General features: G+C 65.0%; 56 protein-coding genes and 1 pseudogene (2 of these 57 running past the window's edge). 29 read left to right on the forward strand and 28 right to left on the reverse strand.

What is annotated here, in order from left to right:
- Positions 1-359: pseudogene (locus tag DI605_RS07105) on the reverse strand (IS3 family transposase); it reaches 782 nt to the left of the window's first position.
- A gap of 274 nt (positions 360-633) precedes the next feature.
- Between DI605_RS07105 and DI605_RS07110 the strand changes: the two are divergent.
- On the forward strand, positions 634-1,872 hold the full coding sequence (locus tag DI605_RS07110; RefSeq protein ID WP_293971153.1) for an FkbM family methyltransferase: 1,239 nt from the start codon (positions 634-636) through the stop codon (positions 1,870-1,872).
- A gap of 295 nt (positions 1,873-2,167) precedes the next feature.
- Here the strand turns inward: DI605_RS07110 and DI605_RS07115 are convergent, their stop codons facing one another.
- From DI605_RS07115 to DI605_RS07135, 5 genes are all read right to left on the reverse strand, one after another.
- Positions 2,168-2,587 carry a hypothetical protein gene (locus tag DI605_RS07115; RefSeq protein ID WP_293971156.1) on the reverse strand — a complete coding sequence of 140 codons (420 nt, stop codon included), beginning with the start codon at positions 2,585-2,587 and terminating at the stop codon, positions 2,168-2,170.
- Complete coding sequence (locus DI605_RS07120) at positions 2,584-3,126, reverse strand: glycosyltransferase family 9 protein (RefSeq protein ID WP_293971159.1); 543 nt, start codon at positions 3,124-3,126, stop codon at positions 2,584-2,586. Before DI605_RS07120 ends, DI605_RS07115 begins: the two co-directional genes overlap by 4 nt.
- Entirely contained in the window at positions 3,123-4,667 is a 1,545-nt protein-coding gene (locus DI605_RS07125) for a hypothetical protein (protein ID WP_293971162.1), read from the reverse strand. The genes DI605_RS07120 and DI605_RS07125 overlap by 4 nt, the downstream gene beginning before the upstream one ends.
- 46 nt (positions 4,668-4,713) lie before the next feature.
- The gene (locus tag DI605_RS07130) at positions 4,714-5,835 is read right to left on the reverse strand and encodes a polysaccharide biosynthesis/export family protein (protein ID WP_293971165.1); all 1,122 of its coding nucleotides are present in this window, start codon (positions 5,833-5,835) and stop codon (positions 4,714-4,716) included.
- Between the two features lie 149 nt (positions 5,836-5,984).
- The gene (locus DI605_RS07135; RefSeq protein WP_293971168.1) at positions 5,985-6,647 is read right to left on the reverse strand and encodes an ABC transporter ATP-binding protein; all 663 of its coding nucleotides are present in this window, start codon (positions 6,645-6,647) and stop codon (positions 5,985-5,987) included.
- Positions 6,648-7,040: 393 nt separating this feature from the next.
- Between DI605_RS07135 and DI605_RS07140 the strand changes: the two genes are divergently transcribed.
- Entirely contained in the window at positions 7,041-7,886 is an 846-nt protein-coding gene (locus DI605_RS07140) for a glycosyltransferase family 1 protein (protein WP_293971171.1), read from the forward strand.
- Positions 7,887-7,924: 38 nt separating this feature from the next.
- Positions 7,925-9,193, forward strand: a complete 1,269-nt coding sequence (locus DI605_RS07145; protein ID WP_293971174.1) for a glycosyltransferase family 1 protein — start codon at positions 7,925-7,927, stop codon at positions 9,191-9,193.
- A gap of 9 nt (positions 9,194-9,202) precedes the next feature.
- Here the strand turns inward: DI605_RS07145 and DI605_RS07150 are convergent, their stop codons facing one another.
- Positions 9,203-10,423 carry a hypothetical protein gene (locus tag DI605_RS07150; protein WP_293971177.1) on the reverse strand — a complete coding sequence of 407 codons (1,221 nt, stop codon included), beginning with the start codon at positions 10,421-10,423 and terminating at the stop codon, positions 9,203-9,205.
- A 170-nt stretch (positions 10,424-10,593) separates the two neighbouring features.
- Here DI605_RS07150 and DI605_RS07155 point away from each other — a divergent pair, with 170 nt between their 5' ends.
- Genes DI605_RS07155 through DI605_RS07165 form a run of 3 tightly spaced genes read left to right on the forward strand, consistent with a single transcriptional unit; the run spans position 10,594 to position 13,550 of the window.
- Positions 10,594-11,808, forward strand: coding sequence for an FkbM family methyltransferase (locus tag DI605_RS07155; protein WP_293971180.1), 1,215 nt, complete (start codon positions 10,594-10,596; stop codon positions 11,806-11,808).
- Between the two features lie 60 nt (positions 11,809-11,868).
- The gene (locus DI605_RS07160) at positions 11,869-12,747 is read left to right on the forward strand and encodes a class I SAM-dependent methyltransferase (RefSeq protein ID WP_293971183.1); all 879 of its coding nucleotides are present in this window, start codon (positions 11,869-11,871) and stop codon (positions 12,745-12,747) included.
- 29 nt (positions 12,748-12,776) lie between these two features.
- On the forward strand, positions 12,777-13,550 hold the full coding sequence (locus DI605_RS07165; protein ID WP_293971186.1) for a DUF1698 domain-containing protein: 774 nt from the start codon (positions 12,777-12,779) through the stop codon (positions 13,548-13,550).
- A gap of 483 nt (positions 13,551-14,033) precedes the next feature.
- On the opposite strand, the gene kdsA is transcribed toward DI605_RS07165, so the two are convergent.
- From kdsA to DI605_RS07185, 4 genes are read right to left on the reverse strand one after another with little or no spacing between them, the layout of a single operon-like run.
- Positions 14,034-14,864, reverse strand: a complete 831-nt coding sequence (gene kdsA / locus DI605_RS07170) for a 3-deoxy-8-phosphooctulonate synthase (protein WP_293971413.1) — start codon at positions 14,862-14,864, stop codon at positions 14,034-14,036.
- Between the two features lie 5 nt (positions 14,865-14,869).
- Positions 14,870-15,745, reverse strand: a complete 876-nt coding sequence (locus DI605_RS07175; protein ID WP_293971189.1) for an FkbM family methyltransferase — start codon at positions 15,743-15,745, stop codon at positions 14,870-14,872.
- Between the two features lies 1 nt (position 15,746).
- On the reverse strand, positions 15,747-16,547 hold the full coding sequence (locus tag DI605_RS07180) for a 3-deoxy-manno-octulosonate cytidylyltransferase (protein WP_293971192.1): 801 nt from the start codon (positions 16,545-16,547) through the stop codon (positions 15,747-15,749).
- Positions 16,544-17,545, reverse strand: a complete 1,002-nt coding sequence (locus tag DI605_RS07185; RefSeq protein WP_293971195.1) for a KpsF/GutQ family sugar-phosphate isomerase — start codon at positions 17,543-17,545, stop codon at positions 16,544-16,546. Before DI605_RS07185 ends, DI605_RS07180 begins: the two co-directional genes overlap by 4 nt.
- Positions 17,546-17,629: 84 nt before the next feature.
- On the opposite strand from DI605_RS07185, the gene DI605_RS07190 reads away from it, so the two are divergent.
- The 3 genes from DI605_RS07190 (at position 17,630) to DI605_RS07200 (ending at position 19,843) form a co-directional block, all read left to right on the forward strand.
- Positions 17,630-18,163 (forward strand): HAD family hydrolase, encoded by a 534-nt coding sequence (locus tag DI605_RS07190; RefSeq protein ID WP_293971417.1) that lies wholly within the window; start codon positions 17,630-17,632, stop codon positions 18,161-18,163.
- An 82-nt stretch (positions 18,164-18,245) separates the two neighbouring features.
- Positions 18,246-19,094 (forward strand): metallophosphoesterase, encoded by an 849-nt coding sequence (locus DI605_RS07195; protein WP_293971197.1) that lies wholly within the window; start codon positions 18,246-18,248, stop codon positions 19,092-19,094.
- Positions 19,091-19,843, forward strand: coding sequence for an NUDIX domain-containing protein (locus DI605_RS07200; protein WP_293971200.1), 753 nt, complete (start codon positions 19,091-19,093; stop codon positions 19,841-19,843). The genes DI605_RS07195 and DI605_RS07200 overlap by 4 nt, the downstream gene beginning before the upstream one ends.
- A 3-nt stretch (positions 19,844-19,846) precedes the next feature.
- Here the strand turns inward: DI605_RS07200 and DI605_RS07205 are convergent, their stop codons facing one another.
- The 6 genes from DI605_RS07205 to DI605_RS07230 form a co-directional block, all read right to left on the reverse strand.
- Entirely contained in the window at positions 19,847-21,361 is a 1,515-nt protein-coding gene (locus DI605_RS07205; protein ID WP_293971203.1) for an LTA synthase family protein, read from the reverse strand.
- An 8-nt stretch (positions 21,362-21,369) separates the two neighbouring features.
- Positions 21,370-22,149 (reverse strand): SDR family oxidoreductase, encoded by a 780-nt coding sequence (locus DI605_RS07210; protein WP_293971206.1) that lies wholly within the window; start codon positions 22,147-22,149, stop codon positions 21,370-21,372.
- Positions 22,146-23,450 (reverse strand): capsular biosynthesis protein, encoded by a 1,305-nt coding sequence (locus tag DI605_RS07215; protein ID WP_293971209.1) that lies wholly within the window; start codon positions 23,448-23,450, stop codon positions 22,146-22,148. Before DI605_RS07215 ends, DI605_RS07210 begins: the two co-directional genes overlap by 4 nt.
- 162 nt (positions 23,451-23,612) lie before the next feature.
- Positions 23,613-24,470: a class I mannose-6-phosphate isomerase gene (locus DI605_RS07220; protein WP_293971212.1), complete on the reverse strand. Its 858-nt coding sequence runs from the start codon at positions 24,468-24,470 to the stop codon at positions 23,613-23,615.
- A gap of 164 nt (positions 24,471-24,634) precedes the next feature.
- A complete protein-coding gene (locus DI605_RS07225; protein ID WP_293971215.1) occupies positions 24,635-25,183 on the reverse strand; it encodes a hypothetical protein in 549 nt (182 codons plus the stop codon).
- Between the two features lie 239 nt (positions 25,184-25,422).
- Positions 25,423-25,668 carry a hypothetical protein gene (locus tag DI605_RS07230; protein ID WP_293971218.1) on the reverse strand — a complete coding sequence of 82 codons (246 nt, stop codon included), beginning with the start codon at positions 25,666-25,668 and terminating at the stop codon, positions 25,423-25,425.
- Between the two features lie 148 nt (positions 25,669-25,816).
- On the opposite strand from DI605_RS07230, the gene DI605_RS07235 reads away from it, so the two are divergent.
- Positions 25,817-27,292, forward strand: coding sequence for a peptidase S10 (locus tag DI605_RS07235; protein ID WP_293971221.1), 1,476 nt, complete (start codon positions 25,817-25,819; stop codon positions 27,290-27,292).
- A 33-nt stretch (positions 27,293-27,325) separates the two neighbouring features.
- Here the strand turns inward: DI605_RS07235 and DI605_RS07240 are convergent, their stop codons facing one another.
- Both DI605_RS07240 and DI605_RS07245 read right to left on the reverse strand, forming a co-directional pair.
- Positions 27,326-27,733, reverse strand: a complete 408-nt coding sequence (locus tag DI605_RS07240; RefSeq protein WP_293971224.1) for a GFA family protein — start codon at positions 27,731-27,733, stop codon at positions 27,326-27,328.
- Positions 27,734-27,791: 58 nt separating this feature from the next.
- Positions 27,792-28,214 (reverse strand): hypothetical protein, encoded by a 423-nt coding sequence (locus tag DI605_RS07245; RefSeq protein ID WP_293971227.1) that lies wholly within the window; start codon positions 28,212-28,214, stop codon positions 27,792-27,794.
- Between the two features lie 203 nt (positions 28,215-28,417).
- Between DI605_RS07245 and DI605_RS07250 the strand changes: the two genes are divergently transcribed.
- Together DI605_RS07250 and DI605_RS07255 are read left to right on the forward strand one after the other, a co-directional pair.
- Positions 28,418-29,476 (forward strand): Ppx/GppA phosphatase family protein, encoded by a 1,059-nt coding sequence (locus DI605_RS07250; RefSeq protein ID WP_293971230.1) that lies wholly within the window; start codon positions 28,418-28,420, stop codon positions 29,474-29,476.
- Complete coding sequence (locus DI605_RS07255; RefSeq protein ID WP_293971233.1) at positions 29,473-30,159, forward strand: RlmE family RNA methyltransferase; 687 nt, start codon at positions 29,473-29,475, stop codon at positions 30,157-30,159. Before DI605_RS07250 ends, DI605_RS07255 begins: the two co-directional genes overlap by 4 nt.
- Positions 30,160-30,189: 30 nt before the next feature.
- Here DI605_RS07255 and DI605_RS07260 read toward each other — a convergent pair whose 3' ends face one another.
- The gene (locus DI605_RS07260; RefSeq protein WP_293971236.1) at positions 30,190-31,341 is read right to left on the reverse strand and encodes an aspartyl protease family protein; all 1,152 of its coding nucleotides are present in this window, start codon (positions 31,339-31,341) and stop codon (positions 30,190-30,192) included.
- 125 nt (positions 31,342-31,466) lie between these two features.
- Here DI605_RS07260 and rimO point away from each other — a divergent pair, with 125 nt between their 5' ends.
- Together rimO and DI605_RS07270 are read left to right on the forward strand one after the other, a co-directional pair.
- Positions 31,467-32,819 (forward strand): 30S ribosomal protein S12 methylthiotransferase RimO, encoded by a 1,353-nt coding sequence (gene rimO, locus DI605_RS07265; protein ID WP_293971239.1) that lies wholly within the window; start codon positions 31,467-31,469, stop codon positions 32,817-32,819.
- Positions 32,820-33,046: 227 nt separating this feature from the next.
- Positions 33,047-33,619 carry a PEPxxWA-CTERM sorting domain-containing protein gene (locus DI605_RS07270; RefSeq protein WP_293971242.1) on the forward strand — a complete coding sequence of 191 codons (573 nt, stop codon included), beginning with the start codon at positions 33,047-33,049 and terminating at the stop codon, positions 33,617-33,619.
- Between the two features lie 192 nt (positions 33,620-33,811).
- Here DI605_RS07270 and rplI read toward each other — a convergent pair whose 3' ends face one another.
- The 3 genes from rplI to rpsF are packed head-to-tail and all read right to left on the reverse strand — an operon-like array spanning position 33,812 to position 35,074.
- On the reverse strand, positions 33,812-34,408 hold the full coding sequence (gene rplI, locus DI605_RS07275) for a 50S ribosomal protein L9 (RefSeq protein WP_293971245.1): 597 nt from the start codon (positions 34,406-34,408) through the stop codon (positions 33,812-33,814).
- 12 nt (positions 34,409-34,420) lie between these two features.
- Positions 34,421-34,645, reverse strand: coding sequence for a 30S ribosomal protein S18 (gene rpsR / locus DI605_RS07280; RefSeq protein ID WP_171742934.1), 225 nt, complete (start codon positions 34,643-34,645; stop codon positions 34,421-34,423).
- A gap of 15 nt (positions 34,646-34,660) precedes the next feature.
- On the reverse strand, positions 34,661-35,074 hold the full coding sequence (rpsF, locus tag DI605_RS07285) for a 30S ribosomal protein S6 (protein ID WP_293971249.1): 414 nt from the start codon (positions 35,072-35,074) through the stop codon (positions 34,661-34,663).
- 273 nt (positions 35,075-35,347) lie between these two features.
- Here rpsF and DI605_RS07290 point away from each other — a divergent pair, with 273 nt between their 5' ends.
- The 3 genes from DI605_RS07290 to fabG all read left to right on the forward strand — a co-directional run bounded on the left by DI605_RS07290 (position 35,348) and on the right by fabG (position 37,950).
- Positions 35,348-36,181, forward strand: a complete 834-nt coding sequence (locus DI605_RS07290; RefSeq protein ID WP_293971252.1) for an outer membrane beta-barrel protein — start codon at positions 35,348-35,350, stop codon at positions 36,179-36,181.
- Positions 36,182-36,259: 78 nt separating this feature from the next.
- Positions 36,260-37,195: an ACP S-malonyltransferase gene (gene fabD / locus DI605_RS07295; RefSeq protein ID WP_293971255.1), complete on the forward strand. Its 936-nt coding sequence runs from the start codon at positions 36,260-36,262 to the stop codon at positions 37,193-37,195.
- Positions 37,196-37,209: 14 nt separating this feature from the next.
- A complete protein-coding gene (gene fabG, locus DI605_RS07300) occupies positions 37,210-37,950 on the forward strand; it encodes a 3-oxoacyl-[acyl-carrier-protein] reductase (RefSeq protein ID WP_293971258.1) in 741 nt (246 codons plus the stop codon).
- 126 nt (positions 37,951-38,076) lie between these two features.
- Here the strand turns inward: fabG and DI605_RS07305 are convergent, their stop codons facing one another.
- On the reverse strand, positions 38,077-38,802 hold the full coding sequence (locus tag DI605_RS07305) for a methyltransferase domain-containing protein (protein ID WP_293971286.1): 726 nt from the start codon (positions 38,800-38,802) through the stop codon (positions 38,077-38,079).
- Between the two features lie 369 nt (positions 38,803-39,171).
- Here DI605_RS07305 and DI605_RS07310 point away from each other — a divergent pair, with 369 nt between their 5' ends.
- The 4 genes from DI605_RS07310 (at position 39,172) to DI605_RS07325 (ending at position 43,567) form a co-directional block, all read left to right on the forward strand.
- Complete coding sequence (locus tag DI605_RS07310; protein WP_171742928.1) at positions 39,172-39,408, forward strand: acyl carrier protein; 237 nt, start codon at positions 39,172-39,174, stop codon at positions 39,406-39,408.
- Positions 39,409-39,644: 236 nt separating this feature from the next.
- The gene (gene fabF / locus DI605_RS07315; protein ID WP_293971292.1) at positions 39,645-40,904 is read left to right on the forward strand and encodes a beta-ketoacyl-ACP synthase II; all 1,260 of its coding nucleotides are present in this window, start codon (positions 39,645-39,647) and stop codon (positions 40,902-40,904) included.
- A gap of 16 nt (positions 40,905-40,920) precedes the next feature.
- Positions 40,921-41,919, forward strand: a complete 999-nt coding sequence (gene mltG, locus DI605_RS07320; RefSeq protein WP_293971295.1) for an endolytic transglycosylase MltG — start codon at positions 40,921-40,923, stop codon at positions 41,917-41,919.
- A gap of 103 nt (positions 41,920-42,022) precedes the next feature.
- A complete protein-coding gene (locus tag DI605_RS07325; protein ID WP_293971298.1) occupies positions 42,023-43,567 on the forward strand; it encodes a hypothetical protein in 1,545 nt (514 codons plus the stop codon).
- 108 nt (positions 43,568-43,675) lie between these two features.
- Here DI605_RS07325 and DI605_RS07330 read toward each other — a convergent pair whose 3' ends face one another.
- From DI605_RS07330 to DI605_RS07340, 3 genes are all read right to left on the reverse strand, one after another.
- Positions 43,676-44,992: a cystathionine gamma-synthase family protein gene (locus DI605_RS07330; RefSeq protein ID WP_293971300.1), complete on the reverse strand. Its 1,317-nt coding sequence runs from the start codon at positions 44,990-44,992 to the stop codon at positions 43,676-43,678.
- Positions 44,993-45,132: 140 nt separating this feature from the next.
- Positions 45,133-45,429: a DUF3297 family protein gene (locus DI605_RS07335; RefSeq protein WP_293971302.1), complete on the reverse strand. Its 297-nt coding sequence runs from the start codon at positions 45,427-45,429 to the stop codon at positions 45,133-45,135.
- 203 nt (positions 45,430-45,632) lie between these two features.
- On the reverse strand, positions 45,633-46,955 hold the full coding sequence (locus tag DI605_RS07340) for a dihydroorotase (protein WP_293971305.1): 1,323 nt from the start codon (positions 46,953-46,955) through the stop codon (positions 45,633-45,635).
- 126 nt (positions 46,956-47,081) lie between these two features.
- Here DI605_RS07340 and DI605_RS07345 point away from each other — a divergent pair, with 126 nt between their 5' ends.
- From DI605_RS07345 to DI605_RS07355, 3 genes are all read left to right on the forward strand, one after another.
- Positions 47,082-47,822 (forward strand): folate-binding protein, encoded by a 741-nt coding sequence (locus DI605_RS07345; RefSeq protein WP_293971307.1) that lies wholly within the window; start codon positions 47,082-47,084, stop codon positions 47,820-47,822.
- Positions 47,823-47,941: 119 nt separating this feature from the next.
- Positions 47,942-48,673, forward strand: coding sequence for a PEPxxWA-CTERM sorting domain-containing protein (locus DI605_RS07350; RefSeq protein ID WP_293971310.1), 732 nt, complete (start codon positions 47,942-47,944; stop codon positions 48,671-48,673).
- Positions 48,674-48,830: 157 nt separating this feature from the next.
- Positions 48,831-49,601, forward strand: a complete 771-nt coding sequence (locus DI605_RS07355; protein WP_293971313.1) for a PEPxxWA-CTERM sorting domain-containing protein — start codon at positions 48,831-48,833, stop codon at positions 49,599-49,601.
- Positions 49,602-49,949: 348 nt separating this feature from the next.
- Here DI605_RS07355 and acnA read toward each other — a convergent pair whose 3' ends face one another.
- On the reverse strand, positions 49,950-52,628 hold the full coding sequence (acnA, locus tag DI605_RS07360) for an aconitate hydratase AcnA (protein ID WP_293971316.1): 2,679 nt from the start codon (positions 52,626-52,628) through the stop codon (positions 49,950-49,952).
- 344 nt (positions 52,629-52,972) lie between these two features.
- Here acnA and DI605_RS07365 point away from each other — a divergent pair, with 344 nt between their 5' ends.
- The 5 genes from DI605_RS07365 to DI605_RS07385 all read left to right on the forward strand — a co-directional run.
- Positions 52,973-53,458, forward strand: coding sequence for a MarR family transcriptional regulator (locus DI605_RS07365; protein ID WP_293971319.1), 486 nt, complete (start codon positions 52,973-52,975; stop codon positions 53,456-53,458).
- 92 nt (positions 53,459-53,550) lie between these two features.
- Positions 53,551-54,090 (forward strand): peroxiredoxin, encoded by a 540-nt coding sequence (locus DI605_RS07370; RefSeq protein WP_293971321.1) that lies wholly within the window; start codon positions 53,551-53,553, stop codon positions 54,088-54,090.
- Positions 54,074-54,529 (forward strand): cupin domain-containing protein, encoded by a 456-nt coding sequence (locus tag DI605_RS07375; RefSeq protein ID WP_293971420.1) that lies wholly within the window; start codon positions 54,074-54,076, stop codon positions 54,527-54,529. Before DI605_RS07370 ends, DI605_RS07375 begins: the two co-directional genes overlap by 17 nt.
- Positions 54,530-54,560: 31 nt before the next feature.
- The gene (locus tag DI605_RS07380; RefSeq protein ID WP_293971324.1) at positions 54,561-55,967 is read left to right on the forward strand and encodes a M17 family metallopeptidase; all 1,407 of its coding nucleotides are present in this window, start codon (positions 54,561-54,563) and stop codon (positions 55,965-55,967) included.
- Between the two features lie 125 nt (positions 55,968-56,092).
- On the forward strand, positions 56,093-56,211 hold the 5' portion of the coding sequence (locus DI605_RS07385) for a MarR family winged helix-turn-helix transcriptional regulator (RefSeq protein ID WP_293971423.1). Its footprint extends 214 nt past the window's final position; the window shows 119 of its 333 coding nt (coding positions 1-119); its start codon is at positions 56,093-56,095; the stop codon falls past the right edge of the window.

A 56,211-nucleotide genomic window follows, 5' to 3' on the forward strand; every position in this document is an offset into this window, starting at 1 on the left:
AGGCATAATAGCCGCTGGGCTGGATGCGCAGGCACCGGCACATCGAGCGAACCCCAACTGGTCACGATGCTCGGCAACAAACGCGTATCTCACTTTGCATCCCTGGCGAAATACGCGGTGGCTTTTTTTAGGATGTCGCGCTCCTCGGTCACCCGGGCCAGCTCGCGCTTCAACTGGCGGATCTCGGCATCCTTGCCGGCATCGCCGGACACTTGCCTGCCCAGTTGTCGCTTCCACGCATACAGCGAGTGCGGGCTGACCCCGAGCCGCTGCGAAACCTCCGCTACCGGATAACCGCGTTCGGTGATTTGGGCCACCGCATCTCGCTTGAACTCATCGCTGAAATTGGGTTTCCCCATCATCGCCTCCTGTCCTCAAAATTAGGATCGAAGGCGTCCAGAAATCTTGGGGCTACTCAGACCATCAAACCGTGGGATCAAACAGCTACCTTCCTCGGCGCCATCCATCTCGCCGCCGCCATCATGCGGCCCCCGCCGAGACAGCCTGTGTTCTGCCGACATCCAGCGTCTTGCGAAATGCGGCAAGGTGTCGCTAAGCGCAGCTATGCCGTCCTCTCTGTCTCGTCGGGTTGGAAGCCTCCTTGGCCGCCGCCCTTCTCCAACCGCGCGCGCATTGGAAGCGCTGAGCATACGTCTTGCCGAGATGGACAGGACGCTGCGGCGCATCCAGCGCGACGTCGAGCAGGTGAAGCTCTTCTCGAGTACGACGCTGGGTAACGATCGAGCAATCGCACTGCTCGCAACCGGCGAACGCATTCTCCTCGATCCGCGCGACCGCGGCTGTGGACTGAACCTGCTGAGCCAGGGGCGGTATGAGGAGACCGAGATCAACGTATTACGACGCTTCGCACGCCCGGGGACGGTGTTTCTCGATATCGGTGCGAACTACGGCTACTATACGGTTTGCGCAGCGCCTTATCTGCGCCCGGGCGGCCGCGCGATCGCGTTCGAGCCTAACCCTCATATTCACTCTCTGCTTGCCGAGACACTCTACACGAACAATCTGGGCGACGTCGCAGAGGCGCGTTGCCTCGGGGTGTACGATCGGAACGACACTCTGCGCTTCGAGATCGACGAGACGGGTCCCGGCGGTGCGCATATCCTGTCGTCCGATCAGGTCGGCGCAGCGCACACAAACGTCATCGAGGTGCCTGTCGTCCGGCTCGACGATCACTTGCCGGCCGATCTGATCGTCAATCTCGTCAAGATCGATGTCGAGGGGCGGGAAGAACAGGTGCTTCGCGGTATGTGCGGCACGATCGCGCGATCACCGGACATCGTGATTATCATGGAGATCTATCGCGGTTTTTTCCGGAACGACGAAGCCTTCACCGGTTTCCTCCGATTCGTGGAGGAAGATCTCGGCCTCACGATCAGCCTGATAGATCCAGCGGCACGCCTGATGCCGGCATCGCGACAGTTGCTCGCTTCAGGCATGAGGAATGTTGTGCTGTCCAAAGGCGCGCCGCCGCGCCTGCCGGCGCTCACAATTTTGCCCGCCGCCCTCGATGCGGGACGCGATAGCGTGCGCGGTGATGAGCAAATTCACTGGCGACAGGAATCGGGTGCGTCGCGTGCAACTACGCCGATTGCAAATGGCCCCTACGTTTTCTTGCCGGCAGGCACGTATCACCTCGTGATCGAGGGGCTGTTTTCGGGACGGTTCACCTGCCAGCTCTTAGAGAATGTAGGCGATCTTATTTGGCAGGCGCGGTTCGATGGTGGCACGCGGCACAGTTTCCGGCTGTTTTTACCTTTCGACATGCCGCGCTTCGAGATTGCCTTCTGGCCGGCTGACACCGAGCAGGCAGAGTTCAGCCTTATCTCGGTCACGCTCTGGAACGAGGAATAAGATGGGACCGACCTCATCCAATCGGGTCGGCATCGCCTCCTTGCTCTTCCACCACGTCGTCATGCGCCTGCTTGGCAGTGGCGAGCAGGAAGGTAACGATCGCTAGCGCGCCGATTACGATCGGCGCCGACGACGCCGAGATTTTCGGTGCCCATTGTGAAGCACATGGCTATCGAAACGGCCCGACTATCGTTTTCGATCCGCTCGGGCGTCGTTTGTGTCGCCGCGCTAGCTTCGAACACCCGACAGTGCGACAAAAAGCCGCTTTCGTAGAGCGCAGGCTACAAACCCCAGATCACGCCACCGCCGTGGGAGGAAGCGGACCAGCAGACGGGCTGGCATCCACCGAAGGCTCGCCCCGCACCAGACTCTGTGAGAACAGAACGTCCAGGCTTTTGCGTAGACTGTCCGTTTCCCAGTCGACCGACTTGGCCAACGCGACGAGCTTGCGCCGTTGTACCTCCCCGCGCTTCTCGCTCTCCTCCACCTTGCGGTCAAGCGCCACGATTCGACGGGCGAGCGCGCCGAATTTTTCGAGTTCTCCATCAAGGCGTTGCCCGAGTCCGCGCACCTCACCTGCCAGCCTTTCGGCCGCACTCCGCCCCTCCTCAAGAGTTGCGACCCGTTCGCGCAAAATCGCAACCTCCCCGACGAGATCTGTCACGATCCGCTCCAGGCGCGCACGATCGGCAGCACTCCCGAACAGGATACTCATCCCGCTTTTCCTTTCCTGGCGCCAGCATGATTTCCACAATCAAGCGCAGCGATAACGGCGTCGGCCACGTTGGTAGCATTGATATCGCGCAAGCAGGCCTTGTCGTAGGGGCAAATCATGCGATGATCGAGGTGGCAGGGTGAACAACCGATCGCACGCGAGATCAAGGTGACATTCGCTCCAGTCGGCCGCCATTCGAGCCGCTGATGCGATCCACCGAACACGCAAACCGTCGGCACGCCCATCGATGCCGACAGATGAGCGATACCGGAATTGTTGCCAACCACGCAGCCGGCGCGCCCGATCTCGCGCACCACCTCATCCCACGCCAGCCGCCCACATTCATTCACGACCCGCTCCGGATCGGCATAGCGGACGATGTCGCGCGCGCGGATCGCTTGGCTGGGCGTACCGATCACGCGGATCCTGCCTCCCCCCATCCAGCGGTCACTCAACTCGCCGATCAATTCCGCAAACCTCTCTGCCGGCCAGTCACGTATGTCGCTGTTAGAAAACGGCGAGATGACAATGTCGCTCATCTTCCCTGCGAAACCTGAACGAGCGACCCCGCCTCACTGGTCCGCATAACGACGAGCTCGATCAGGAGACGCAAATATTCGGATTGATGGAGAACTCCGCTAGCGCCCTGCTTCACCAGCCGCCCACCGTAAAAGCGGAAATCGGGCACAGGCTCCTGATCGACTGCCTGGAAGCGAAACTCGAAACGGGCCGGCTTGGTGACCTCAAAACTCAGCCTGATGTCGCTCGGCTCGGACAATATCCCGTAAGCCACTCGCTCGGCCTCCAGCGCGATATCGTAGCCAAGCAACCCGGGCTTGGCATGTTCGACTTCCAGGAACGGCTCGAACATGTACCGCCCGGGCTCGAGGTGGCGATAGGGTCCCCAGATAATTGCACCCCGTTCCGGCCGGACGAGCTGCCCGTCACAGGAAACCTGATAGTGTGTGCGGTAGCAATAGCCCTGCACGTTAAAGTGATGGAGCGGGATCCGATCCTCCCACGCCGCCTCGACATGATGGCGCGTGACGTCAACCGGCAGGAAGATGTCGAGGAACGGGAATTCGCCCTTGGTGCCCATACCTGCGCGGAGGGTCGCGCGAACGTCACGCAGGAAGAAGCGGGTATCCGGATCGGTGCGCAGATCGATGGCCAGGTCATAATTGTCCGAGATCAGCGCATCGAAAAGCGCCTTTTTGCCCGGAACGTCCACGGCCTCCTCGCTGGAATTGCGAGGATAGGCCGCAAAGGGAACAATCCTGTCGAACAGCCCGCGAGAGTGAGCGATGGATTCGTTCCAGGGTCCGACCACGAGCGTGATTTCGGAGGCGGGAAAGGCCGCCCGCAATCGATCGAGCGCGGGCAACCCCATCACGAAGTCACCGAGATGGTCGAGCTTTAACACCAGAATGCGGTGATGCGGCCGACCACGCGCCATCTCGACACGCGTGCGCGGCGGCTCGAAGGCATAAGAGGGCCTAGAAGCTTCCGGCTCGTCGCGATCCTCGAGTTGCCAATCGGGGGGCGCGATCCGCTCGATTACAGCAGCGACATCGTAAAAGCCCGTCGGCACATGGTCGCGCTCAAGCGAGTAATCATAGTCGCTGTCGATGTCGCCGATCCAGCGGAGTCGGTAGCTGTTGGGTGGTAGCGCCTCTTCGATTTCCGTAGCTAGCGACGAGGGCGTGTACAGCCGCCGCTGCTCCGGCCGCCAGCGCGACGGCAGCATCGATTGCCGTTCGAAAAGGAAGGCATGCGGCACGGTGATAACGAGATAGCCACCTATTGGCACGGATGCGAACCAATCTTGGATCGCGGCTCGATAGTCGGCAATGTCCTGAAGCCGATACCCGGCAAAGACGACACGCCCGGTCGAGGAGGCGAGAAAGTCGGATGGATCGCTCGTCTTTTTTTCGCTCGCGGCCGGCACGACGTCCGCCCCCTCGAGAAAACGAGCCAGAGGCGTCGCCAGATAATCGGTGTAAGTGATAGACGGCAGCGATGCCGACGAGGGTAAAATCTTCGCGCGAGCCATCCTGCCTTCATCCTGCGCCGCCGACACCGCCGCCCGCTCTATGGCGAACAGTCGCGCGGTTGTTGCGGTCTTATCAATTATTTCGGGTTAGAACGCGAGCCGTCACGAACGGCGAGAAAAGCTGATTGATGATGTTGACAAGCTTCGCCGGCCTGTTGGCGGCAGCGTTAGCGATGTAGATCACATCCTTGTCGCGGACCGCAAAACGCTGCGACAGAAAATAGCTTGCGGGCTCCATCATGTTCAGGCGGTAGATCACAGGCAATTCGCTACCATCTCCAGCGGAGCGCGGATCATAGCGAAACAAAAACACTGCCGACGGATCCGCCTGTGCATCCTGCGGGCCACCAGCGCGCGCCACCGCTTCGGCCAGTGAGACGTCACCCGTTTCGAACGGCACCTGAGCGACCTTGCTCGTCGCGCCGAGGATGATGAAGCTGCGTGGTCGCTTTATAAGTTCAACCCGGTCGCCAGGCATTAACACCAGATCATCCGGCGCGCCGGCGCGAATCCGCCCGAGCCGTTCTTCCAGCGTTTGGTTGCCCCGATTGAAGCGGACGATCGTGTCCTCAGCCGAATAGGCGGCGCCTCCGCTCAGCGCGACCGCGTCCAGTAGCCGCTCGCGCTGAAGGCTCAGGTCGAACCGGCCGGGTTTGCGCACATCGCCGCCCACGAACACGGTGTTGCTCAGGTTGAGCCGAACGGCCACGAGCGCCTGCGGACTCTGCGACTTGCCGCGTAGGCCTTGGACAACCATATCCTGTATTTCAGCTGTCGTGCGGCCGGCCACGTGCAACTTGCCGATATAAGGAAGCGTGATGTCCCCGCCGCGATCGACAACGATCGCCGGGAAAGCCTCACCGCGAGCCGAGGGATCATAGGCCTGGCCGAGGTCGCGCCCCCCTCCGGTGCCGAAGAGGGTCACGCCCACTTCGTATATGTTGATCGAGATGACGTCGCCTAGCCCGACAACATCGTTCCGCCCTTCGCGCGCAAGGCTCGCAAGCGTCGGCTGCGCCTCGTCAGCAAGCTTCGCGCGCGCCTCAATCTCACCGGCGACCGAGCGGGTAATGTCAACGATCCGGAAGGAAATCGGGCTATTACGCGCGGCGCCGTGTTCGATCTCGCGCGCCGTGGGGCCACTTGCCGGCAGCGTTGCGCATCCGCTCAACAAGGCTGCCAATGTCACCATCATGCATGAACGAAGCGCAAGCGGAACGCGAAGTGCCAAGACCTTAGAACCTTCTAGAAGACGGGCGGATCGCCGTTCGTTGTATGCGGCAGGCTACCGGACGCAGTGTCTAGGCGTGGCGAGTAACCGAATCAATCGCTCGCGGGGAGCGTTCAGCGCAAGCGGCGCTGGAGCCGCGTGTGCACCTCGCTTGCCTCGTCCACGGTATCGAAAAAGACGACCGATCCACCGTAGACGACCGCGCCACGAGTGCAATATTGCTTGAGAGTGCCCGGATCATGCGAGATCATGACTAGTGAGGCATGATCGCGGCGGTGAAGCAGCGCTTCCTCTGAGCGCGCACGGAAGCGCTCGTCACCAGCGCCCGTAACCTCGTCGACCAGATAGCATTCGAAATCAATCGCTAGCGAGATACCGAAAGCGAGCCTAGCCCCCATGCCGGCCGAATAGGTCTGTACGGGCTGATAGAGGTAAGGGCCGAGCTGGGCGAAATCCTCGACGTAGGCGAGCAGTTCATCCTCGGGCTGGTTATAGATGCGCGCGATGAAGCGGGCATTGTCCGCACCCGACAGGCTCGACTGGAAGCAGCTGCCAAGACCAATGGGCCAGGACGTACTCATCTCACGAATGATCTTGCCGCTCGTCGGCTGCTCGACACCGCCCAGCAGCCGCATGAGCGTGGATTTGCCGGCCCCGTTTGCACCGCAAATGCCGATGCTTTCACCTTTACGGATCGTAAAGTTTAGGTTGTTGTAGACCCGCTTCTCAAACTTGCGGATATGATAGGTCTTGGAAACGTTTTCGAACCGGATCATGCCCGCCTTACCTCGACACAGGACCGCCGCTCACGCGGCGCACTTGGCAACCTCCCTTAAGCGTTGATGCTCCGTCCGCAAAACGTTCCCTTGGCGCTCGACGGTCGGATGCTGGTCCATGGGGGAACCGGCGTAGCTTCCTATGCACGGGCGCTGGCATATGCGCAGCGCAGCCTCTCCGCCTGCGCGCTCACCCTTCACGATGCGTCGTCCGACGGTGGCGGCTCAGGCGGGAGATGGGGTCGACGACTCCGGGCTCTATGGCCAGGCGAAGTCCGGATCCGACGAGAGGAAGATGCGTTCCGCGCACCCGACTTGTTTCGGCTGGCGCAGGTCTATTTCGATGTCCACCGACGCCTACTACCTGTGCGTCCCCCGATCTGGGGGGGGATCATGCACTGGACCTATCCAGTACCGCTTAGGATTCTCGGCTGGCGAAATGTCTATACCATCCATGATGCGATCCCGCTTACCGCACCGAATCTGACGTCGATCGATGGCCGCCGACACACGCGGTTGCTCCGGCAAATTGCGGAGACGGCGGATATGCTGGTGACGGTTTCGGACGCTGCTGCGCACGACATCACGGCCGCCCTTGGAATTGCACCGGGACGCATTGTGAATTGCTCGCTGGCGATCAATCTAGCTGGCGCTCCAGGTTTACCGCCGGCCGGTCTTCCGATCGGGCGCTATCTGCTCGCGATCGGTACGGTCGAGCCACGCAAGAATATCATCCGACTCATGGAGGCGCACCGACGAAGCGGCTCAAAATTGCCGCTGGTTATTGCGGGTCCCACCGGACCGGGCGCCGAGGCGACCGCGATCGAGCGCGAGATCGCGTCAGCGGAGCAGGTCATCCGCCTATCTTATGTGGCAGCATCTGACATGCCAAGGCTGATCGCGAACGCGCGCGCTCTGGTCATGCCATCGCTTGCGGAAGGCTTCGGCCTGCCCGTTGCCGAAGCGATGAGTCTGGGCACGCCCGTCATCACCTCGAACCGTGGTGCCCTTGCGGAAACCGCCGGAGGCGCAGCGCTCCTCATCTCTCCCGAAGACGTCCCGGCGATCGCTGCCGCGATTCAGCGGGTGAGCGAAAGCGACACGGAGCATGCGCGACTCGCCCAAGCAGGCCGCGACAATGCCCGACGCTTCACGATGGCACCCTTTGTGGAGCGGCTCGGCACGCTCTACCAATCGCTGTTGCCACCGCACGTCGCCTTGGATACCCGCCCGGAATGAACAGGATCCGGATCGGCATAGACGGCTATAATCTGGCGTTGCCGAACGGCACGGGTGTCGCGACCTATGGCCATACGCTCGCCTCGGTCTTGCTTGAACGCGGTCATGGCGTGGAAGGCGTGTTCGGAATCGATCCTGGGCAGGATCCGGCAGTGCGCGACGTGCTCTTCTTCGAGACGCTGGGTCGCCCCGCGCCGGAGCGCACACCTGAGCAACGCCGCCGAGAAAAACGAAGGCTGCGCCGGACCGCACTCCTCCCTTTTCTCAGGACGAGGGCTATAGATATCCCGTTGACGGGACGCATCGTTCAGGAGCAGCTCGCCGAGCGAATTCCCGCTTTTACACGCATTGTCAGCAAGGCACGGCTGTTCGATCTCGCGCACCGGCATTTCGCTTATTACGGACGTATGCTGCCCTTAGAAATGGCGGATCCGCCCTCGATCATGCACTGGACCTATCCGGTGCCGATCCGCTTGGCCGGCGCGCGCAATCTTTACACGCTGCATGATCTGGTTCCACTCCAGCTTCCTTATACGACGCTGGACAGCAAACGCGGCTATCGCCGGCTCATCGCAACGATCTCCGCAGGCGCCGACCACCTCTGTACCGTATCCGAGGCGAGCAAGGCGGCTATTATCGCGGAGTTCGGGATCGATCCGGGGCGGATTACGAACACATGGCAATCGGCGACCGTCCCACCCGACTTTCTGGCCCGCGATGTTGCCCAAGACGCCGCGATCATCCGCAACACCTTCGGCCTAACGTTTCGCAGCTATTTCCTGTTCTTCGGCGCCATTGAGCCCAAGAAGAATGTGGGCCGGCTCCTCGAAGCCTATCTGTCACTCGAGACCGAGACGCCGCTCGTCGTCGTCGGCGGCCGCGGTTGGCAGAATGAGGACGAGTTCGCCCTGCTCCAGCATGCGCCAAAAGGCCCCAAAGGCAGCGAGAGGGTAATCAGGCTGGAGCACCTTTCCCGCCCCCTCCTGCTGCGCCTGATCCGGTCAGCGCGCGCGGCACTGTTCCCCTCGCTCAGCGAAGGCTTCGGTCTTCCGATCCTCGAGGCCATGCAGTTTGGCACACCGGTGCTCACCTCGGCGATCAGCGCCATGCCCGAAGTCGCCGGCGACGCCGCGATCCTGATCGATCCCTATGACACAGCGGATATCGCCCGCGGCCTCGCGGCGCTTGACGACGATGCCCAACTGCGCGCGCGGTTGAGCGCGCTCGGCCCGAAGCGCTCGGCCTTCTTTTCGAAGGACCTCTATGCCGATCGCGTGGAGGCGATGTACGCTGGGCTGCTAAAATAGCGGGCCCGCTCAGTCACGGAGTGGCGCTTTGCGGCAGATGATGCCGCACGCGGAGATACCCCTGTGATCGATAAGCAGCCCCGTCGGATCGATCCGGAACTCCGCTAAATCGTGGCCGCGCGAGATCAGCAGTAGAATAATACGCTCGACATCCTGGCGCGCGAAACCTCGCCCGCTGCCCATCACTGCAGGATCATAATCGACGACGTGCACAGCGACCCCGCCTGGCCTGAGGCAGGCAATGGCCGCTTCGATGAAGCGCGCATGCTCAAGCAACGTCATATCTTCGTCGGCCGTCCAACGGGTCCAGATGAAGTCGTAGTTGACGAGGTCCGGCGCAAGCGGCGCAAGCGAAGCGGTCCGGACGGTAACGCCTTGCCCCAGTTCGGGATCAACATGGGGCAGGTTGTCTGCCGCAGCGATATCGCCACTGCCGGGTGGTACGACGAGATCAATCTCCAGCCCCCTCCCGGCAAGCCCGGCAATCACCGAGTGATCGAGGGCGCCCATGCCGGCGCCGCGTGCGCCGGGCTCCATCATCCCGTAGGTGCGGAGCGCTTCGAGTACATAGATCGCTCGCCAGCGACCGAGATCGTCCGATCCCGCCAAGGCGCCGGACTTAATCCAGCGAGCCACAGTATCACTCTTGAGCTGCCGCGCAGTCGCGAGTTGCGTCACTGGGGCAGTCAGGGTTGGCGTGCCGAGCGATACGAGATGCGGCACCGGGACAGCTTCCGACCCGAAGGCGGTATTACGCGCCTCGGCCGCGGCATCTCGCCGCGCATTAGGATCCGCCGGTCGATCCAAAATTACCCGGAGCGAGTGGGCTGTCGCGTCCGTATCACCAATAATGCCTCCGTAGAGCGCGTAAGTGACCCCGTGAAACGCCTCGAAGCGTATCTCGTAATGGCCGCCACCCGACACGAGCCGGTTGAGCGCAACACGCTCAGCTGTCGCCAGGCGCGCATGCGGGCTGTCTGCGGACAACATGTGGACACGCAGGTTCAACGTCCCTTGCGTTGCGGCCAACCCTTCGAAATGGACGGAGAAATGGGCAACACCCTCTGCCGCTTCGACATAAGCGGTATGGAAGGCGTAATCGCCATCGGGGCCGCGCGCATTCCCACCGAGACCGTCGATCTTGCTCGCCATGTCGGGCACGTACACAAACGGATCCAACACAAGGTCGGCGGGGGGCACCTGCGTCTCCGCGACGTCCATCTCGTTCAACGGCCCTTATTCACACGTTATGACGCGGGGAGAGGGCAGAATTTCCATCCTCATGGCGCGCGCATCGGCATTTAAGGCCGGCTGTCCCAGTAGGCAATGTGCTAGCGCGATTGCTTGACCGGCGGCATCGCTTATGTTTTTGGGCATTCGCCCTTTTAGCGGGACGATGAATGCTGAATTTGAAGTTGGGTTCTGCGGAAAAGTCGGTCGACGGTAGGGCGTGCATCCTGACGAGAAAGGGCGAAAGCGGTCACGCCCTTTACGGACCCTATCAGCAGCTCGTGCCCGGACACTACATCGCCGGCTTTTCGATCGAGGCGGGCGAGCCGCTCCGTTTCTGGAGAGACGCCGTATTGGCGGTGATCGATGTGTCTGCCGACTCAGGAAAAAAGCTGCTGGCGCGCGTCGAGGTGCGAAGCTCGGACGTGCGCGCCGGGCCGCGCTCGTTCGCGGTGCCATTCACTGTGGAAAAATCGTGCCGCGCCGAATATCGCGTCTGGGTCAACGGCAAGGCATCGCTGCGGATCACGGACAATTTACCGGCGGTACCGCTGACGGATGCGGACGCACTCGATACTCGCGCGATCGATCTTCAGTTTCCGGTTGAGGCGGGGCGTGCCGTTCCTTTTTTCGTCGAACATGAGGATGCGCTGCGGAGCCTTTTCGACAGGGGGGTAATCGTCCGCATCGTAGACAATGCCGTGCAACTCGTCGTGAACGGCATTACGCTCCACGCTCGCTCGGTCGATGACATACGGTTCGTCGGAGAAATGTTTTTCGAGAATGCCTATAATTTCCGACTTGCCCGACCAGTAGTAGTATTCGACGTCGGGATGAACCTGGGCTTGGCCTCACTTCACTTTGCGAGTAAACCGTTCGTCGCTGCGGTCCATAGCTTCGAACCCTTTCCTGAAACGTTTGATCGCGCCCTAGCCAATATCGCGCTCAACCCCGATCTGGCCAACAAGATAAAACCGGTGCTCGCCGGTCTTTCCGACTATGACTATAAGGGCGCGATCGTTGTTGATGATCGTGGCGATTCCGGCGCGATGACCACCCTCGGCGTCACGCAGGGGGTAGAAATCGATGTGGCGCTGCGCGACGCTGGCCCGAGCCTCGCCCCCTTGATTGAAGAGGCCCTTGCTCAGGATCTCGAGGTCATCTTGAAGGTCGATTGCGAGGGTTCCGAATTTGCGGTGTTCGCCTCGCTAGAACGGAACGGTCTTCTCGGCAAAATCCGCGCCTTTCTGGTAGAATGGCATACCATGCTCGATGATAAAGATCAGGAGACGCTCATTGCACCTCTCGAAGCGGCCGGTTACCTAATTATCGACCGGTCGCCACCTGTCGGAAACGGGTTTTTCTACGCAGTCCGCATCGAGTAGGCTACATAATAGGCCGGACTGCGAAGCGCGATATAGTGGCGCACAGATTTTCCCTTCATTATGGCCACCGGTGTGGACGGGGCCATTGATTTTGCGTGGCCGATTTCGTTGAAGTCACGCCAACGCCCGCTCCAAAGTTTTTCGCACGCCTTTCGTCGCCGGCTGCCTTCCCGGCATAACTTTGATGCAAGCGCTGGAATCCGACCACCGGGTGGCGTGTGCAGCTATTCCACATCCAAAGATTTTGGAGAGATCGAGGCTTTGACGTCGAACGGCGGGGCGGCTAGCCCTCGCCCGGAGGAGAAAGTGGGCGTGGCGGATATAATCAGGCTTGGCGCCCATGAGGTACCACTTGACTGGCCGGTCAAAGGAGAGACCCGAGCGACCTTCCGTCGCCGCTTCGAGACCGGCTTCTATCAACGCTACCTTTCGGGCAGCGTCATTCTCGATATCGGATACAAAGGCTACGAGGCCGATCCGGTACCTCTCTTTCCGCACGCAACAGGATATGATGAGGGATCTCCCGGTTATGACGGCCTGCACTTGCCGGTCGCCTCGGATACGGCGGACGGGGTATTCGTCAGCCACGCGCTGGAACATATCGCCGATTATATCGGGGCACTGCGTGAGTGGCATCGCGTGCTGAAACCGGGCGGATTTCTCGTCATAATCGTGCCCCACCAGTTTCTGTTTGAGCGGAAATGGCGCCCACCATCGCTTTGGAACCAAGATCACAAGCGTTTCTATACGCCCGCATCACTGCTCCGCGAGGTAGAGGAGGCCCTTTCACCCAACAGCTATCGAGTCCGTCATTTGCTCGATAATGACTGGCAAAATGACCTGACCGACAAGCATCCCGCCGCCATACCCGGCCCTGGCTGCTATGAGATAGAATTGGTTCTTGAAAAGGCGATTCCACCTAATTGGTCATTTGCTTAATATTATTGACGATTGATTGGAGAATTAAATTGATAAATTCGGCTCCGATTGGATTTTCTCTCGATGAATTTTATCGCGATATTTATTTATTTCAGAAGTGGGAAATTTTCCCAGGACACGTGACGGAGGCGCCGAAGGACGTCAGCGCCAATCTGGCCGCGATGAACTTCCCGACGGATTTGGCGGGCAAGCGCGTGCTTGATATCGCGCCTTGGAATGGCTTCTTCTCGTTTGAATGCGCGCGCAGAGGCGCACGCGAAGTCGTGTCGCTAGGGCCAGAAGATCCCACCCATACGGGCTTTCAACAGACCAAGGACCTCCTCGGCCTGACCAATGTCCATTATGTTCGTGACAGCATCTACAATCTGACGGTTGAGCGATATGGAACCTTCGACGTCGTGCTCTTTCTCGGCTTGATCTATCATCTTCGTCATCCGTTGCTGGCGTTGGATAGAATTTATGATGTCTGTGACGATACACTTTATTCCGATACACCAACAATAGATCGTATTATCTACGATAAGACTCTTACGGAAAATCAGCGTACGGCAATTCTCGACGCAGGCAGCGTTATCCATCAGCTACCGATGCTATATTATACGGGTAACAGTGAAACAGGTGACGCCTTTAATTGGTTTATGCCCAATATGAAGGGATTTCGAGCGCTCATTGCGTCATCCGGTTTCAATGTAACGCATCAGTCCGACGACGGCGGTGGGTGGAGTTGGATATCCGCCACCAAGAGCGAACGTCATTTCGAAATCGACCTCGAAGGATATAATCCGCACGCTGCACGGCGCTGACAAGCTAGCGTAGCGCACATTATAGAGCGCAACTTGAGATTTTTAAGGAGAGCATTCTACTCACCGATAGCTCCCCGTCGTACAAAAGTGACAAGGCCGCAAACCCTATGCTCGCGGCCCCAGCCGGATTGAGGCGCACTGAAGCATGGCGGGGAAATTGGCGATTATCTCCGTAGCTGATGGCACCCCAGGGAAAGCGCCAGAGTTTTGGCGAAGGACCACTCGATGAGGTCGCCCTCTGAACTGAGCCGTTTCCTGAAGCGAGGCCCCCGTCGCCAGACAGGCGGGACGCCCGACGTGGCGCCCCAGTCCTTGGGCAACTCGCGGATGCGATCGGCCAAATACGTTTGGCCACAAATTGGGAGGAACCCGTCGGTCCGGCGAGAGAAACTCGATTCGGGACGGCATTCTGGGACGTCGGGATTGTCAGTCAGCAACAACTTTGTCGCTACAGAAGCTGAAATCCAGTTATCTCCGGCAGAATCAGGAATTCGTAATCGCTTCCCGAATGCGGATCAGCTTCCGCAATAGCCCCTCCACGTCCCCCAGCGGCACCGCATTCGGCCCATCCGAAAGCGCCTTCTCGGGCTCCGGATGCGTCTCCATGAACAGTCCAGAGACCCCCACCGCCACGGCAGCCCGCGCCAGCACTGGCACGAACTCCCGCTGCCCACCCGAACTCGTCCCGTTCGCCCCTGGCAACTGCACCGAATGGGTGGCGTCCATCACCACCGGGCAGCCGGTGTCGCGCATGATGACGAGGCCGCGCATGTCCACCACGAGATTGCCGTAGCCGAAGCTCGTCCCCCGTTCGGACACCAGAAATTCCGGGCTCGCCACGCCCGCCGCGCTGGCGGCGGCGCGCGCCTTGTCGATCACGTTCTTCATGTCGCCAGGCGCCATGAACTGGGCCTTCTTGATATTGGCGGGCCGCCCACTCGCGCCGACCGCCTCGATCAGATCCGTCTGGCGGGCGAGGAAGGCGGGCGTCTGCAACACATCGACCACCTCGGCCACGGCCCTCACCTGCGCCGCCTCGTGCACGTCGGTCAGCACGGGCAGCCCCGTCTCGGCGCGCACCTTTTCCAGGATGCGCAATCCCTCCTCCATGCCAACGCCGCGGAAGGAGGCTCCGGAGGAGCGGTTCGCCTTGTCGAAGCTGGATTTGTAGATCAGGAATATGCCCAGCCGCTCGGCAATCCCGCGCAGCGTTTCAGCCACGGACAGGGCGAGCGCCTCGGTTTCGATCGCGCAGGGGCCAGCGATCAGGAACAGGGGTTCGTCCAGCCCCACCTTGCGGCCGAGCAATGTCATCCCGCTCATGCCCGCGCCCTCCGCGTCAGCGCCAGCATCCGATCCTCATGGGGATCACCGGCCAATATCTGCTCCGCCGTCACCGCGCGGATGCCGTTGCTCACGCTCAGTTCGCCCAGCGCAAATCCTTGCGCGATGATGTCTTCGAGGAATGCCATCGGCGCCTCATAGCGGAAGGGCGTGAATTCGAGAAAGATGGTCAGCGGCCTTCCCCCGGCGAACAGCCCGGCCATGCCGCGCCAGATCCGCTCCTCGGCGCCTTCGACATCGATCTTGATAACGTCCGCGTCGAGCAGGCCGGGCAGGGAATCCAGCCGCCGCGTCGTCAGCCGCACGCCCGGCACATCCTCCCCCGCCCCCGTCACGAGATGGGCGTTCTTGGGTTCGCCCTCGGGAATCTTGAGGACGCACGGCACGCCATCCTCATCCCACAGCGGATCGGAATGGACAGCGATCCTCTCGCCAAAGCCGTTGGCCGCGGCACTTTCGCGCAGCAGCCCCGCCATCGCCGGATTGGCCTCAAAGGCATGGACACGCCCGGAAGGCCCCACCCGATCGGCCATGAGAAGCGAGAAATAGCCCAGATTGGCGCCGATATCGATCGCCACCATGCCCGGCTTCAGCAACTCCTCCAGCGCTTCCGTCAGCCACATCTCCCAATAGCCATGGTCGATCAGGCTGCGCGAAAGCCCTTCGTCGCGCGCATCCACCAGCATCGGCATCGTCTCCAGCGCGATCACCCGCACCCGCTCCGCGCCGATCATCGCGGGCCGCGTCAGCGCGCGGCAGCGCCTTTCGCGCAGGCGGCGACAGGCGCGGCGCCAGACGGACAAGGCTTCGTCGAGGAATCCCGGCGCATCGCCCGGAAATGCGCGCGCCACGTCACTCCAGTCCGCGGCAGGCCAGCGCCGCCTCGATCACGGGCGCATCCTCGGGATTGTTGAGTTCCCAGATGTCGCAGCCCCTGGGATCGACCTCCACGACCCGCACGGGCACCCGGATGTCGAGGAAGCGGATCTGCTCCAGCCCCTCCAGCATTTCCAGTTCGCAGGCAGGCGCCCCTGCATAGGCGGCCAAAGCCTCCCGCCTGTAGGCATAGACGCCGACGTGGAGGAACAGGGGCAAGGTGGGATCGCCGATTCGCGCGGGCGGAATGTGCGGGATCACCGATTTGGAGAAATACAGCGCGTCGCCCCGGCTGTCCGTTGCCAGCGTGGTGCCACCCACGCGCCCCGCTACCTGATCCGCGAACAGCCGCCGCTGCACTTCGGGCGTCGCGCGGATCGCCGGCGTCGCCACCCGGATCGTGGGATCCGCCGCCATCGCCTCCAGAAGATCGCTCAGGAAATGCGGCGGGGTCAGCGGCGCGTCGCCCTGCAGGTTCACGACGATGTCGATATCGGCCGGCAGCGCGTCGAGCGCGGCCGCGCAACGCTCCGTGCCGTTCGCGCAGGCCTCCGGCGTCATCGCCACCTGCGCGCCGAAGCCCCGTGCCGCATCCGCGATACGGGCGTCGTCGGTCGCGATCAGCAGGGCTGCTATGTCGCGCACCTGCCGCCCCGCCTCCCACGTCCGCCGGATCAGCGGCTTGGCCTCGCCCCCGGCGCCTTTCAGCGGGGCAAGCGGCTTTCCGGGATAGCGGCTCGATGCGTAACGGGCCGGAACGATGATCGCGGCGGTCAAGCGAGCCCCAGCCGCAGGAAATCGTGGACATGGACGATGCCGACCGGCCGATCGCTGCCATCCTCCTCCACCGCGAACATCGCGGTGATCTTGTGCTTGTTCAGCAGCGCCAGCGCATCCTCGATCAGGCAGCCGGGCGATACCCATTTCGGATCCGGCGTCATCATGTCGGCGGCGGTGCTCTCGATCAGCGTATCGAAATGGCGGCGCAGATCGCCATCGGTGATCACGCCCACCAGCCGGCCCTCGCCATCCACCACGCCGGTCATGCCGAAGCTGCGCGAGGTCATCATCATGATCACGTCGCGCATCTGGCAATCCAGCGGCACGATCGGCATCGCATCGCCCTGGTGCATGATCGCCGCCACGCGCATCAGCCGCTTGCCGATCGCCCCGCCCGGATGCAGTTCCTCGAAGCCGGCGCGCGTCACGCCACGCACCTGCATCGCCGCCAGCGCCAGCGCATCGCCCAGCGCCATCATCATCGCGGTGGAGGTGGTCGGCGCCAGATTGGCGGGGCAAGCTTCGCCCACGGCCGGCAGCAATATGCCGATATCGGCCTGCCGCATCAGCAGCGAATCGGCGCGCCCGGCCACGGCGATGATCGGCAGGCCCAGCTTGCGCGCGTGGCTGATCACCGGCTGCAATTCGCTCGTCTCGCCCGAATTGGAAAAGGCGATCAGCCCGTCGCCGGGCATCAGCATGCCCAGATCGCCATGCGCCGCCTCGCCGGGATGGACGAAGACGGAGGGCAGCCCGGTGGAAGAAAGCGTCGCCATCGTCTTGCGCGCGACATAGCCGGATTTGCCCATGCCGGTCGTCACCACCCGGCCGCGCAGCGCCAAGAGCGTGGTCACGGCCTTGGCGAAATTCTCGTCCAGCGCGGCCGAGAGCGCGAGCAACCCGTTGGCCTCGGCCCCGATCACCTGCCGCCCATAGGCGACCAGATCGGCGGGCGGCGGGGTCATCCGCAGCGTTACGCTGTCCTGAACGGGCAAACAGCCCTCCTTTGTCTCTTGTTGTGCGGGCCTTAGCTTGTCCTTTCCGCACTTGCGAGCGTCTTTCAACAGGCCGGCTTGGCCATGGGGCATGGCATCGCTTATGCCCGGCGCATGATCCGGCTGCTGGCGCTCGATGTGGATGGGGTTCTGACCGACGGGGGCCTCCACTACGGCCCCGGTGGCGAGGAGATGAAGCGGTTCAACGTCCGTGACGGGCTGGGCATCAAGCTGCTCCAGCAGGCCGGCATCGTCGTCGCGATCGTGAGCGGGCGGTCCTCCGCCGCGCTGGCCGCGCGCGCGGGCGAACTGGGCATTGCGGAGCTGCATGCCGGCGTGGGCGACAAGGCCGCGATCCTCGCCGGCCTCCAGGAAAGGCTCGGCATCGCGCCTGCGGAAACGGCCGCGATGGGGGATGACCTGCCCGATCTCGCGCTGTTTTCCGCCGCTGGCCTGCGGATCGCCCCCGCCGATGCGGAACCCGAACTGATCGCCGCGGCCGATTTCGTGACGCCGCGCGCCGGGGGCCATGGCGCGGTGCGCGATGCCGCGATCCACATTCTCTCGCTGAACGGTGCCGCAGCACTGGCGGCCGGCGCAACGACGACGCACGGCTGAGGGGCTTGTTGCCGCCGCATTTCCGTCCCTAGATGGGGATCGTGAACAGTTCCGCTTCTTTCCCCTCTCCCGGGCGGCCGCCATGTTCGCGGCGCTGAGGAAGCTCGGCCTCGGCCGGAAGTCGTCTGAAGACGTATCGGTCGACATGACGGATTTCGTGCCGGCCCTGCCGGAAGGCGAACGCGTCTATGCGATCGGGGACGTTCATGGCCGGATCGATCTGCTGAACGAACTCCTCCAGTTGATCGATGAGGACGACGAGCGGCGCGGGCCGGCACGGACCACGCTGATCCTGCTCGGCGATCTGGTGGATCGCGGCCCCCATTCGGCCAGCGTGGTGGAACGCGCGATACGGCTCCATGCCGCCAGCGATCGCTTCCACGCGATCAAGGGCAATCATGAGGAGGTCATGCTGGCCGCGCTGGCCGGGGATGATGCGGCGATGCGCCTGTTCCTGCGCATCGGCGGCATCCAGACGCTGGAAAGCTATGGCGTCAGCCTGGACGATCTGCCGCCCGGTGATGAACTGGATACGATGATGCAGCGCATGCAGGCCGCCATCCCGCGCGAGCATGCGGATTATCTCGCCGCCATGGCCGACAGGGTGGCGATGGGCGATTATCTGTTCGTCCATGCCGGCGTCCGCCCGGGCGTGCCGATCGATCGGCAGGATCCCGTGGAGCAGCGCTGGATTCGCGACAGCTTTCTCGATCATGAGGGCAGCCACGGCGTGATGGTGGTACACGGCCACAGCATCACGGATCAGCCGACGCTCCGGCCCAATCGCATGGGGATCGATACCGGGGCTTATTATAGCGGCGTGCTGACGGCGCTGGGGCTGGAAGGCACGGATCACTGGCTGCTCCAGACCCGCCCGCATGGCGGGGAAGACGACGGAGAGAATGACGGGGCCGTCCCGGCGGAGGCGTGAGCGAGGCACCGCTTCTTCCCGCCGGCACGCTGATCCTCGTGCGCGAATGCGAGGGCCGGGCGCCGGAGCTTCTGATGGTCCAGCGTGCCGAAAGCATGGCGTTCGGAGCATCGGCCTGGGTTTTCCCCGGGGGCCGCGTCGATCCGGAAGATGTGGCGCTCGCTGCGGCGATCCTCGGAGAAGATGGCCCGCTGGACGATTATGCCGCCCGCGTGGCCGCGATCCGCGAAACCATCGAGGAGGCGGGGATCGCCATCGCCATTGATCCCCTGCCCGATGCGAATCTGCTCGGGCGCATCCGCGCCGCGCTGCATGAAGGCGAGGGGTTCGCAGCGGTGCTGGATCGCCATGCGCTCCGCCTCGTGCCCGAAGCGCTGCTCCCCTTCAGCCGGTGGCAGCCGTCGCATGCCGTACCGCGCCGCTTCGACACGCGTTTCTACATCGCCCGCGCGACAGCCGATGCCGCGTTTGAAGCCGACGGCACCGAAACGATCGCGATCTGCTGGACGGCGCCGGGAGCGATGCTGGCGCGTGACGACGCACGCATCATGTTCCCCACCGCCTGCAATCTGCGCCGCATCGCCGCCCTGCCCGACTTCACGGCCCTGGCCGCCCATGCGGCACTCTTTCCGGCAAGCTTCGTCAGCCCCGAAATCCGCGAGATCGAAGGTCTGCGCTACCTCTGCGTGCCGGAGGACCAGGGATATGAGGGCATGCGCATGATCCTCGAATCCGCGCTGCGCGCGTAGCGCTCAGCCGCCGCTTCGCCGCTGCATCAATTCCAGAAGCCGGGCCGCGATATCCTCCGCCGCGATATCCTCGCGCCGCCGCTCGGTGGCGCCGCCGACCGGCCACAAGGCGTAATCCGTCCGCCTGTCGCCCTGGCCCGTAAAGGCGCCCGCTAGGCTCGGCTGGTGATCGCCGTAAAAGCCCAGCCAGCCGCCGCCGTGGCGTGCGATCGCCGTCTGGAGCACGGGGATGATCGCATCGGTCGCCTCCGCGTGGCGCAGCCACCGGCCGATCGCCACGCGATCCGTCACCTCCCATTCGGACGGAAGCGCCGCCGGCGGCACTTTGTCGTTCACGCCATCCCACGGCCCGTGATTCTCGATCGTCACGAGGAACAGGAACAGGTCCGGCCCTTCCCGCGCGATGATTTCGGCGGCGAAGCGGGCCAGCGCCGCATCCGTCACGTAGCCGCCGTCGCGTTCGGCGTCGGCGAATGCCTCGTCGCCGATGAAGGCATCGAAGCCGAGATGGGGCATCACCTTGTCGCGCGCGTAGAAGCTGCGCGCATAGGGATGCACGCAGATCGTCCGGCATCCCGCCGCGCGCGCCGCCTGCGCCAGCGAAGGCAAGGGCGCCTGCGCGAAATGCTCGTAGGGATTGAAGCGATCGAGCCCGAGTTCGTCGGGTCCGATGCCCGCCACCGCCGCCAGTTCGCTGCGGATCGTATTCGCGCCCCAGCACGGCACCGTGAGCCGGCCGGAAAGCGCGGCCCCTGCGCTCATCGCCGCGAAATGCGGCATGCTGTCGCCAAGCCCAAGATGCAGCCGCCGCGCATCCACCCACGATTCACCCTGGACCAGCACCACCGGCCCGGCTCCCTTCGTCCAGTCGGGCAGGCCGCGCACGCGCATAGCCTCGCGCCGCCCCTCGCGCTCGTCGCCGGCCAGCGTCGCATGGATGATGCAGGTGGCGAGCAATCCCATCGCCCTCATGTCGGTGTCCGGGTCTCGCGTCGGCCCAAGGTGACGATAGAGCCGCGCGAGCGTCGGCCGCAGCGCCCGGCTGCCCGGCACGACGAAAGCCGCGCGCCCTATCGCCGCCGCCAGCAGTGCCAGCCCGATCTGCCCGGCCGACGAGGCATGCCAGACGGGCGGCTCCGCCCACAGCAGAGCCGCGACCAGCACGACGATCGCGATCGTGCCCGCGATCATACGCCCCGTGCCCACGAAGGCGATGTAGAAGCGGGGATGGCGCACCACCTCGATCAGTTCGGCGCGATCCGCGAACACGACGGGCTCATCCAGAACGATGCGCTTCACGCGATCCGCCACGCCCAGGCCGATGCCGAGCGCCGCTATGCCGATGCCCGCCACGATCGGCCGCGCCGTGCCCGCCGTGAAGAGCAGCCAGCCCAGCAGCGGCGGCAGCGCATCCAGCGCGAGAGTCGCCCCCCGCCCGAAGCGGGCACCGACGAGAAGGCGCAGCCCGATCCATGTCGCCAGCGCGAGCGCGAGCCCGATCGCGAATTGCAGCATCATGGGAGGGCTCAGGAGCCGGGTTCGATGTGGAAGCGGAAGCCGCGCATGATGCGATCGCCGATCGCCGCGGGCATCAGATCCGCCGCCTGCTGGCCCAGCGCCAGCAGGCGGGGATGGACGACGCGCGACGCCCGCCGGTCAATTCCCCGGGCGATCACGCGCACCATGCCGTCCAGGCTCGTCATGAACGGGGTCGGCCCCTTCCACCGATCGGTCATCGGCGTATCGAAGAAGCCGGGCACCACCACCGTCACCGCCACGCCCGAAGGCGCGAGCAGCGCGCGCAGCGCCTCGCCATACGCGCGCACGCCCGCCTTGGAAGCGCTGTAGCCGGGGCTGTAGGGCAGGCCGCGCAGCGCGGCTGTCGATGCGACGACGACAAGCTGGCCACGCCGGCGCGCGATCATCGGCGCAATCAGCGGCTCGATCACATTCATCGTGCCCAGCAGGTTGGTGCGCACCTGCAATGTCGCGAGCCGATGGCCTTCCGGCGCGCCCGCCTTGCTCGTGCCGGCCGATACGCCGGCGGCGGCGATGGCGATATCGAACGGCGCCATGCCATCCTGCATTGTGATCCAGGCGGCGATCGGCTCCGCCTCGGCCACGTCGAACAGGCCGGTGACGACCTCGGCGCCCGCCGCGCGGCAGGCCTGCGCGCTCGCCTCAAGCCGCGCCGCATCGCGCCCGATCAAGGCAAGCCGCGTACCGGGCGCCGCATAATGGCGCGCAAGCGCCGCGCCCAGCCCGCTCGACGCTCCGGTGACGAGGATGCTGCGATGCGCGGTCATCCGCGCAGCGAGGCGGCCTTGAACGCGTCGATCGCGGCGGCGCCCGGCGCGGTAAGCCGCACGGCCGGTGCCCCCGGCATGGATGCCTCGATCCGGGCGGCCGCACCTTCGATGAGCATGTTCAGCCCCTCGTCGCTGAAATAGCCGCCATGGATCAGACAGCGATCGACCAGCACGCGGCGGAAGGCATCGAACACTTCGACCTCGGGCGCCTGCGGCTTGCTCCAGAAGGCACCGAGGCCTGCCTGATGCGTGATGCGTGGAATATTGTAGACGGCGTCGCCCAGCACGATCGTGGGCACGCCATAGCGCAATGCGAGCGTGCCGGTCGTGCTGTTGACGGTCACCACGCCGCGCGCCGCCCTCACCAGCGGATCGATATCCGCCCAGGCGATGAAGAGCATGCGATCCGCTATGCCCAGCTTCTCGGCCACGGCGCGGGTCTTCTTCTCCCAGTCGGTCAGGCCGTTATCCAGCGGATGGCCCTTCACCACGAGCAAAGTGTCGGCCGGCGCATGCGCCGCGAACGAGGCCAGCACATGCTCGATGGCCGGCTGGATGCGCTTGAAGCCCGAATGGACGCGGATCTGGTAATCGCAATCCAGCTGCAGCGGGAATACGAAGAAGGGGCGCCCGTCGCCGTTCAACTGATCGATCGTGGCACTCGAACGGCGCATGCCGCCGCGCTTGCGCAGCAGACGCGCCGCCCAGCCCGCATATTCTACCAGAATGTGCCAGGGCCGGTGCGTGCGATAGCCGGGGAAGAGCGGCGTCAGCAGGAAGCTGCCGAGATTGTAGGTGAGATCCTCACGCGCGCGCCGCCCGAAGGAGGAAGCCACCGCCTGATGCTCCACCAGCGGCGGCAGAGCGCGCGCCGCGCGAAGATAATCCTCCGGAAGGCGCGGCAGCTGCGAGTGGCCGTTCACGCCATCCGCCTCCACCGTCACATAATCGGGCCGGATATAGCCTTCCTCGAACACATGGATCTGCATGCCGCGCGCGCGCGCTACCTTGATCGCGGCGGCGTGCAGCGGGCGGCAATCGCCGAACAGGACCAGATCCGTCGCCGGGGCGCGATCCAGATAGGAATCGAGGAAAGCGGGCCAGCGCTTCAGAGACCCACGATAATCGGTCGCGGCCGGCGCCCGCCAGTAAAGCTTGTCGCCGCCGTTGAAATTGATGCGGCGCACGCCATGCCCGGCCTGGGCCAGACGCTGGCCGAGCAGCGCAAAGAAAGGACCGGCCAAGCCCTGGAGAAACAGAAACTCCCGGCGCCCCTTCCGCCGCGAAACTCGATCCAAGGCTACCATCCCCATCCCTTGCACCGCCAATTTGCGCGGCACAAGCGCACACCGATATTGCAGCGCGATAACAGTCCTAATTCGACCAATTTGCAACGATAGTGTCGATGCGTGACGCTTTGGCAACAGCTCCGGCGACCGGCCTCCGCCAGCCTGCCACGATCAGGCCGCCCGCAGCGACTCGATCACCCCGCTTCCCGGATAAGCCACGAGCAGATCGGCATTTTCCGGCAGGCTGAGCGCGGCGCCGCCCTTGACCAGCCAGGCCGTTCCCGCCGGAAAATCCGCGCCATCGATCGTGCCATCGCCCGCCAGCGGCACCAGCCAGAGCGGCCTCCCGTCCCCTTCCAGTTCGGTCGCGACTGGACCGGTCCAGCGCTCCAGCACAAAGGCGGGTCCGTCCGCCAATATCTCGCGCCCCTCGCTCGCCGCATGTGGCTTGTAGGGGGCCACGTAAGGGACGGGATTGCTCACCGCGATGCCGTCCTTCAGGTGCAGTTCGCGATCGCTGCCATAATCGTAGAGACGGTAGGTCAGGTCCACATTCTGCTGCACCTCGACCAGTGTCAGCCCCGGCCCGATCGCGTGGACGGTGCCGGCGGGCGTATAGAAGCTGTCGTCGGTCTTTACCGCCTTCCAGTCGACCAGTTCCTCGATCGTGCCGTCGAGCGCTGCGTCACGCAGCCGATCGCGATCGATCACCTCCAGCGTGCCCAGCGCGATCGAGGCGTGCGGCTCGGCATCCAGAATCACCCACGCCTCGTCCTTGCCGCGCGCATAACCACGGGCCTGCGCCTGCCCGTCGTCCGGATGCACCTGGATCGAGAGACGATCGCTGGTGAAGAGATATTTGATGAGCAGTTCGGGTCCCGCCGAATCGCCGTCCTTCTCGCCCGGCACCTCGAACCAGATCTCACCCACCGGGCTGCCGCCCTCGGCCACGCCCTCGAAAGCGGGCCACAGATCCCGCCGGCCCCACGGCTTCTCGACGCGCTTGGTGGTCAATTTGGTGGCAGGCATCGATCACTCCGAAGGGCAGATTACAGGCGATGTACGCCCATCATGCCGCCGAACGCCACGAAAGGCGATGGCGTTCCGGATGCTCGTTTTCCAAGTCGGGCGCCCTCTTCGCGCCATTCATCGCTTTCGTGGCCACGCCGTTTCGCGCCGGCCCGGCCCACCCCTCAGTTGGGCAGCGCCACCTCGATCTTGTCGACCCATTCCGGATAGAAACAGGGTGAGCGGCTGGACCAGCCCGCCGCCGTCGCCGCCGCCTCGCTGATCGATTGCAGCAGCGAGCGCCGCTTTTCGGGATGCAGGTGCGGAAGCGCCGCCGCCGCGCAGAAGGCGCCCGGCAGCCACGGCCGCACCGCGCCGCCCAGCAGGCGCTCATAGAGGAAACGATAGGCGGAAAAACTGCCGATCCGTCCCTGCCCCAGATCGAATGCCGAAATGGTCACGAGCGGCGAGAAGAAGGGCTCCATCTGCTCCAGCCCGCTATCGTCCGGTATATGGGCGCGGATGTGATCCAGCCGGCAATAGATGCGGGATTGCGCCTTGATGCTGGCCGATTCCACCACATCGCGCGACCAGCGCGCCATCGCGTCGCTACGGCCGAGCCCCACGTCCAGCGAACGACGAATGTAGCGCTGCGTGGAGGACGGAAATGTGGCGAATTCCTTGATCTCGGCGAGCGCCATCGCGCCGTCGGCCGGTTTCATCTGCTGCGCCATCGCCTGCCTCCCGCTTACTAACCCGCGAGGAAACTGCCACGATATTGGTTTCCGGGCCGTTAACCGCGGGTGCCTTGTGCGGGAGTGAATCACATCGCGTGCTGCGATGCAACATGGTGTCGGCGGAATGACGGATTATGGGTGAATGTGTTGCGATCGCGCATCTGTGGATAAAATGCACGATCGCAAAACCGCGATTCCCGGATCAGGTACGCCGGAATCCGGCGCGGATGATCCGATCAATGATGATGAGCGGCGATCCTTTTTTCCTTTTCCTCGTCATATCCGGACGAGGGCGCGGGATCGTGTCCCGTCCCCGGCTGGGTGTTGGCGGGGGCATCAGATGTGGGGAAGCTTTCATCCAGCGCGATATCCAGCTTGGCATCCTCATCGCCGGGATTACGCTGCAGGCGCCTGTCGTCGCTCGCATCCCTGGCGGGCCGGATCTCGGTCGTATCGGGAGTTTCGGTCACACCGTCGCTCATGATGATTCTCCGGGGCGTCGTCCGTTCTCCTGCGGACGCCCATGGATCAAGAACGCCCCCGGCATGGCACCGTTCCCCCCTCCGCTTGCGGTTGCCTGAAGGATCGCCCACACAACGACGCTTTCGGGCCACCCGTCGAAAGTATCCCATGCGTCATTTCCTGTTCGCCTGCCTGCTCGCCCTCGGCGGCCCGGCCTTCGCTGCCGATCCCAAGCCGCCCGAGCCCGCCAAGGCCGAAGCCGGCTTCGCTCCGCTGCCCGCCGACCGCACCGTTACGCAGAGCGCGGTGATCGCGGGCACGAACATATCCTATCAGGTCACGGTCGGCACGCTTCCGCTGCTCGATGCGAAGGGCAAGAAGACCGGCGAGCTGGTCTATACGGCCTATGTCGTGCCCAATCGTGGCCCCGCCCGCCCCGTCACCTTCGCCTTCAACGGCGGGCCGGGGGCCGCATCCGCCTTCCTTAATTACGGTGCGATCGGGCCCAAGCGCGTCCAGTTCGGCGCGCAGGGGGATGCGCCATCCGACAGCGCCATCGCGCGGGACAATCCCAACAGCTGGCTCGATTTCACCGATCTCGTCTTCATCGATCCGATCGGCACCGGCTACAGCCGCAGCCTGCTGGACGAGGCCGAGACGAAGAAGACCTTCTTCACCGCCGATACCGACATCCAGTATCTGTCGCGCATCGTGGCCGATTGGCTGACGAAGAACGGCCGGATGACGAGCCCCAAATATCTCGTCGGCGAAAGCTACGGCGGCTATCGCGTGCCGCGCCTCGCTTATCATCTGCAAAGCCAGCTCGGCGTGGGCCTGAACGGGATCGTCATGGTCTCGCCCGCCCTCAGCCCGCGCACCATCTTCGGCGATACCATCGCGCTTTCGCCGATGAACTATGTCGCCACCCTGCCTTCCATGGCGGCGGGGCAGCTGGAGCGGCGGGGCAGGCTTTCCGGGCCGGCCGCGCTGGCCGAGGTCGAATCCTATGCGCGCGGCGAATTCATCACCGATCTGCTGCGCGGCCGCGCCGATCCGCAGGCGATCGATCGGCTCACCACCCGCGTTTCGGGCTTCACGGGGATGGATCCGAAGCTTGTGCGTCAGCTGGAGGGCCGGATCGACGTGCGCACCTATCTGCGGGAGATCCACCGCGACACGAAATCGATCGGCTCGATCTACGATTCGAATGTCACCGCCTTCGATCCCTATCCGGAAGCGATGCAGCAGCAGTCCAACGATCCGATCCTCGATGCCGGCATGGCGCCCGTCACCGGCGCCGCGATCGATCTGATGACGCGCACGGTCGGCTGGAAGGTCGATGCGCGCTACAATCTGCTGTCTTACGCGGTGAACGCGGCGTGGGACTGGGATCGCAACGACGATGCCATTGCCGATCTGCGCAAGGCCATCTCGGTCGATCCGAAGATGGCGGTGGTGATAGCGCATGGCATGGACGATCTTTCCTGCCCCTATTTCGCGAGCCGCCTCGTGATCGATCAGCTGCCCACGTTCGGCCGGCCCGATCGCGTCCAGCTCGCCCTCTATGCCGGCGGCCACATGTTCTACAGCCGCGCCGACAGCGGCGCCGCCTTCCGGAAGACGGCACTCGGCATCTATCGCTGAGGATCGCGTCGGCGCCCGATCCCGCGCGAGGGATCAGGCGCCGACAGCGGCCGCCCGCCGGGCGAGGCTTTCCTCCGGCCATTCTGCCCTGGTGGAATAATAGCCTTCGAACGCCCTCGCCCCATCGGGCAGCACCACCCACGGCAGTTTCGAGCGGACGTAGATGTGCACGTCCGGCACGCAGGCGGCGGGATCGTCCAGCGTGCCGACCCGCACGAAGCGGATCGCCTCACCCGCCCCGGCATAGTTGGACCAGAGCACAGCCCGACAGGCCGGGCAGCGCGCGAGCATCTGGCCCTTGCCGCTTTCGGTCGGGATCAGATGCGCTTCCGTCTCGCCCGCGATCAGGCGAACCCGATCCGCCTCCCACAGCGCGTTGAGCGCGAAGGCCGTTCCATTTTCATGCTGGCAGGAGGTGCAGTGGCAACAATGGACGAACATGGGCGGCCCATCGCACGCATAACGCACCGTTCCACACGCGCAGCCGCCTTCCATCCGCTCAGCCCTTCCTCGGAAAAACCTTCGCCAGCGCCAGTTCGGCCACATTGCCCAGCACGGCCGCCAGCGCATCCTCGCCGATCGATCCCTTGGCCTTGCCGGGCTTCTCGGCGGTGCCCTGCGAAGCCTCCGATTCCGCCTTCGCCGGGGCGGGCTTCGCCGCCTTGCCCTTGGCCTGCTTGGAGGTGAGCGCCGCCTGCGCCGCCGTCGCCGCGATCGAAAGGCCCACGGCGATCGCCTCGCGCCCCGCCGGGCTGTTCGCCGCGGCGACCAGCTTCGCACCCGCCTCGCGCAGATCCTCCACCAGCCCGGCGAACGCCGCCTCGGGCGCCGCCTGCTGCCTGCCCTTCCCGCCGCGGCCCTTGGGCTTTCCCGCCTTGGCGCCCTTCCCGCTCTTGCCGGCCTTCTTCGCCTTCTCGCCCATCGATCGTCGCCTCTGGAGTGTATCGACAAGATAAGACACTGGCGGCGGCGCGCAACTCCCGTCAGCCGCCCGATCGCGCGCGCCGGATTTGCCCGGCGGCGAGGCAGACCGGCCGCCCCACTTGCCGCATCCCGCCCCCGCCTCTAGGCTGTCACACAAGTACCGGCGGCCACTCGGCCACTGGCGAAGATAAGAGCATGTCGATGGCAGAGCGGTCGCAGAAGGCGGCGCCTCGGCCCGCTGCGGGCGGCCGGGCGAGCGCCCTTCCGTCCCGGCGCAACCGGGGCTGGCACCAGCGCCACACCTATGCCGCGCTGGATCTCGGCACCAACAATTGCCGCCTGCTGATCGCGCGCCCCGAAGGCGATGGCTTCGTCGTCGTCGATGCCTTTTCGCGCATCGTCCGTCTGGGCGAAGGGCTCGCCGCCACCGGCCGCCTCAGCGATGCGGCGATGGATCGCGCCGTCGCCGCGCTCGCCATCTGCGCCGAAAAGCTCAAGCGCCGCCACGTCACGCTGGTCCGCTCCGTCGCCACGGAGGCCTGCCGCCGCGCCACGAACGGGGCCGAATTCATCGCCCGCGTCGCGAAGGAAACCGGCATCCGCCTCGAGATCATCTCGGCCGAGCAGGAGGCGCGCCTCGCCGTGGTCGGCTGCCATGCCCTGCTGGAGCCGGGCGATGAGCCGGCGCTGGTATTCGACATAGGCGGCGGCTCCACCGAATTGGTGCTGCTGGCCGAGGGCGATGATCCCGTGCCGCAGGTGGAGGACTGGTTCAGCGCGCCTTGGGGGGTCGTGTCACTGTCCGAAAGCGAACCGCATGTCGGCGCCGACGAAGCCGAACTGCGCGCCTCCTATGCCCGGATGAAGCAGCGCGCGGCGGATGCGTTCGCCCCCTTCGCCGCCCGGCTCGCGACCTCCACGCGCGGCCCCGGTCGCCTGCTCGGCACCTCCGGCACGGTCACCACGCTCGCCAGCCTCCATCTCGATCTGCCGAGCTACGATCGCAAGAAGATCGATGGGCTGATCCTCGATTCGCAGGATCTGCGCACCGTCAATCGCCGCCTCTCCGGCATGTCGGTGGAGGCGCGGGCCGCGCTGCGCTGCATCGGCAACGAGCGCGCCGATCTCGTCGTGGCCGGCTGTGCCATTCTCGAGGCGATCCTCGATCTGTGGCCGGCCGAGCGCCTCTCGGTCGCCGATCGCGGCATACGCGAGGGAATCTTGCGCGGGCTGATGGCGGCCGACATGGTGCCGGCATGAGCAGAGGCGGATCGGGCGGCAAGCAAAGGGTGAAGACGGCGCGCGGCCGCACGGCCTCCTCCACGCGCTGGCTGGAGCGGCAGCTCAACGATCCCTATGTGAAGAAGGCGCAGGCCGAGGGTTATCGCAGCCGCGCCGCCTACAAATTGATCGAGCTGGACGAGCGCTTCGGGCTCATCAAGGGCACGCGCCGCGTGATCGATCTCGGCATCGCGCCCGGCGGCTGGAGTCAGGTGGTCCGCCGCCTCAATCCGCAGGCCTCGATCGTGGGAATCGATCTGCTGCAGGTCGATCCGATCGACGGGGTCACGATCCTGCAGATGGATTTCATGGACGATGCGGCGCCCGCCCTCCTGACGGAATCGCTCGGCGGCAAGGCCGATCTGGTAATGTCGGATATGGCCGCCAACACGGTGGGCCATCAGCAGACCGATCATCTGCGCACGATGGCGCTGGTGGAGGCCGGCGCCGATTTCGCGGGCGAGATCCTCAATCCCGGTGGCGCCTATGTCGCCAAGGTGCTCGCCGGCGGCGCGGACCATGGCCTGGTCGCCCTGCTCAAGCGCATGTTCACGACCGTGAAGCACGCCAAGCCCCCCGCGAGCCGCAAGGATTCGTCGGAATGGTATGTGATCGCGCAGGGCTTCAAGGGCGCAAGGCCGGAGCCGGCCGGGGCGGAGTAAGCCCGGGCTGGAGCGACGGGCCGCCACGCCTCAATAATAATTCTCGAGCGTCAGGCTTCTACTCTTTCCGTCACAGGTCCGAAGCCGCACTGTTTCGCCGGCTCCGCGACTTACCCAATCGAGCGCCGCCTCCGAAGCAGGATCGAGTTGCATGTCATTGGCGGCGCAAACGGTATCACCCGCTTTCCAGCCGGCCCGTTCCGCCGGACTGTTGGTGGCGACATAGGCGACCCGGAAACCCCGCACGGCTGGGGTCAGGCCCAGCCCTGTACGATCAGCTGGATAAGCGGGTGCCTCGCTCCGCCGCCACAACCAGAGCCGTCTGGCGGGCACGTCCAGCACAATCCGGTAGCGGGATAGCAGGTTGGCGCCGATCATCCCGTCCACTTTGCCGACGAGATGAGGCGGCAGGGGACCGATGCGAACGTCGACAGGCGACAGGGTGGCGCTTCCGAGCGTGACGGCGGGGAGGTGCGCCTTCTTCTGAGCCACGATCTGGCCTTGCGCACCCGCCTTCCGACCCTCGGACAACAGGGTGACATCCGCGCCCGCCCGTTTCCATGAATCCTCGTCGAGTTCGAGTTCACCATTGCTTCCAAGGTCAAGCACGACCGTGACGGACTCGGCCCCCGCTTTCAACGAAAGCGCCATGTCGAGACCGACCTGCTGAAGAGGGATCGATTCATAAGGTGGATTGGGACGAACGCCTGTCCCCATGAGGAGCAGCTTCCGGGCCGGGAAATCGATGCCGATCGCGCCCTTCCTGAAGAAATCACCACCGATAACGAACTCGATCGGTCGCCCCAGCAGCACCGACGCCGCAGCGAGATCGGCGGCGATGGGCCTGATGTCCGTTCTGGTCCCATCGGTGAACTCGACACTTACGGGCGGGAGGGTCCTGATATCGATCGCGCCGACGGCGGCGCCGATCTTGCCTGCAGCGCCTTCCTTCAACCCAAGTTCCGATGCGAGCCGTCGATCCATCACGCTGTAATTGGCGGCATTGTCGAGAAAGGCCATGACGCGCCTGCCATTGATCGTCACCTGCAACAGGATCTTGCCGCGAAACCACTCCCACGCGATTGGCGTAAGCGCGCGCCTGCCAGCAGGCTCGGCCGCGAGACCGGGGGCCTCACCCCGTTGGGAACCGACGCCCCTTGTTGGCGGCGTGGCCGCCGACACCGCAGCGATCTGTGCTCTCAGGTCGCCAGTCGCAAGCATCCCAATCGCGCCTGTCAGCAAATGTATGCGCCTCACAGGCTCCCCCTCGCAAAATCGGCGCCGATCGCCTATGTGGCGCGCCTCCCATGGCAACGATACTTCCCCCGCGCCCCAAAGTCGGCATGGTCTCGCTCGGCTGTCCGAAGAACCTCGTCGACAGCGAACGGATCCTCACCAAGCTTCGTGCGGATGGCTATGCCATGTCGCCCGATTATGCCGGGGCCGATGTCGTTCTCGTGAATACCTGCGGTTTTCTCGACAGCGCCAAGGAAGAAAGCCTGGAGGCGATCGGCGAGGCGATCGCGGAAAATGGCCGCGTTATCGTCACCGGCTGCATGGGCAAGGAAGCCGAGGTGATCCGCGAGCGCTTCCCGGCCGTGCTCGCCGTGACGGGTGCGCATCAATATGAGCAGGTGGTAGGCGCGGTGCACGATGCCGCGCCGATTCCGCCCAGCGCCTATCTGGATCTGGTGCCGGAGCGCGATCTGAAGCTCACGCCGAAGCATTACAGCTATCTGAAGATTTCGGAGGGCTGCAATCATCGCTGCAGCTTCTGCATCATCCCGGCGCTGCGCGGCGATCTCGTCAGCCGCCGCCCCGATGCGATCTTGCGCGAGGCGGAGAAGCTGGTTGCCGCGGGCACGCGCGAACTGCTCGTCATCAGCCAGGATACGTCCGCCTACGGGCTCGATCTGCGCCACGCCTCCTGGCCGCTCAAGGGCGGCGGGGAGATACGCTCGGACATGACCGATCTGGCACGGCATCTCGGCCGGCTGGGCACGCCCGACGATCCCGTCTGGGTGCGGCTCCATTATGTCTATCCCTATCCGCACGTCGATCGGGTTATCCCGCTGATGGCGGAAGGGCTGGTCGTCCCTTATCTCGACATTCCCTTCCAGCATGCGGCGCCGTCCGTGCTGAAGGCGATGAAGCGCCCGGCCAACGAGGCCAAGGTGCTGGAGCGGATCGGCCGCTGGCGCGAGATCGCGCCGGATATCGCGATCCGATCGACCTTCGTCGTCGGCTTCCCCGGCGAGACCGAGGCCGATTTCGACTATCTGCTCCAGTGGCTGGAGGAAGCCCGGCTCGATCGCGTCGGCGCCTTCCGGTTCGAGCCCGTCGCCGGGGCCGCCGCCAACGATCTGCCCGATCCGGTGCCGGAAGAGGTGAAGGAGGAGCGCTATGCGCGCCTGATGGAGCTGACCGCGCGCATCTCGGCCGAAAAGCTGGAAGCCAAGGTCGGCCGCAGGCTGGATGTCATCATCGATGAGGTAGGCGGCGACGGCGCCACCGGCCGCAGCCAGGCCGACGCCCCCGAAATCGATGGCCAGGTCCACCTGCGCGACGCCGGCCACCTGACGCCCGGCGCCATCGTGACGGTGGAGATCGAGGAAGCCGACGAACACGATCTCTTCGGCGTGCCGGTGTTAGCGGGCTGAACAACCGCTCATAACGACCGGCCCTCCGTCTGCGCCCTGCGGGGCTTGCCTCGATATCCCCGCTCCCTCCTGCCCGGGGCGACTATCCCCGCCGCATGGCCATAAGGGCGATTTCGACGCTCTTTCCGCTCTTCGGGAGGCGAACGGGAGCGCTGCGCGCATGGTTTACGAAATGTTCGGTGTGGGTTACTTTTGCGGCGAGTAGCTTAAGAGTGGGGGGCATTTTCATGCGGAGTATCCTTCTCGTCGCCGCGGTTTTCCTTGTGGCGCAGCCGGCCTCGGCCATCGATCTCAATGGTGTCACGGCATCCGGTGCCTATTATTACCCTACGATCGCCAACCCTTATGGAAGCGCCACCGTCACGCCGGGCACGTTCGTCATCGGCTCCGGCATAGAAGGCACCATCGCGATCGAGGGCGTCACGACGGTAACGTTCGATTTCGCGGCGGACTCTCTCGCCATCGCATTCGATACGATCCTGGCGTCACCGACCTGGAACAGCGCCGCATTCAACGGCGCGGTTTTCGAGAGCACCGCGTTCGCATCGATCACGGGCGTCACCGTCAATCCCTCGACGACATTTGCGGGCTTCGACGCATCCCGCGTTTCGATTGTCGGCAATCAGTTGCAGCTCAACTGGGCGGGGCTCGGCTATTCGAATGACACGACGCTTTCGCTGAGCTTCACCGGCCCCGGCAGCACGGTTCCCGAGCCGGGCAGCTGGCTGATGATGATCGGCGGTTTCGGGCTTGTCGGGGCGATGCAGCGCCGCAAAAAGGCGTTGCCACTTCCCGCCTGAAACGGGCGCCCGCGCCAGCCTTCACGGAGTTCCGATCAACGCGCTCCGTGCCGGGGAAATCCTCCTGGCCGAAGCCATCCGGATCGCCATGCCTTGAGGGCTGGAGCTGAAACGCTTCTTCCCACGGACAAAAAGAAAGAGGCCGCCCGGATCGCTCCGGACGGCCTCTTTTTTCTCGCGGCGGCGAAGGGCTCAGCCCTCCACTTCCTCCTCGGCGTCCGGACGGACATCGGCGGTGGCGCCGGGTTCCGCGTTCGGATCATAATCCTCGGTGAAGCCGGCTTCGTCGCGCTCGAACATCTGAGCCATGACGTCGACGCCCTGCGCCTGCATCTCGGCCTCTTCGGGCGAGCGGGCGACGTTCACCTTGATCGACACCGACACTTCCGGGTGAAGGACGACCTTCACCTCGTTCATGCCGATCGCCTTGATCGGCTTGTCGAGAACGATCTGGTTCTTCGCCACCTTCGCGCCGTCCTCGGCGAGAAGCTCGGCCAGGTCGCGCGCCGAAACCGAACCATAAAGCTGGCCGGTGTTCGAAGCCTGACGGATCAGGGTGATGGTCTTGCCGTCAATGTCCTTCGAAGCCTTCTCGGCCTCGCTGCGACGGGCGGCGTTCTCGGCAACGATCGTCGCCTTGTTCGCCTCGAAGACCTTCTTGTTCGCTTCGTTGGCGCGGAGCGCCTTCTTGCGGGGGAGGAGGAAGTTGCGCGCGAAGCCGTTCTTCACGGTGACGACGTCACCGATCTGGCCGAGCTTCTCGACGCGTTCGAGCAGGATCACGTCCATCTGGGTCGCTCCTTACTTCACGAGGTAGGGCAGCAGGCCCAGATGACGGGCACGCTTGATCGCCTGGGCGAGCTCGCGCTGCTTCTTGGCGGAAACCGCCGTGATGCGGGACGGGACGATCTTGCCACGCTCGGACACGAAGCCCTGCAGCAGGCGAACGTCCTTATAGTCGATCCGGGGAGCATCCTTCGCGGAGAAGGGGCAGCTCTTGCGACGGCGGAAAAAGGCACGGGCCATGAGTCTGTTCCTTCCTTACGCCGCGTCGCGGTCTTCGCGGCGGGGACGATCCTCGCGCGGGCCACGATCGGGACGATCACCACGCTCGCCGCGCGCACGATCGCGATCGTTGCGGCGCATCATCGCGGACGGGCCCTGCTCGAGCTCATCGACGCGAATCGTCATGTAGCGGATGATGTCTTCGTTGATGCCGAGCTGGCGCTCGATCTCGGCGACGACGGCGCCGGGCGCGTCGATGTCGAGCAGCACATAATGCGCCTTGCGGTTCTTCGCGATACGATAGGCGAGGCTGCGCAGCCCCCAGGTCTCGGTCTTCACGACCTTGCCCTTGCCTTCGACGACGATGTTGGTGACCATTTCGGCCAATGCGTCCACCTGCGCCTGTGCCAGATCCTGGCGCGCAAGGAAGACATGCTCGTACAGAGCCATGTTCCATATCTCCATGCCGATCGCTGACGCCGCCCCATGCGGACGCCCCTCCGGCTGTCGTTCCAAAGGAAACCGGGCGAAAGGCATGAGCCTCCGCCCGGATCGCGGGCCTATGGCGGAAAGTGGCCGGAAAGGCAAGCGCGCTGCCCGCACGCACCAAAACGCCCTTCACCCCATATATTTCATTTCGTTGCTGTGCGGCCGCTTCGGCCCTTTCATACGTATCTGCTCCGGGCCGCGCCACGGGAACGCGGATTTTCAGGGAGTTAGGATATGTCGAAGTTCATCCTCGCCGCGGTGGCGATCGCGTCTGCGGCGCCCGCGTTCGCCCAGTCGGCGGAGCCCGCCAGCTGGACCGGCTTCTATGTCGGCGGCCGGGCCGGCTACAGTTTCCAGCCCGGCGACGGCGACGAGACGATCAAGTTCGACAACAATCTGGACGGCAATTTCGGCGATACGGTGCGCACGGCGGCCGGCGCGAACGCCTTCTCGCCCGGTTTCTGCGGCGGCTATGCGCGATCGGCGGTGGCGGCGAACGGCTGCGCCAAGGACAAGGACAGCCTCGAATTCGCGCTGCACGCCGGCTATGATTTCGATCTGGGCGGCTTCGTCGTCGGCGGCCTCGCCGAAATCGGCATGGGCTATGCCGAAGATAGCGTGACCGCCTTCTCCACCACGCCGGCCAATTACACCTGGACCCGCCGCATGGCCGAGAATTACGGCCTGCGCGCCCGCGCCGGCTATGCCTTTGGCGGCGGGCGCGACACGCTCGTCTATGCCACGGGCGGGATCGTATGGGCCAAGATGGAGAACAAGTTTCGCTCCTCCAATCGTGGCAACGGCTATACCGACATGAGCGACGATACCGTCACCGGCTGGCGCGCCGGGGCGGGCGTGGAGCATCGCGTACTCAAGAATCTCTCGATCGGCGTGCAATATCTCCATACCAGCCTGAAGGATAACGGAGCGCGCCTGCGCGTCTCCCGCGGCACGCAGCCCGCGACCAACCCCTTCATCCTCACCAACACCAGCGGCACCGATTTCGCGCGCAGCCACCGCCGATTCGCGACGGATAATGTGAGCGCGACGGCCAACTTCCGCTTCTGAACAGGCCCGGGCGGCGGCGCGAACCTTGCGTCCGCCGTCCGAGCTACTTAGTCGGGCCTGCTTTCGAGGAGGCCCGACATGCGCGCATTCGTTTTTCCGGGGCAAGGCAGCCAGGCCGTGGGCATGGGCGCGGAGCTTGCCGCGGCATCCGCCGCTGCCCGCGCCGTCTTTCAGGAGACGGATGACGCGCTCGGGCAGAATCTGGCGCGGCTGATGGCCGAGGGGCCGGCCGACCAGCTTACGCTCACTGAGAATGCCCAGCCGGCGATCATGGCGAATGCGATCGCCACGCTGCGCGTGCTGGAAGCCGATGGCGGCATCGCGCTGGCCGAGAAGGCCGATTTCGTGGCCGGCCATTCGCTGGGCGAATATAGCGCGCTGTGCGCGGCGGGCGCCTTCGATCTGGCGACCACGGCGCGACTGCTGAAGCTGCGCGGGCAGGCGATGCAGGCGGCCGTACCTGTGGGCGAGGGCGCGATGGCCGCGCTGCTGGGCGCGGACATGGCGCTGGCCGAGGCGATCTGCGCCGAGGCGGCCGAGGGCGAGATCGTGCAGGCCGCGAATGACAATGGCGGCGGGCAGGTCGTGATTTCCGGTCACAAGGCGGCTGTCGAACGGGCCATGGCGCTTTCCAAGGATAAGGGCGTGAAGCGGGCACTGCCCCTGCCCGTCTCCGCCCCCTTCCATTGCGCGCTGATGCAGCCGGCGGCCGATGCGATGGCCGAGGCGCTCCGCGTCGCCACGATTCGCCCGCCGCTGGTGCCGGTCTATGCGAACGTGACGGCCGCCCCCGCCGCCGATCCGGACGAGGTGCGCGATCTGCTCGTGCGGCAGGTGACCGGCACGGTGCGCTGGCGCGAAAGCGTGGAGGCGATGTTTGCCGCCGGCGTGACAGACTTCGTGGAATTCGGCGCCAAGGTGCTGGGCCCGATGATCAAGCGCATCGCCCCCGACGCGAAAACCACGAGCGTGGTGACCATGGCCGATATCGAGGCCCTGGCGGCGACGCTCTGAGAGAGGAAACACCCATGTTCGACCTGACAGGCATGACGGCGCTGGTGACGGGCGCTTCCGGCGGAATCGGATCCGCGATCGCCAGGGCGCTGGCCGCGCAGGGCGCGAAGGTCGCGCTTTCCGGCACCCGCGCCGATGCGCTCGCCGCGCTCGCCGCCGAAATCGGCAACGGCGCCGTGCCCGTGCCCTGCAATCTGGGTGATCCCGAATCCGTGGAGGCGCTGGTGCCCGCCGCCGTCGAGGCGCTGGGCGGCAGGATCGACATCCTCGTCAACAATGCCGGCATCACGCGCGACAATCTCGTCATGCGGATGAAGGATGACGAATGGGATCAGGTGATCTCCGTCAATCTCGAGGCCGCCTTCCGCCTGATCCGTGCCGCCGCCCGCCCGATGATGAAGGCGCGATTCGGCCGGATCGTGACGATCACGTCGGTCGTGGGCACCACCGGCAATCCCGGCCAGGCCAATTATGCGGCATCCAAGGGCGGCCTCACCGCCATGTCCAAGGCGCTGGCGCAGGAACTGGCGACGCGCGGGATCACGGTGAACTGCGTCGCGCCCGGCTTCATCGCCAGCGCGATGACCGACGCGCTGAACGAAGCGCAGAAGGGCGCGATCCTCGGGCGGATCCCGGCGGGCGCGCTGGGCGAGGGCACGGATGTCGCCGCCGCGGTCGCCTATCTCGCCAGCCGCGAGGCCGGCTACGTCACCGGCCAGACGATCCACGTGAACGGCGGAATGGCGATGATCTGAACGCCCGTTTGAAACCGGGTCTCATGCCGCGGGGCGGCACCAGCCCGCCCCCCGCGTGAAGGGATTCGCGCCCGGAAACGCATGCGAGATGGCGTTTCCGGGCGGGCACTTTCACCGGCCAAGGCCTCAGCGATTATACCATTCCATGCCCATGCGGGCGCCGACCTTGCGGATGATGCGCCGCATCGGCCGGAATTCCTGATCTTCCGTCCAGTTCTGATCGTGGATCGGCGAATCCTGGCCGACGATCCGGGCGTTGGCGAAGCCGAACGCCCGATCATTCGCCACGGACGCCGTGCCCTTCACCATTCGATCCGGCCATTGGGCGCCCGCGCTATCATCCTTCACGAACACCGCCACGAAATCGTTCCACGATCCCGATCGCTGGCTGCCGACGAAGGATTCCAGCAGCGTGGCGGCCACGCCCTGACGGCGTGCCCAGTTCTGCAGGGCCAGCCCGCTATCGGGATAGAAGCGCCAGCAATCGACCGGCCACCGATGCACATCGCCGTTTGAAGGCACGTTCAGATAGACCAGCCCTGACGGCCTGACGATGCGCAGCATCTCCATATAAGCAAGCCAGAAGAATTCTGGATGCTCAAGACAAGATGACGAAACACATACGTCGAAACTGTCGTCGGCAAATGGAAATACGTAAGGATCCTCCAGTACAACATCGACACCCGGCCCATCGACGAAATCGACACCGACATATTCGGACGATTCCGGCGCCTTGGATCGGATGGACCCATTCACATTCTGAGAACCTATTTCCACAATCCTGAGACTGGATCTCTTGTCGAGATAGGTACGGAAAAACAGATCCGCATGCTCCATCGCTGTCTGATGCATTGGCTCCCCCCAATTCCCCTGGAACAATCGAGCGCCACGTGGCGAATCGAACGCCCCGGATAATGTTAATATTTTCTCGACCATGATTCCAGTTTACTGGACATTGATCCGTCACAACTCCATCGCTGCCGGAATGGGGGCGGGTGATCGAAACCGTCGCCGGAACGGGACAGGCGGGCGGAGGCGCAACCTTTTCGCTCATGATCCCGTGACGGCGCCGCGAAGTGCGCCGGGCCGTCGCCCGGCCGGCGGGACGGATCCGGTCGTTCGGCATATCCGGAACCGGCGACATCGCAGGTCCCCTTGTCAGCAACCGGCACGCGCTCTAGGGGCGGTGCCCGAAATCGAACTGGTGAACAGGAACGAGCAATGAGCGAGACCGCCGAGCGCGTGAAGAAGATCGTCGTCGAGCATCTCGGCGTCGAACCCGAGAAAGTGACCGAGGAAGCGAGCTTCATCGACGATCTGGGCGCTGACAGCCTCGACATCGTCGAGCTGGTCATGGCCTTCGAGGAAGAGTTTGGGGTCGAGATCCCGGACGACGCCGCCGAGAAGATCACGACCGTGAAGGACGCGATCTCCTATATCGATACGCACAAGGCGTAATCGGTTTTCCGTTGGCCCGGAGCTTGTCGAAGGGCCGCCCTTCTTCAGGTGACGGAAGAAGAACGGGGCTTCGACAGGCTCACCCGCATGGGTTGGGCCTGTTTTGCTTTTTTGAACGAAACCGTCGCCCCGGCAAAGGCCGGGGCCCATATCTCTCGCGGCAGGCGCTGGGCCTGCCCGCATAGACAGGGATCCCGGCCCGCGCCGGGATGATGAAACGCAGAGAGGAACGGACTATGCGCCGCGTGGTCGTAACCGGACTGGGGCTCGTGACGCCGCTGGGCGCGGACGTCGAAACCGCATGGGCGAATATCCTGGCCGGCAAATCCGGCGCGGGCCGGATCACGCGCTTCGATCCCGAAGGGCAGAAGTGCACGATCGCCTGCGAGGTGAAGCCCGCCGATCATGAATATGGCTTCGATCCTTCCAAACGCGTGGACCACAAGGTGCAGCGCCAGGTGGATCCGTTCATCGTCTATGGCATCGATGCCGCCGGCCAGGCGCTGGAGGATGCGGGCCTCACCGAAATGTCGGAAGAGGAAAGCTATCGCACTGGCATTTCCACCGGCGCGGGCATTGGCGGCCTGCCGGGCATCGAGAGCGAATCGATCGTCTGCAAGGAAAAGGGGCCGAGCCGCGTCTCGCCGCACTTCGTGCACGGGCGCCTCATCAATCTGATCTCGGGCCAGGTCTCGATCAAATATGGCCTGCGGGGGCCGAACCACGCGGTCGTCACCGCCTGCTCCACCGGCGCGCACGCGATCGGCGATGCCGCGCGGATGATCGCGATGGACGATGCCGACGTGATGCTGGCCGGTGGCGCCGAGGGCGCGATCTGCCCGCTGGGCATCGCCGGCTTCGCCCAGGCGCGCGCCCTTTCCACCAATTTCAATGACACGCCCGAAAAGGCCAGCCGCCCCTATGACAAGGATCGCGACGGCTTCGTGATGGGCGAGGGCGCCGGCATCGTCGTGCTCGAGGAATATGAGCATGCCAAGGCGCGCGGCGCGAAGATCTATTGCGAGGTGGTGGGCTATGGCCTGTCGGGCGACGCCTACCATGTGACGGCGCCGCATCCGGAGGGATCGGGCGCTTTCCGTTCGATGCAGATGGCGCTGAAGAAGGCCGGCCTGAAGCCGGAGGACATCGACTATATCAACGCGCACGGCACCTCGACGCCGCTGGGCGACGAACTGGAACTGGGCGCGGTGCGCCGCCTGTTCGGCGATGCGATGGGCAACGTTTCCATGTCGTCCACCAAATCGATGATCGGGCATCTTCTGGGTGGCGCGGGCGCTGTTGAGTCGATCTTCTGCATTCTGGCGCTGCGCGACCAGATCGTGCCGCCGACGATCAACCTCGACAATCCGAGCGACAATTGCGTGGGCGTCGATCTCGTGCCCCACGTCGCCAAGAAGCGGCAGGTGCGCGCGGTGCTGAACAACAGCTTCGGCTTCGGCGGCACCAACGCCAGCCTCGTGATGCGCGCGATTTAAGGCTAAGACCGCCGGCATGGCGAACACGTCGTCCCGCCGGCAGGGCTTCGGCTGCCTCGGCTTCCTGCTCCTGCTGGCGCTGATCGCCGGCGGGTCCTTCTGGCTCTATGTGCATCGCAACTGGAGCGGCCCTGGCCCCGCGACGCACCCGACCACGCTGGTCGTGCCGCAGGGATCGACGCTGGCCGATACGGCGCGCGAGATGGAACGGCTGGGTGCCGTGCGCTCCACCACCGGCTTCCTGCGCTTCGCCCGCCGCTTCGGGGACGCCGCGCCGATCCGCGCGGGCGAATATGAGGTCGCACCGCACATGAGCGCGAAGGATATCCTCGCGCTGTTGCAGACCGGGCGCACCGTCCAGCGGCTCATCACCATTCCCGAAGGCATGCCCTCCATCCTCGTGTTCGAGAGGCTGGCCCGGGAAAAGTTGCTGACCGGCAAGCTTCCCATTCCTCCCGAGGGCTCCGTCCTGCCGGGCACGTACAGCTTCCAGCGCGGCGAACCGCGCAAGGCCGTGCTCAAGCGGATGCAGGATGCGATGACGGCGACGATCGATCAGCTGTGGATGCGGCGCAAGGCCAACACCGTCGTCAATTCCAAGGAGGAAGCGGTCACGCTCGCCGCGATCGTCGAGAAGGAAACCGGCGTGGCCGTGGAGCGCCCGATGGTAGCCGGCGTCTATTCGAACAGGCTGCGGCTGGGCATGCGCCTGCAGGCTGATCCGACGATCATCTACCCGCTGACCAAGGGCAAGCCGCTGGGGCGCCGGATCAAGCTTTCCGAAGTGCGCGCCGTGAACGACTATAATACCTATTCGATGGCCGGCCTGCCCAAGGGGCCGATCACCAATCCGGGCCGGGATTCGATCGCCGCCGTGCTGGCACCGGCCAAAACGGACGCGCTTTATTTCGTGGCCGACGGCAAGGGCGGCCATGTCTTCTCCGATACGCTGGCCGAGCATAATGCGAACGTGCAGCGTTATTATCGCCTGCGCCGCGCGCAGGGGACGCGCTGAGCCGCCCCCTGCCCTGCACGAACCGCGAAAGCGGATCTCCCGGCATTCGCATGCACGCGAAGCGGGGCTCCGGCTCTTGCGAACAAGGTGACGGACTTCCGCTATGACGCAGCGCGCGGAGGCGAGGCTGCTGCTGGCCGGGAGCCTGCTGCTCGCCTGTCTGGGCATCGCGCTGCGGCTGTGGCGGATCGGCGCGACGCCGATGTGGCTGGACGAGGCCTATAGCGCCTATGCCGCCTCCAAGGGTTTCGCCTTCCTGTGGCAGGTGGTGCCCAGTTACGAGACGCATCCGCCTTTCTATTACAGCCTGCTGCGGCTCTGGACCCTGCTGTTCGGCGACAGCCTGATGGGCGAGCGGGCGCTGGGCGTCGCCTGCGGACTGCTCACGCCGCCGCTGATCGGCTGGACGGCAAGCGCGGCGACGGCATGGCTGGGCGGGGATGCCCGGTCGCGGCGGCTGGCCGCCTTCGTGGCCTTCGCGCTCGCCTGCGTCGCCATCCCGCTGGTGGAGATGACGCGCGAGGTGCGCCCCTATCCGGTGATGATCCTCGCCTATGCGCTGGCCGCGCGCGCGCTGATCGGGATCGCGCACGCGCGGGAAGCGGGCCGCCCGCTCGCCGGCCCGGCCTATGCCGTCTATCTCCTCTGCCTGGAGCTGATGCTGTGGCTCCACAATCTGGGTCCGCTCTGGGCGGTGGCGCTGGGCTTCGGCAGCCTGATCGCCTTCCACGCCTCCCGGCCGAAGCGGACGGACTGGGGCTGGTATCTGGGCGGCCACGCCGCCGTGCTGCTCTTCTATCTGCCGGCGCTGGGCATCCTGATGGATCAGGCGCCCACCTGGGTGCACTCCACCTGGCTGCGGTTCAGCGCGAAATCCCTGCTCGATCACCTGCCGGTTCTCTATGCGGTGCCGGGATGGCAGGGGCTGGCGGCCGCCATCCTCGCGGGCCTGGCCATCGCCGCGATGATCGGCGTGGCACGCGGGCGACGCCTGCTCGCGATGCTGGCGATCCTCTCGCTCGTCCCGACCATCCTCTCGATCCTGCTTTCGATCACGGTGGCGCCCGTCTTCATCACGCGGACGCTGACTCCGGTCGCCATGCCCTGGCTGGTGCTGCTGGCGATCGGCGCGACCGCGCCGCGCGGGCGGCTGGCGTGGCTCGGCGGGGGGGCCGCCCTGATCCTCGGCGCGAATCTGCTGGCAGTAGACCTGCAACAGCGCATGGGGCCGCCGATCCAGAACTGGTATGGCGCGATCGGCTGGCTGCGGGAGCGGCATCGCCCAGACGATCTGATCCTCGCTTATCCCAATGAAGGCGCGCTACCGCTGGAGCGCGCGCTGAAGGACAAGCGGCTGGACTGGCGGGTGATGCCCGTGCCCGGCCCTGTCCCGGCCTTCACGCCGGGCGGCTGGCATCCGACGGGCAGCCGCGGCGTCGTTTCGCTGCCGAAGGATCAGTTGGAGGCAATCGCGCACGGGGCCACGCTCGGCAAGGTGCGGCGCCTGTGGCTGCTGCGGCTCGGGGCCGCCACCTACGATCCGGGGGATTCCTTCCTGCTCGCGCTCAATCACGAACGGCGAACCACGGATCATTATATCGACGGGCCGATCGACATCATCGGGCTGGAACTGCGCGAGAAGCGATAGGCCGCCCTACCGCTTCCCGGCGCGACGAGCGAAGCCTCATCGCGATCAGCACGCCGGCGGGGGATCGCTTCGCAGTCCCCGCAATCACGAAGCGGTGGCCATCACCCTTCACACCGCCGCCAGCGCCTGCTCCATGTCGGCGATAAGGTCGCCCGCATCCTCCACACCGATGGAGATGCGCACGAGATTGTCGGTGATGCCGAGCAGCGCCTTGCGATCGTCGGGCACGGACAAATGGGTCATCGCCGCCGGCGCGCTCGCCAGCGTCTCCGTGCCGCCGAGGCTGACGGCGAGCTTCGCGATCTTCAGCGCATCCAGAAAGGCGAAGGCCTCGCGTTCCCCACCCTTGAGATAGAGCGAGAAGGTGGAGCCCGCGCCGGTGCAGTGGCGGCGATAAATGTCCGCCTGCCGGCCGCCATCCTCGAGGAAGCCGAGATATCCCACGCGTTCCACCTTGGGATGATCGCGCAGGAAGGCGCAGACCTTTGCCGCATTCTCGCCCGCGCGGCTCATCCGCAATTCCAGCGTCTCGAGGCTGCGCAGCAGCATCCAGGCGGTGTGCGGATCGGTGATCGTGCCGATCGTGTTGCGCATCGCGCGGACGGGATCCAGCGCCGCCTTCGCGCCGACCGCCGATCCCGCGACGAGATCGCTATGGCCGCCCGCATATTTGGTGAGGCTGTAGATCACGATCTCCGCACCCTGCCGCAGCGGCTGCTGCCAGAGCGGGCCGAGAAACGTATTGTCGATCGCGATCGGCGGCCTGTCGCCCGCAAAGGCCGCATCGCGCGCGGCGACCACCGCCTCCACATCCACCAGCGCATTGGTGGGGTTGGCGGGGCTTTCGAGATAGAGGAGCGCCACGCGCCCCTGCGCCTTCGCCCGATCGATCACGGCATCGATCTCCCCGCGCGTGGCGCCAGCGGGAAAATCCAGCCACGTCACCCCGAAACGGCCGAGTATCTTGCCGATCAACGTTTCGGTCGCGGCATAGAGCGGTGCCGAGTGCACGATCACGTCGCCCGGTTTCACATAGGCCAGCAGCAAGGTGGCGATCGCGGCCATGCCGCTGGAAAAGGTCAGCGCTTCCTCGGCCCCTTCCCAGATGGCCAGCCGATCCTCCAATATTTCCTGATTAGGCCCGTTGAAGCGCGAATAGACGAGGCCCTCGGCACCGCCCGGCCGCTTTCCGGTGACGCCCTCGAAGTGGCGCTTTCCGGCGGCCGCGCTTTCGAACACGAAGGTGGAAGTGAGGAAAATGGGCGGCTTCAGCGCGCCTTCCGACAGGGCCGGATCGAAGCCATGGCCCATCATCAGCGTGGCCGGGCTCAGCCTGCGGCCACCAATCTCCTCGGGCTGGCGGCGCGGCCGGCGGCGTTGCGAGCCGCCGGTCAGATCCGCCTCATTCTCCTCCCCGCCGGCCATCGGCGCTTACCGGAAGACGAAGAAATAGAGGAGGATCACGATGATCCCGGGAACACCCAACAGCCACAATATCAATGCCTTACCCATCGAACACCTCCTGAGCCGCCCTTTCGCGGGCGTGCCGGGGGTGTAACGAAGGCTCAGTCCGCCTGTTCCGCGTCCGTCTCGCCGGGCGCATCCGCATCGGCGGCGATGTCGCGATAATAGGGCTCCACGGTGCCGGACATCTTCATCGTCATCGGCTGGCCGAACCGATCGCGCGATTTGCTGATCGCCATCTTCACCCAGCCTTCGGAGACGCAATATTCCTCGATATTGGTCTTCTCGACGCCCTTGAAGCGGATGCCGACGCCGCGCTGAAGCGCATCCGCATCATAATGATCGCTGCGCGGATCGGTGGAAAGGCGATCGGGGGGCGTGTCTGTCGTATCGGTCATGGGCGGTGCCTTTAGCCCTGCGAGCCCAACTCGTCATCCTGAACTTGTCTGATAGCTGGTCGCTTCGAACATGCGCGGCGCCCCGGTCCCACCGGAACATCGGCGATCCATCCGGCCCACGTCCGGACGGCGGAGTCCACCCGGCCCGGTGGCGGGATCCCCTGCCTGTCCGTTCCCACCAGTCCGCCCTTACCAGTCCGCCCTTACCAGTCCGCGCTGTCGAAGCGGATCGGGCGGCCCTTCGCCTGGCTGGCAAGCTGGCCCTCGCGCATCACCTGCCGGCCGCGAATGATCGTGGCGACGGGCTTGCCGGTGATTTCCATCCCCGTGAAGGGCGACCAGCCGCAGCGCGACGCGAGCCAGCTTTCCTCGATCGTCCACTTCGCCTTGAGATCGACGATCGTGACATCGGCATCATAGCCCGCCGCGATCCGCCCCTTGGCGGTAAGGCCGAAGACGCGCTGCGGCCCCGCCGAAGTCAGCTCGATCAGGCGTTGCAGCGACAGCCTCCCTTCCGCCACATGATTCAGCATCAGCGGCAGGAGGGTCTGCACGCCCGGCATGCCGCTGGGGCTGGCGGGATAGGGCTTCGCCTTTTCCGCGATCGTGTGCGGCGCATGATCGGAGCCCAGCACGTCGGGCACGCCCTGATTGAGCCAGTGCCACAGGCCGTCGCGATGCGCGCGTGAGCGGATCGGCGGATTCATCTGCGCATAGCTGCCAAGCCGGGGATAGGCATCCTCGCCCGCCAGCGTGAGATGCTGGGGCGTTACCTCGCAGGTGGCGATGTCCTTGTGCTGCGAGAGCAGCTCCAGTTCGGCCGGAGTGGTGATGTGGAGGACGTGGACCGGCCGCCGCGCCGCGCGGGCCAGCGCCAGGATGCGGCGCGTGGCGAGAATCGCGCTCTCGTCATCGCGCCACACCGGATGGCTGGAGGGATCGCCCTCGATCCGCTCGCCCATGCGCGCCTGCATGCGGGGCTCGTCCTCGGCATGGATGGCGACGCGACGGCGGCCATGCGCCAGCACGCGCGCCAGTTCGCGATCGTCCGAGACGAGCAGGTCGCCGGTGGAAGCGCCCATGAAGATCTTCACGCCCGCCGTGCCGGGCAGCCGCTCCAGCTCGCCCAATTGCTCGGCATTGGCGGCGGTGGCGCCCACATAGAAGGCATGATCGCACCACATGCGATCATAAGCGCGGGAAAGCTTGTGGGCGACGGCGTCCACCGAGTCGGTGTTGGGCTTGGTGTTCGGCATCTCGAACACGGCGGTGACGCCACCCAGAACGGCGGCGCGACTGCCGCTCTCCAGATCCTCCTTCTCCTCCAGCCCCGGCTCGCGGAAATGAACCTGACTGTCGATCACGCCGGGCAGGATGGTGAGGCCGGTGCAATCGATCGTCTCGCCCGCGCTCGCGCCCGTGCCGAGCCCCGCGAAGCGGCCGTCCGTGATACCGAGATCGGTTTCGACCGGGCCGCCCGGCGTCCAGACGGTGCCGTTCTTGAGGAGGAGATCATAGGTCGCCACTGGCCGCTCCGTTCGTGCTGAGCCTGTCGGGGGACGGGCTTCATATCCGGGCGCAATGCGCCCGTGGGTGCACTTCGCTCAGCACGAACGGATTGTCTGTGGCAAGCGATCCCCTACCTTTTCACCATGAGCAGCTCTTTTCTCGCCGACCGCGCCCTGATCCGCCTCTCCGGGGAGGATGTGAGAGGCTTCCTGCAGGGACTCGTCACCAATGATGTGTCAGGCCCTCTCCCCGTCTGGGCGGGCCTGCTGACCGCGCAGGGCAAGGCGCTGTTCGATTTCCTGGTGTGGGCGGACGGCGAGGATCTGCTGATCGACTGCGAGGCGGAGCAGGCCGAGGCGCTGGCGCGGCGGCTGACTCTCTATCGCCTCCGCCGGAAGATCGAGATCGCGCGCGATCCGGCGCTGGGGGTCCACTGGAACCCCGCTTCCGAACGGGGCGTGCCCGATCCGCGCCTGCCCGAACTGGGCCATCGCTGGATTGGGGCCGTGGGCGAAGCGCCGGGCGCGGAAGCGGCGTGGCGCGCGCATCGGCTGGCGCTGGGCGTATGCGAGGGCGCGGCCGAGATCGGCCAGGACAAGACACTGTGGCTGGAAGCGAATGCCACCGAGCTTAACGGCGTGAGCTTCACCAAGGGCTGCTATGTCGGGCAGGAGAATACCGCCCGGATGAACTGGCGCCAGAAGGTGAATCGCCGCCTGATCGTGACGCGGGCCGATACGGACCCCGGAGAGGCCGCGCGCATCTATTATCCCGAACTGGGGTTCGCCGTGCGCCAGATTCGCGTCGCGGACATTCCGGCGGACGCTCGGGCCATCCGCCCCGCATGGCTGGAGGATGCGCTGCACCCGGAAGAGGCGCAGTAACCATCAAAGAGCGTTAACGCCCTGATCTTAACCTTCAATTCGTTTGGGCACAGGCTAACTCACTGTTAACGCCCCCTCGCCGCGGGGCTGTTTCCCGCGAGATGTAGCGGAGCGTTCCCATGACATTTCCGGCCATTCGCAAGCTCGGCCTGATCGCGACCGGCCTGATCGGCTCGGCAACGCTGGCGGCCGGCGCCGACGCCGCCGTGACGATCACCGGCGTCGCGCTGGATTCGCCCGGCGGCGTGAACGGCACGATCACCTATACGCCGAGCAACCCCGATTATGTCGCCAATGCCGCGATCGGCCGCATCCGACTGACGACCAGCACCGGCGACACGCTGCTGAGCTATTGCATCGACATCTTCCACAACCTGACGACCGGCACCTTCACCGGCGGCACGGTTGCGTCGGCGATCACGGACGCGGGCAAGGTTACCAAGCTCAGCGCGCTGCTTTCGAATGGCGAGGCGCTGGTGACCGATGCCGATCATTCGGCCGCCCAGCAGCTGGCCGTGTGGGAAATCATCAACGAGGGCAGCGGCGTCTACAATCTCGGCGCCGGCGACTTCTTCGCATCGAACATCAGCGCGAATGCGGTGTCCCTCGCCAACAGCTATCTGGCGAACGTCAACAATGGCGTGTGGGCGGCCGATCCGTCGCTTTCGCTCGCGGTGCTCACATCGCCCAACAACCAGACACAGCTCGTTTTCGGCGCGAGCGCGGCCAAGGTGCTCGGCTCCGTTCCCGAGCCCGCCACCTGGGCGATGATGCTGATCGGCTTCGGCGCGATCGGCGGCACGATGCGCGCGCGGCGCACGCCGATCCGGCCCGTGGTGCGCTTCGGCTGAGCGCCCGGCAACGAATTTATGGTTAACGAATTGTAAAATATCGTAACGGGGGTAGAGAAGGTTTTGCGCCGCAACAAGGGCCGTGCGACACGGCTGTTAACGGGACGTAAATGTTTCGAATCACCGGTTTCGCAAGCGTATGAGATGGATGGTGGATATGAAGATTTCGGGTTGGAAGCTTTTGTCGGCAGGCGTCACCGCCACGCTGGCGAGCAGCGCTGCCTCCGCAGCCACGTTCACCTTTTCGCTGACGAATCAGGGCAATCAGTCCGCTTCGGCGTATAACGATCTGACGTTCACCTCCACGTCGGGCGGCAACACGATCACGATGGACGTCTATGGCGCCCACATGAACGACGCGACCGTTTCCGGAAACAGCGCGCTCAACACCGTCACCGCTTCCACCGTCGCGGTCTGGTCCGGCTACGGACTCGGCGTACTCTATGGCAACGACAATACGGGCAACGAGACGCACCAGATCGACAATGTCGGCGGCGGCGTGGATTTCGTTGTGCTCAGCTTCAGCCAGGCCGTGACGCTCAGCAGCTACACGACCAAGGCGTGGGCGTTCGGCAACAATTATTCCACCGACAGCGATACGTCCTTCATGGCCTATAACGGCTCGCTGGCGGATCTGCTCGGTGGCGTGAACCGCAGCGCCTTCTCCACCGTCAACAATAGCGGCGGCACCAACACGACGAACACCGGCAGTTCGGTGACGTCGGCCATCTGGCTGGTCGGCGCGGCCGTGGGCACCAGCGATCGCGACGACGGCTTCAAGCTGACGAGCCTTTCGATCAACGCGGTTCCCGCCACGGTGCCCGAGCCCGCCACCTGGGCCATGATGCTGGTCGGCTTCGGCGCGATCGGCGGCACGATGCGCTCGCGCAAGGTGCGCCAGAGCCTGAACGTCACGTTCGGCGCCTGAGCCCACCAATCTCCATCCGATAGAGAAGGGGCGGCCTGCGAGGGGCGCCCCTTTTCGCATGCGCGGCACCCGGCCATTTGCGCGCCGGCACGGCGGGCCGGCAGTTCCGTATCCTCCGCTCGACCGCCCCTGCCCCCGGTGCCGTCCCGCGGCCTCCACGAGCGGGATGATCCCGCCGGATCCCCCTTCATTCAGGCCGCTGGCCGGATCAGGCATCGCCGCCTCCGCCGCGACAGGGGGGAAGGCAGGAGCGGGAGCGCGCAAAGAAAAAGGGCGGCCCCACGGGGAGCCGCCCTCTTCCGTCAACGTCCTGCGATCACCCCCCGCCCGATCGACGGGCGATGCCGGTCAGGCTGCGAGCTTGCGCAGCACGTAAGGCAGGATCCCGCCGTTGAGGAAATATTCGAGCTCGTTGATCGTATCGATCCGGCATCGCGCCTCGAAGCTTTCCTGGCTGCCGTCCGCGCGGGTGATGGTGACCGGCACCATCTGGCGCGGGCGCAGGCTGGCGACGCCTTCGATCGTGAAGGTCTCGCTGCCATCCAGCTTCAGCGTCTTGCGATCGACGCCTTCCGGGAATTGCAACGGCAGCACGCCCATGCCCACGAGGTTCGAACGGTGGATGCGTTCGAAGCTCTCGACGATCACGGCGCGCACGCCGAGCAGGGTCGTCCCCTTCGCCGCCCAGTCACGCGACGAGCCCGTGCCATATTCCTTGCCGCCGATCACGACGAGCGGCGTGCCGTCCGCCTTGTAGCGCTGGGCTGCGTCGTAGATCGCCTCGACATCGCCGGTCGGCACATATTTCGTCATGCCGCCCTCGATGCCGGGCACCATCTCGTTCCGGATGCGGATGTTGGCGAAGGTGCCGCGCATCATGACCTCATGATTGCCACGACGCGCGCCATAGCTGTTGAAGTCCGCCTTGGAGACCTGGCGCTCGTTCAGGTAGCGGCCCGCCGGGCTATCCACCTTGATCGAGCCGGCCGGCGAGATGTGATCGGTCGTGATCGAATCGGCGAAGATCGCGAGCGGGCGCGCATCGATGATGTCGAGCACGGGCGCCGGCGTCATGCTCATGCCCTCGAAATAGGGCGGGTTGGCGACATAGGTGGATGTGGGGTTCCACCGATAGGTGTCGGAGCCGGCCACATCGATCGCCTGCCACTTGCTGTCGCCCTTGAAGACATGGGCATAGCGGAGCGAGAACATGTCGCGATCGATGTTCGCGTCCATCGTGGCGCGCACCTCGTCGTTCGTGGGCCAGATGTCCTTCAGGAACACGTCCGCCCCGTCTGTCGCGGTGCCGATCGGAGTGGTGGTGAAATCCTCCACCACCGTGCCCTTCAGCGCATAGGCGACGACAAGCGGGGGCGAGGCGAGGAAATTCGCCCGCACATCCGGGGAGACGCGGCCTTCGAAGTTGCGATTGCCCGACAGGACCGAGGCGGCGACGATATCGTTGCCGTTGATCGCCTTCGAGATCGGATCTGCGAGCGGGCCGGAATTGCCGATGCAGGTGGTGCAGCCATAGCCGACGAGGTTGAAGCCCACCGCGTCCAGATCCGCCTGCAGGCCGGATTTGGTGAGATAATCGGTCACGACCTGCGAACCGGGCGCGAGCGAGGTCTTCACCCAGGGCTTGGGCTTCAGGCCGAGCGCATTGGCCTTGCGGGCGACGAGGCCGGCGGCGACCAGCACCGAGGGGTTGGACGTGTTGGTGCAGCTGGTGATCGCGGCGATCACGACATCGCCGTCGGTGATGGCATGATCCGCCCCCTCGACCGGCGCGCTCTTCGGCGTCTCATGCTTGTAGGTCTTGACGAGATCGGCGTTGAACGTGTCGTCCACCTCGGTCAGCACGACCTTGTCCTGCGGGCGCTTCGGGCCGGCGAGCGACGGCACGACCGTCGACATGTCCAGTTCCAGCGTATCGGTGAAGACCGGATCGGCCATGTCGGCGGAGAGCCACAGGCCCTGCGCCTTGGCATAGGCCTCGGTCAGCGCGATCTGGCTCTCGTCGCGGCCGGTGAGGCGCATATAGTCCAGCGTCTTACCGTCTATGCCGAAGAAGCCGCAGGTGGCGCCATATTCGGGCGCCATGTTCGCCAGCGTCGCGCGATCGGCGAGGCTGAGCGACGCGAGGCCGGGGCCGAAATATTCGACGAAGCGGCCGACCACGCCACGCGCGCGCAGCATCTGCGTACAGGTGAGCACGAGATCGGTGGCGGTGATGCCTTCGTTTAGGGTGCCGGTCAGCTTGAAGCCCACCACCTCGGGGATCAGCATCGAAACCGGCTGGCCGAGCATCGCGGCCTCCGCCTCGATCCCGCCCACGCCCCAGCCGAGCACGCCGAGGCCGTTGACCATCGTGGTGTGGCTGTCCGTGCCGACGCAGGTATCGGGATAGGCGACGGTCGCGCCGCTCTCATCCACGCTGGTCCACACGGCCTGGGCGATATGCTCCAGATTCACCTGGTGGCAGATGCCGGTGCCCGGCGGCACCACCTTGAAATTGTCGAGCGCCTTGGAGCCCCATTTGAGGAATTCGTAGCGCTCGCCGTTGCGCTGGAATTCGATCTCCATATTGTCCTCGAACGCCTTGGGCGTGCCGAACTCGTCGACCATCACGGAGTGATCGATCACGAGATGGACGGGGACCAGCGGATTGATCTTCTGCGCATCGCCGCCAAGCTTGTTCATCGCATCGCGCATCGCGGCCAGATCGACGACGCAGGGAACGCCAGTGAAATCCTGCATCAGCACGCGCGCCGGGCGATACTGGATCTCGCGCTCGGACGTGGGATTGGCGAGCCACGCGATCATCGCCTTGAGATCGTCGACCGTGACGGTCGTGCCATCCTCGAAGCGAAGCAGGTTTTCCAGCAGCACCTTCATCGAGAAGGGCAGGCGCGAAACGTCGCCCAGGCTCTCCGCCGCCTTCGCCAGCGAATAATAGGAAACCGTCTTCCCCGCGACCTCGAGGGTGGAACGGGTCTTGAGCGTGTCCTGACCGATGGCTGTCACGGGGCCGGCCTCCTTATGAATGCTGCATTGCGGAGTATGGCGCGGGCCTTAGCAAGGGGGCCAGGGATGGGAAAGGGGACGGAGGTCTCATCCCGCCGCGTCATGAACCCCGGCAGGACCGACAAATTCGTTGCGGATACGAATCGAAATCTTTCAATAGGTTAAGATCAGGCATGCCGAAACGCCGCCGCCGCCATGCCAAACCGGCCGAAACTAGAGCGCCATTCTGAACAAAAAGTTGCCGGTTCCAGCCTCCACTCTGGACAAGAAAACGCCTTGTTCCCCGATGCTTAATACCGCTATGCGGGGGGCTTCCCGCTAGATGCGGCGCTGGGAGCTCCTTCTTGCCGATACACGATGTCTCCTTCAGCGAGGTTGTTCGTCTCGTTACTCTCGCCTCCTCCCTGGCCGACCGCTTTCGCTTCAGCTTTCGTGAGGTCGTCGATCGTTTCGAGGGCGCGCCGGACACGGCGATCGTGGGCCACACCGGCACCCGCCATCCGCGCACCGTGGCGCGGACATTGCTGCAGGCGCGGGCGCGACGATCGGAAGTGATGGGAGTCGATGTTTTCCGCGATCCGGCCTGGGACATATTGCTGGATCTCTATGCGAATACCGAGCCCGGCGAGACGATGATGATCTCGGTGCTGTGCCAGGCGGCGGGCGCGCCGCCCACGACGGCGCTGCGCTATGTCTACAAGCTCATCGAATCGGGCCTGCTGCTGAGCGAGGATCACCCGCTGGATCAGCGGCGCACGATGGTGCGGCTCGCGCCCGGCACGGCGGAGCGGATCGAGCATCTTCTGGCGATCATCGGCAGCGGCGCCTGATCGGGCAGCGGGCGGATGGCACGTGCCATCTTGGCCATTTCGCTCGTGTTGCGGAGCCGATATGATCGCCGGAACCTGAGGAGATGGATCCGATGAAACGCCTCGCCGCCGCCGCCACCGCCCTGCTGATCGCCACGCCGGGCCTCGCCTCGCTCGCCGTGGGCGCCAAGGCGCCGGATTTCTCCACGCAGGCCAGCCTCGCCGGCAAGGCCATGCCCTTCAACCTCAAGGCCGCGCTCAAGAAAGGCCCCGTCGTCCTCTATTTCTATCCGGCAGCCTTCACCAAGGGCTGCACGATCGAGGCGCACGAATTCGCCGAGGCGACCGACGATTTCAACAAGCTGGGCGCCACCGTGATCGGCATGTCGGCCGATCCGATCGAGACGCTCAACAAATTCTCCGTCGAGGAATGCCGGAACAAGTTCGCCGTGGGCTCGGCGACCGCGGCCACGATCACCGCCTATGATGTGACGCTGCCCGCCAAGCCCGATCGATCGAACCGCACCTCCTATGTGATCGCGCCGGACGGCAAGGTGATCTTCGTCCATTCCGCGCTGAGCCCCGAGGGGCATGTGAACGGCACGATGGAAGCCGTGAAGGCGTGGCGCGCCGCCCATCCCAAGAAGGGCTGACCCGGTAGCGGGGGACGAGGCGAAGGCCCTCATCGCGTCGCTCGGCCTCATCCCCCATCCCGAAGGCGGCTGGTATCGCGAAACGTGGCGCGCGGACACGCCGGAGGGCGAGCGCGCCACCGCCACGGCGATCCTGTTTCTGCTGGAGGCCGGGCAGGGATCGCACTGGCACACGGTGGACGGGGCGGAACTGTGGTTCTGGCATGCGGGCGCGCCGCTGGCCCTGCTGCGGGCGCCCGGCGATGCCGGCCCCGTCGAGACGATCGCCCTTGGCCCCGACATTGCCGCGGGGCAGATGCCGCAAGGCCTGATCCCGACCGGCCACTGGCAGGCCGCCGAAGCGCGAGAAGGCTGGACCCTGGTATCCTGCGTGGTGAGCCCCGGCTTCCGCTTCTCGGGCTTCACGCTCGCCCCGCCAGGGTGGCGACCGGGGGCATGACGCGGGCTTGCCGCGAGCCTAAGATGGCGGAATGACTGATTTCGCACCGCTTCTGATCGCCGACCGCCGTCAGCTCGCCACCATCCTCTACAAGGTAACCAAGTCCGGCTTCGATGCTTGGCTGAAGGATCTGCCGCAGCGGGCGCGCACCGCCGTGTCCGTCGCGCGTTTCAAGGGCGAGCCCGGCAGCGTGGTGATCCTGCCCGGCGACAAGGTGGACGAATGGAATGCCGCGGCGGGCGTGAGCGAGGAGGGCAATCCGTGGGATCTCGCCGCCGCCGCGCAAAAGCTGCCCGAGGGAATGTATCGACTCGCGGCGCAGGGTGAACCCGGTGAAGCCGCGCTGGGCTGGCTGCTCGCGCAGCACCGCTTCGATACCTATCGCAGCGCCCCCAAGCCCGAAGCCGCCCGGATCCTGCTGACGACGGACATCGCCTCGATCGACGAGACGGTGCGCCTGGCCCATGCGGTCGCCATGGTGCGCGACATGGTGGATACGCCGAGCGCCGACATGGGGCCGGCCGAATTGCAGGGCGCCGCGCAGGCGCTCGCCACCGCCAACAGGGCTACCTGCCGCATCACGCGGGGCGATGCGCTGCTGGCGGGCTTCCCGATGATCCACGCCGTCGGCCGCGCCGCCGCGCGCCATCGCGAGCCGCGCCTGATCGAGCTGGAATGGGGCGATCCCTCGCATCCGCGCATCGCCCTGATCGGCAAGGGCGTCTGCTTCGATTCGGGCGGGCTCGACATCAAGCCTTCGAGCGGCATGCTGCTGATGAAGAAGGACATGGGCGGCGCGGCGCATGCGCTGGCGCTCGCCCGGCTCGTGATGGAGAGCCACCTGCCCGTGCGCCTGCACATGCTGGTGCCCGCGGTGGAGAATGCGATCTCGGCCGATGCCTTCCGCCCGGGCGACATTCTGAAGAGCCGCAAGGGTCTGCACGTCGAGATCGGCAATACCGACGCCGAAGGCCGGCTGATACTGGCCGACGCGATCACCCTCGCCTGCGAGAGCGAGAAGGCCAAGCTGCCGGAACTGGTGATCGACTTCGCGACGCTGACCGGCGCGGCCCGCGTCGCGCTGGGGCCTGACCTGCCCGCCCTGTTCACCAATGACGACGCCCTTGCGGATGCGCTGCTCGCGGCCGGCGGGTCCATCGGCGATCCGCTGTGGCGTCTGCCATTGTGGGCGCCCTACAGCGACATGCTCAAGTCCGACGTGGCGGATGTGAACAATGCGGGCAGCGGCGGCTTCGCCGGATCCATCACCGCCGCCCTGTTTCTCGAACGCTTCGTCGCGAGCGGCGTCGCGTGGGCGCATCTGGATACCTTCGCCTGGAACCCCGCCGCCAAGGCCGGGCGCCCGAAAGGCGGAGAGGCGCTGGGCCTTCGCGCCGCCTGGACGATGCTGAAACGGCGCTTCGCCCCACCGGGCTGATCCGCGGCCGATCTGACCGGCCATGAAACGATCTGCGCGCTGGGGTGTTACCTTGTCCCGGGAGGAGGAGATCGTTTCGGACGAGAGGCACGGTTATGATGCATGACAACACCCTGGCGGGCTGGATGCAGACCCTGGTCGGCTATGTCAGATCCGGCCGGCCCGATTTGACGAACCGGCAGATGGCGCTGCTCCTGCTCGTCTATCTGACCCCCGGCCCACATACGGTGCGCGGGCTTGCGCA

The sequence above is a fragment of the Sphingomonas sp. genome, assembly GCF_003248515.1.
Classification (GTDB): domain Bacteria; phylum Pseudomonadota; class Alphaproteobacteria; order Sphingomonadales; family Sphingomonadaceae; genus Sphingomonas_I.

What these genes read in the sequence shown, in the direction of transcription:
- DI605_RS07195 (WP_293971197.1), top strand. Translation starts at nt 18,246, where the DNA reads ATGTTCGCGGCGCTGAGGAAGCTCGGCCTCGGCCGGAAGTCGTCTGAA.
- DI605_RS07380 (WP_293971324.1), top strand. Translation starts at nt 54,561, where the DNA reads ATGACTGATTTCGCACCGCTTCTGATCGCCGACCGCCGTCAGCTCGCC.
- DI605_RS07250 (WP_293971230.1), top strand. Translation starts at nt 28,418, where the DNA reads ATGGCAGAGCGGTCGCAGAAGGCGGCGCCTCGGCCCGCTGCGGGCGGC.
- kdsA (WP_293971413.1), bottom strand. Translation starts at nt 14,864, where the DNA reads ATGACATTGCTCGGCCGCAAGGTGGGGCTGGACGAACCCCTGTTCCTG.
- DI605_RS07305 (WP_293971286.1), bottom strand. Translation starts at nt 38,802, where the DNA reads ATGCATCAGACAGCGATGGAGCATGCGGATCTGTTTTTCCGTACCTAT.
- DI605_RS07325 (WP_293971298.1), top strand. Translation starts at nt 42,023, where the DNA reads ATGACGCAGCGCGCGGAGGCGAGGCTGCTGCTGGCCGGGAGCCTGCTG.
- rimO (WP_293971239.1), top strand. Translation starts at nt 31,467, where the DNA reads ATGGCAACGATACTTCCCCCGCGCCCCAAAGTCGGCATGGTCTCGCTC.
- rpsF (WP_293971249.1), bottom strand. Translation starts at nt 35,074, where the DNA reads ATGGCTCTGTACGAGCATGTCTTCCTTGCGCGCCAGGATCTGGCACAG.
- DI605_RS07370 (WP_293971321.1), top strand. Translation starts at nt 53,551, where the DNA reads ATGAAACGCCTCGCCGCCGCCGCCACCGCCCTGCTGATCGCCACGCCG.
- DI605_RS07135 (WP_293971168.1), bottom strand. Translation starts at nt 6,647, where the DNA reads ATGATCCGGTTCGAAAACGTTTCCAAGACCTATCATATCCGCAAGTTT.
- DI605_RS07115 (WP_293971156.1), bottom strand. Translation starts at nt 2,587, where the DNA reads ATGAGTATCCTGTTCGGGAGTGCTGCCGATCGTGCGCGCCTGGAGCGG.
- DI605_RS07205 (WP_293971203.1), bottom strand. Translation starts at nt 21,361, where the DNA reads ATGATGCTGCAATTCGCGATCGGGCTCGCGCTCGCGCTGGCGACATGG.
- fabG (WP_293971258.1), top strand. Translation starts at nt 37,210, where the DNA reads ATGTTCGACCTGACAGGCATGACGGCGCTGGTGACGGGCGCTTCCGGC.
- DI605_RS07210 (WP_293971206.1), bottom strand. Translation starts at nt 22,149, where the DNA reads ATGACCGCGCATCGCAGCATCCTCGTCACCGGAGCGTCGAGCGGGCTG.
- DI605_RS07270 (WP_293971242.1), top strand. Translation starts at nt 33,047, where the DNA reads ATGCGGAGTATCCTTCTCGTCGCCGCGGTTTTCCTTGTGGCGCAGCCG.
- rpsR (WP_171742934.1), bottom strand. Translation starts at nt 34,645, where the DNA reads ATGGCCCGTGCCTTTTTCCGCCGTCGCAAGAGCTGCCCCTTCTCCGCG.
- DI605_RS07225 (WP_293971215.1), bottom strand. Translation starts at nt 25,183, where the DNA reads ATGGCGCAGCAGATGAAACCGGCCGACGGCGCGATGGCGCTCGCCGAG.
- DI605_RS07335 (WP_293971302.1), bottom strand. Translation starts at nt 45,429, where the DNA reads ATGACCGATACGACAGACACGCCCCCCGATCGCCTTTCCACCGATCCG.
- DI605_RS07310 (WP_171742928.1), top strand. Translation starts at nt 39,172, where the DNA reads ATGAGCGAGACCGCCGAGCGCGTGAAGAAGATCGTCGTCGAGCATCTC.
- DI605_RS07130 (WP_293971165.1), bottom strand. Translation starts at nt 5,835, where the DNA reads ATGATGGTGACATTGGCAGCCTTGTTGAGCGGATGCGCAACGCTGCCG.
- mltG (WP_293971295.1), top strand. Translation starts at nt 40,921, where the DNA reads ATGGCGAACACGTCGTCCCGCCGGCAGGGCTTCGGCTGCCTCGGCTTC.
- rplI (WP_293971245.1), bottom strand. Translation starts at nt 34,408, where the DNA reads ATGGACGTGATCCTGCTCGAACGCGTCGAGAAGCTCGGCCAGATCGGT.
- DI605_RS07245 (WP_293971227.1), bottom strand. Translation starts at nt 28,214, where the DNA reads ATGGGCGAGAAGGCGAAGAAGGCCGGCAAGAGCGGGAAGGGCGCCAAG.
- DI605_RS07235 (WP_293971221.1), top strand. Translation starts at nt 25,817, where the DNA reads ATGCGTCATTTCCTGTTCGCCTGCCTGCTCGCCCTCGGCGGCCCGGCC.
- DI605_RS07345 (WP_293971307.1), top strand. Translation starts at nt 47,082, where the DNA reads ATGAGCAGCTCTTTTCTCGCCGACCGCGCCCTGATCCGCCTCTCCGGG.
- DI605_RS07255 (WP_293971233.1), top strand. Translation starts at nt 29,473, where the DNA reads ATGAGCAGAGGCGGATCGGGCGGCAAGCAAAGGGTGAAGACGGCGCGC.
- DI605_RS07350 (WP_293971310.1), top strand. Translation starts at nt 47,942, where the DNA reads ATGACATTTCCGGCCATTCGCAAGCTCGGCCTGATCGCGACCGGCCTG.
- DI605_RS07160 (WP_293971183.1), top strand. Translation starts at nt 11,869, where the DNA reads ATGGCCACCGGTGTGGACGGGGCCATTGATTTTGCGTGGCCGATTTCG.
- DI605_RS07240 (WP_293971224.1), bottom strand. Translation starts at nt 27,733, where the DNA reads ATGTTCGTCCATTGTTGCCACTGCACCTCCTGCCAGCATGAAAATGGA.
- DI605_RS07120 (WP_293971159.1), bottom strand. Translation starts at nt 3,126, where the DNA reads ATGAGCGACATTGTCATCTCGCCGTTTTCTAACAGCGACATACGTGAC.
- DI605_RS07155 (WP_293971180.1), top strand. Translation starts at nt 10,594, where the DNA reads ATGCTGAATTTGAAGTTGGGTTCTGCGGAAAAGTCGGTCGACGGTAGG.
- DI605_RS07220 (WP_293971212.1), bottom strand. Translation starts at nt 24,470, where the DNA reads ATGCCTGCCACCAAATTGACCACCAAGCGCGTCGAGAAGCCGTGGGGC.
- DI605_RS07230 (WP_293971218.1), bottom strand. Translation starts at nt 25,668, where the DNA reads ATGAGCGACGGTGTGACCGAAACTCCCGATACGACCGAGATCCGGCCC.
- DI605_RS07140 (WP_293971171.1), top strand. Translation starts at nt 7,041, where the DNA reads ATGCACTGGACCTATCCAGTACCGCTTAGGATTCTCGGCTGGCGAAAT.
- DI605_RS07330 (WP_293971300.1), bottom strand. Translation starts at nt 44,992, where the DNA reads ATGGCCGGCGGGGAGGAGAATGAGGCGGATCTGACCGGCGGCTCGCAA.
- fabF (WP_293971292.1), top strand. Translation starts at nt 39,645, where the DNA reads ATGCGCCGCGTGGTCGTAACCGGACTGGGGCTCGTGACGCCGCTGGGC.
- DI605_RS07355 (WP_293971313.1), top strand. Translation starts at nt 48,831, where the DNA reads ATGAAGATTTCGGGTTGGAAGCTTTTGTCGGCAGGCGTCACCGCCACG.
- DI605_RS07290 (WP_293971252.1), top strand. Translation starts at nt 35,348, where the DNA reads ATGTCGAAGTTCATCCTCGCCGCGGTGGCGATCGCGTCTGCGGCGCCC.
- DI605_RS07190 (WP_293971417.1), top strand. Translation starts at nt 17,630, where the DNA reads ATGGGGCATGGCATCGCTTATGCCCGGCGCATGATCCGGCTGCTGGCG.
- fabD (WP_293971255.1), top strand. Translation starts at nt 36,260, where the DNA reads ATGCGCGCATTCGTTTTTCCGGGGCAAGGCAGCCAGGCCGTGGGCATG.